The organism is Chitinophaga arvensicola (genome assembly GCF_900110835.1).
Lineage (GTDB): Bacteria > Bacteroidota > Bacteroidia > Chitinophagales > Chitinophagaceae > Chitinophaga > Chitinophaga arvensicola.
The window spans coordinates 2,902,212-2,959,882 of record NZ_FOJG01000001.1; the positions used below are offsets into that span (position 1 = coordinate 2,902,212).

The 57,671-nt window shown below is 45.2% G+C and carries 49 protein-coding genes and 2 tRNA genes; 38 read left to right on the forward strand and 13 right to left on the reverse strand.

What is annotated here, in order from left to right:
• Positions 1-137: 137 nt before the first annotated feature.
• Positions 138-524: a hypothetical protein gene (locus BMW79_RS12035; protein WP_089895002.1), complete on the reverse strand. Its 387-nt coding sequence runs from the start codon at positions 522-524 to the stop codon at positions 138-140.
• Between the two features lie 300 nt (positions 525-824).
• Here BMW79_RS12035 and BMW79_RS12040 point away from each other — a divergent pair, with 300 nt between their 5' ends.
• From BMW79_RS12040 to BMW79_RS12100, 13 genes are all read left to right on the forward strand, one after another.
• Positions 825-1,409, forward strand: coding sequence for a biliverdin-producing heme oxygenase (locus tag BMW79_RS12040; RefSeq protein ID WP_177192136.1), 585 nt, complete (start codon positions 825-827; stop codon positions 1,407-1,409).
• Positions 1,387-2,895, forward strand: coding sequence for a GAF domain-containing protein (locus BMW79_RS12045; RefSeq protein WP_089895006.1), 1,509 nt, complete (start codon positions 1,387-1,389; stop codon positions 2,893-2,895). Before BMW79_RS12040 ends, BMW79_RS12045 begins: the two co-directional genes overlap by 23 nt.
• Positions 2,896-2,899: 4 nt before the next feature.
• Positions 2,900-7,372, forward strand: coding sequence for a chemotaxis protein CheB (locus tag BMW79_RS12050; protein WP_089895008.1), 4,473 nt, complete (start codon positions 2,900-2,902; stop codon positions 7,370-7,372).
• Positions 7,373-7,377: 5 nt separating this feature from the next.
• Complete coding sequence (locus BMW79_RS12055) at positions 7,378-7,806, forward strand: response regulator (protein ID WP_089895010.1); 429 nt, start codon at positions 7,378-7,380, stop codon at positions 7,804-7,806.
• A 252-nt stretch (positions 7,807-8,058) separates the two neighbouring features.
• Complete coding sequence (locus tag BMW79_RS12060; RefSeq protein ID WP_089895012.1) at positions 8,059-10,221, forward strand: TonB-dependent receptor; 2,163 nt, start codon at positions 8,059-8,061, stop codon at positions 10,219-10,221.
• Between the two features lie 367 nt (positions 10,222-10,588).
• Entirely contained in the window at positions 10,589-11,452 is an 864-nt protein-coding gene (locus BMW79_RS12065; protein ID WP_089895013.1) for an STAS domain-containing protein, read from the forward strand.
• Between the two features lie 6 nt (positions 11,453-11,458).
• Positions 11,459-11,863 carry an STAS domain-containing protein gene (locus tag BMW79_RS12070; protein ID WP_089895015.1) on the forward strand — a complete coding sequence of 135 codons (405 nt, stop codon included), beginning with the start codon at positions 11,459-11,461 and terminating at the stop codon, positions 11,861-11,863.
• Positions 11,844-12,257 carry an anti-sigma regulatory factor gene (locus tag BMW79_RS12075; RefSeq protein WP_177192137.1) on the forward strand — a complete coding sequence of 138 codons (414 nt, stop codon included), beginning with the start codon at positions 11,844-11,846 and terminating at the stop codon, positions 12,255-12,257. Before BMW79_RS12070 ends, BMW79_RS12075 begins: the two co-directional genes overlap by 20 nt.
• The gene (locus BMW79_RS12080; protein WP_089895017.1) at positions 12,250-13,263 is read left to right on the forward strand and encodes an ATP-binding protein; all 1,014 of its coding nucleotides are present in this window, start codon (positions 12,250-12,252) and stop codon (positions 13,261-13,263) included. The genes BMW79_RS12075 and BMW79_RS12080 overlap by 8 nt, the downstream gene beginning before the upstream one ends.
• A gap of 4 nt (positions 13,264-13,267) precedes the next feature.
• Positions 13,268-14,896, forward strand: a complete 1,629-nt coding sequence (locus BMW79_RS12085; protein WP_089895019.1) for a sensor histidine kinase — start codon at positions 13,268-13,270, stop codon at positions 14,894-14,896.
• 15 nt (positions 14,897-14,911) lie between these two features.
• On the forward strand, positions 14,912-15,304 hold the full coding sequence (locus BMW79_RS12090; protein WP_089895021.1) for a response regulator: 393 nt from the start codon (positions 14,912-14,914) through the stop codon (positions 15,302-15,304).
• A gap of 74 nt (positions 15,305-15,378) precedes the next feature.
• Positions 15,379-16,122 carry a helix-turn-helix domain-containing protein gene (locus BMW79_RS12095; protein ID WP_089895023.1) on the forward strand — a complete coding sequence of 248 codons (744 nt, stop codon included), beginning with the start codon at positions 15,379-15,381 and terminating at the stop codon, positions 16,120-16,122.
• 10 nt (positions 16,123-16,132) lie between these two features.
• The gene (locus BMW79_RS12100) at positions 16,133-17,398 is read left to right on the forward strand and encodes an FAD-dependent oxidoreductase (RefSeq protein ID WP_089895025.1); all 1,266 of its coding nucleotides are present in this window, start codon (positions 16,133-16,135) and stop codon (positions 17,396-17,398) included.
• An 11-nt stretch (positions 17,399-17,409) separates the two neighbouring features.
• On the opposite strand, the gene BMW79_RS12105 is transcribed toward BMW79_RS12100, so the two are convergent.
• A complete protein-coding gene (locus BMW79_RS12105; protein WP_317042881.1) occupies positions 17,410-18,411 on the reverse strand; it encodes a helix-turn-helix domain-containing protein in 1,002 nt (333 codons plus the stop codon).
• Between the two features lie 62 nt (positions 18,412-18,473).
• Between BMW79_RS12105 and BMW79_RS12110 the strand changes: the two genes are divergently transcribed.
• From BMW79_RS12110 to BMW79_RS12130, 5 genes are all read left to right on the forward strand, one after another.
• Positions 18,474-19,457, forward strand: a complete 984-nt coding sequence (locus BMW79_RS12110) for an aldo/keto reductase (protein WP_089895027.1) — start codon at positions 18,474-18,476, stop codon at positions 19,455-19,457.
• A gap of 39 nt (positions 19,458-19,496) precedes the next feature.
• Positions 19,497-19,982 carry a nuclear transport factor 2 family protein gene (locus tag BMW79_RS12115; protein ID WP_089895029.1) on the forward strand — a complete coding sequence of 162 codons (486 nt, stop codon included), beginning with the start codon at positions 19,497-19,499 and terminating at the stop codon, positions 19,980-19,982.
• Between the two features lie 259 nt (positions 19,983-20,241).
• Positions 20,242-21,075, forward strand: a complete 834-nt coding sequence (locus BMW79_RS12120; RefSeq protein WP_218150304.1) for an alpha/beta hydrolase — start codon at positions 20,242-20,244, stop codon at positions 21,073-21,075.
• 48 nt (positions 21,076-21,123) lie between these two features.
• Positions 21,124-22,785 (forward strand): alpha/beta fold hydrolase, encoded by a 1,662-nt coding sequence (locus BMW79_RS12125; protein ID WP_089895031.1) that lies wholly within the window; start codon positions 21,124-21,126, stop codon positions 22,783-22,785.
• 5 nt (positions 22,786-22,790) lie between these two features.
• Complete coding sequence (locus BMW79_RS12130) at positions 22,791-23,282, forward strand: cupin domain-containing protein (protein ID WP_245752468.1); 492 nt, start codon at positions 22,791-22,793, stop codon at positions 23,280-23,282.
• 28 nt (positions 23,283-23,310) lie between these two features.
• On the opposite strand, the gene BMW79_RS12135 is transcribed toward BMW79_RS12130, so the two are convergent.
• The 4 genes from BMW79_RS12135 to BMW79_RS12150 form a co-directional block, all read right to left on the reverse strand.
• Entirely contained in the window at positions 23,311-23,808 is a 498-nt protein-coding gene (locus BMW79_RS12135) for a hypothetical protein (protein WP_089895033.1), read from the reverse strand.
• 397 nt (positions 23,809-24,205) lie between these two features.
• Positions 24,206-24,289 (reverse strand) — tRNA-Leu (locus tag BMW79_RS12140).
• A gap of 80 nt (positions 24,290-24,369) precedes the next feature.
• Complete coding sequence (locus BMW79_RS12145) at positions 24,370-24,957, reverse strand: hypothetical protein (RefSeq protein ID WP_089895036.1); 588 nt, start codon at positions 24,955-24,957, stop codon at positions 24,370-24,372.
• A 20-nt stretch (positions 24,958-24,977) separates the two neighbouring features.
• On the reverse strand, positions 24,978-25,925 hold the full coding sequence (locus BMW79_RS12150) for a DUF5996 family protein (protein ID WP_089895038.1): 948 nt from the start codon (positions 25,923-25,925) through the stop codon (positions 24,978-24,980).
• A gap of 98 nt (positions 25,926-26,023) precedes the next feature.
• Between BMW79_RS12150 and BMW79_RS12155 the strand changes: the two genes are divergently transcribed.
• Complete coding sequence (locus BMW79_RS12155) at positions 26,024-26,806, forward strand: helix-turn-helix domain-containing protein (RefSeq protein ID WP_089895040.1); 783 nt, start codon at positions 26,024-26,026, stop codon at positions 26,804-26,806.
• 84 nt (positions 26,807-26,890) lie between these two features.
• Entirely contained in the window at positions 26,891-27,460 is a 570-nt protein-coding gene (locus BMW79_RS12160) for a dihydrofolate reductase family protein (RefSeq protein ID WP_089895042.1), read from the forward strand.
• A gap of 49 nt (positions 27,461-27,509) precedes the next feature.
• Here the strand turns inward: BMW79_RS12160 and BMW79_RS12165 are convergent, their stop codons facing one another.
• Together BMW79_RS12165 and BMW79_RS12170 are read right to left on the reverse strand one after the other, a co-directional pair.
• Positions 27,510-29,894, reverse strand: coding sequence for an ABC transporter permease (locus BMW79_RS12165; protein WP_089895044.1), 2,385 nt, complete (start codon positions 29,892-29,894; stop codon positions 27,510-27,512).
• Positions 29,895-30,030: 136 nt separating this feature from the next.
• On the reverse strand, positions 30,031-30,555 hold the full coding sequence (locus BMW79_RS12170; RefSeq protein WP_089895046.1) for a hypothetical protein: 525 nt from the start codon (positions 30,553-30,555) through the stop codon (positions 30,031-30,033).
• Between the two features lie 244 nt (positions 30,556-30,799).
• Here BMW79_RS12170 and BMW79_RS12175 point away from each other — a divergent pair, with 244 nt between their 5' ends.
• Entirely contained in the window at positions 30,800-32,125 is a 1,326-nt protein-coding gene (locus BMW79_RS12175) for a hypothetical protein (protein ID WP_089895048.1), read from the forward strand.
• On the opposite strand, the gene BMW79_RS12180 is transcribed toward BMW79_RS12175, so the two are convergent.
• Positions 32,122-33,327: a DUF4932 domain-containing protein gene (locus tag BMW79_RS12180; protein WP_177192138.1), complete on the reverse strand. Its 1,206-nt coding sequence runs from the start codon at positions 33,325-33,327 to the stop codon at positions 32,122-32,124. The two genes, BMW79_RS12175 and BMW79_RS12180, sit on opposite strands and share 4 nt — an antisense overlap.
• Before the next feature lie 320 nt (positions 33,328-33,647).
• On the opposite strand from BMW79_RS12180, the gene BMW79_RS33870 reads away from it, so the two are divergent.
• The 4 genes from BMW79_RS33870 (at position 33,648) to BMW79_RS12195 (ending at position 36,424) form a co-directional block, all read left to right on the forward strand.
• Positions 33,648-33,809 carry a hypothetical protein gene (locus BMW79_RS33870; RefSeq protein ID WP_177192139.1) on the forward strand — a complete coding sequence of 54 codons (162 nt, stop codon included), beginning with the start codon at positions 33,648-33,650 and terminating at the stop codon, positions 33,807-33,809.
• Positions 33,809-35,080 (forward strand): epoxide hydrolase family protein, encoded by a 1,272-nt coding sequence (locus tag BMW79_RS12185; protein WP_089896873.1) that lies wholly within the window; start codon positions 33,809-33,811, stop codon positions 35,078-35,080. Before BMW79_RS33870 ends, BMW79_RS12185 begins: the two co-directional genes overlap by 1 nt.
• 14 nt (positions 35,081-35,094) lie before the next feature.
• On the forward strand, positions 35,095-35,847 hold the full coding sequence (locus tag BMW79_RS12190; protein WP_089895052.1) for an alpha/beta hydrolase: 753 nt from the start codon (positions 35,095-35,097) through the stop codon (positions 35,845-35,847).
• Positions 35,848-35,992: 145 nt separating this feature from the next.
• Positions 35,993-36,424, forward strand: a complete 432-nt coding sequence (locus BMW79_RS12195; protein ID WP_218150305.1) for an organic hydroperoxide resistance protein — start codon at positions 35,993-35,995, stop codon at positions 36,422-36,424.
• Between the two features lie 52 nt (positions 36,425-36,476).
• Here the strand turns inward: BMW79_RS12195 and BMW79_RS12200 are convergent, their stop codons facing one another.
• Entirely contained in the window at positions 36,477-36,827 is a 351-nt protein-coding gene (locus BMW79_RS12200; RefSeq protein ID WP_089895053.1) for a VOC family protein, read from the reverse strand.
• Between the two features lie 224 nt (positions 36,828-37,051).
• On the opposite strand from BMW79_RS12200, the gene BMW79_RS12205 reads away from it, so the two are divergent.
• The 13 genes from BMW79_RS12205 to BMW79_RS12260 all read left to right on the forward strand — a co-directional run bounded on the left by BMW79_RS12205 (position 37,052) and on the right by BMW79_RS12260 (position 55,592).
• Positions 37,052-39,271 (forward strand): alpha-L-fucosidase, encoded by a 2,220-nt coding sequence (locus BMW79_RS12205; RefSeq protein ID WP_089895055.1) that lies wholly within the window; start codon positions 37,052-37,054, stop codon positions 39,269-39,271.
• A 94-nt stretch (positions 39,272-39,365) separates the two neighbouring features.
• A complete protein-coding gene (lepB, locus tag BMW79_RS12210; RefSeq protein ID WP_177192140.1) occupies positions 39,366-40,244 on the forward strand; it encodes a signal peptidase I in 879 nt (292 codons plus the stop codon).
• 114 nt (positions 40,245-40,358) lie between these two features.
• Positions 40,359-42,197 carry an O-antigen ligase family protein gene (locus BMW79_RS12215; RefSeq protein ID WP_089895059.1) on the forward strand — a complete coding sequence of 613 codons (1,839 nt, stop codon included), beginning with the start codon at positions 40,359-40,361 and terminating at the stop codon, positions 42,195-42,197.
• Entirely contained in the window at positions 42,194-43,804 is a 1,611-nt protein-coding gene (locus BMW79_RS12220) for a transglutaminase-like domain-containing protein (RefSeq protein WP_089895061.1), read from the forward strand. The genes BMW79_RS12215 and BMW79_RS12220 overlap by 4 nt, the downstream gene beginning before the upstream one ends.
• A gap of 43 nt (positions 43,805-43,847) precedes the next feature.
• Positions 43,848-46,583 carry a TonB-dependent receptor gene (locus tag BMW79_RS12225; protein ID WP_089895063.1) on the forward strand — a complete coding sequence of 912 codons (2,736 nt, stop codon included), beginning with the start codon at positions 43,848-43,850 and terminating at the stop codon, positions 46,581-46,583.
• Complete coding sequence (locus BMW79_RS12230) at positions 46,580-47,368, forward strand: GLPGLI family protein (RefSeq protein ID WP_245752470.1); 789 nt, start codon at positions 46,580-46,582, stop codon at positions 47,366-47,368. The genes BMW79_RS12225 and BMW79_RS12230 overlap by 4 nt, the downstream gene beginning before the upstream one ends.
• Before the next feature lie 264 nt (positions 47,369-47,632).
• Positions 47,633-47,866: a hypothetical protein gene (locus BMW79_RS33730; RefSeq protein WP_143059137.1), complete on the forward strand. Its 234-nt coding sequence runs from the start codon at positions 47,633-47,635 to the stop codon at positions 47,864-47,866.
• Positions 47,867-48,101: 235 nt separating this feature from the next.
• Positions 48,102-48,341, forward strand: coding sequence for a hypothetical protein (locus BMW79_RS12235; protein ID WP_089895066.1), 240 nt, complete (start codon positions 48,102-48,104; stop codon positions 48,339-48,341).
• Positions 48,342-48,510: 169 nt separating this feature from the next.
• A complete protein-coding gene (locus BMW79_RS12240; RefSeq protein ID WP_177192141.1) occupies positions 48,511-49,698 on the forward strand; it encodes a DUF4221 family protein in 1,188 nt (395 codons plus the stop codon).
• Positions 49,699-49,709: 11 nt separating this feature from the next.
• Positions 49,710-50,168 (forward strand): hypothetical protein, encoded by a 459-nt coding sequence (locus tag BMW79_RS12245; RefSeq protein WP_089895069.1) that lies wholly within the window; start codon positions 49,710-49,712, stop codon positions 50,166-50,168.
• 17 nt (positions 50,169-50,185) lie between these two features.
• Positions 50,186-52,456: a hypothetical protein gene (locus tag BMW79_RS12250; protein WP_089895071.1), complete on the forward strand. Its 2,271-nt coding sequence runs from the start codon at positions 50,186-50,188 to the stop codon at positions 52,454-52,456.
• Positions 52,457-52,486: 30 nt separating this feature from the next.
• Complete coding sequence (locus BMW79_RS12255) at positions 52,487-54,073, forward strand: transglutaminase domain-containing protein (RefSeq protein WP_089895073.1); 1,587 nt, start codon at positions 52,487-52,489, stop codon at positions 54,071-54,073.
• 145 nt (positions 54,074-54,218) lie between these two features.
• Entirely contained in the window at positions 54,219-55,592 is a 1,374-nt protein-coding gene (locus BMW79_RS12260) for an aspartate kinase (protein WP_089895075.1), read from the forward strand.
• Positions 55,593-55,663: 71 nt separating this feature from the next.
• Here the strand turns inward: BMW79_RS12260 and BMW79_RS12265 are convergent, their stop codons facing one another.
• The 3 genes from BMW79_RS12265 to BMW79_RS12275 all read right to left on the reverse strand — a co-directional run bounded on the left by BMW79_RS12265 (position 55,664) and on the right by BMW79_RS12275 (position 57,449).
• Positions 55,664-56,656 carry a hypothetical protein gene (locus BMW79_RS12265; RefSeq protein WP_089895076.1) on the reverse strand — a complete coding sequence of 331 codons (993 nt, stop codon included), beginning with the start codon at positions 56,654-56,656 and terminating at the stop codon, positions 55,664-55,666.
• A gap of 151 nt (positions 56,657-56,807) precedes the next feature.
• Positions 56,808-56,891 (reverse strand) — tRNA-Leu (locus tag BMW79_RS12270).
• Positions 56,892-56,999: 108 nt separating this feature from the next.
• Positions 57,000-57,449, reverse strand: coding sequence for a KTSC domain-containing protein (locus BMW79_RS12275; protein WP_089895079.1), 450 nt, complete (start codon positions 57,447-57,449; stop codon positions 57,000-57,002).
• Positions 57,450-57,671 lie beyond the last annotated feature (222 nt).

A 57,671-nucleotide genomic window follows, 5' to 3' on the forward strand; every position in this document is an offset into this window, starting at 1 on the left:
TACGACACTGTGATTAATTTTTACATACATTATCTACCTGAAACTATTTCCCACAGCCTACCCATGATCACTTATTAAAGTGACACAAATTTGCCAGGAAGAAAAATCAACTTTCCTTGTCAGGTAAATAACAGGCTTTATTTTGCCTGTCTGGTAATCTTCTGCAGACTTATATTCTCGCAGACAGCATATGCTGCGTAGAAAAACATCAGTGAAAAGATGGTGTATTTGTTGGTATTTGCTCTGTTCACAACAGCATAAATAGTAATACCTGCCAGGCAAAGCATCATACGGCTGATCATAGCGCCGTATACACGAAGCATAAATACGCTATTGCTCTCTGCTTCTACGCCTTTGCGGCTCATGTTGTAGGTAAATGCTGACAGTAATGCTAATGCCAGGTTGCCGAAAAGTAGCACGTTATGGTGTACACCATTGTCTAACAACCAGGTTTTTGATAATAATAATACGGCGTTCAGTACGATGAAAAGGCCAATGACTCTAAAATAAAATCTATCCCACATTTCTGCTCTAAAAGTTGGTTATGAGGGCGCAAAGTTAGGATCAAAATTGTTTATGACAAAATGATACGCCATAAAAAATATCAATCGGACTTTCTATCACTGGCGAAACGGTGGTGCCGGAATGCGGTGAATATTGCACTTATAAGTTGGCTTCTCCTGGCAAAAGATTTAAATTAAATAAAAAAAACATTTATAAGAGAGTAGCGGAAGCATAAGGATATGCTCGCTAAGGTGCGGGCTATTTTCAAAGGCATTCATCTTTTTTGCAGTATATTGGACGCAAGCGTATACAACGAACAAATGGAAAATTTAGCAACATCATTATCAGATTATCTGAAAAGCCATACACAATCAGCCCATCAGCAGCTTGAAAAAAAACTGGTAGCAAACATGAAACAAATCCGCAATACTGCTGATTATTGCAGGTTACTGGGATTATTTTATACCTACTATCAGGCGCTGGAAAATAATATGCAACCTTATCTGAGCATACCGGATGCGGATACACGAAGAAAGGCAGATTCCATATTAGCAGATATCGCCACACTCGGCGGAGAATTACCGGTTATGACTACCGAAGTGCCCCAGCCCGAAGTAAATAATTATGCACAGGCTTTAGGCGCCGCTTATGTTTTAGAAGGCTCCACCTTAGGTGGAATAATAATTGCGAAAATGATCAGTAAGCAATTAGGTATTCCCGCTACAGCAGGCTTTTCCTTCTTTAATGGCTATGGTGAAGACACAGTAGAGATGTGGAATAAATTCCGCACTTTTCTGAACGACTTACCAACAGCGGAACATTTTGCCGCAGCGGAGGCAGCTAAAAACACATTTTTAACTTTTAACGAGTGGGCAACTATTTATGAGTCAGTATTCGAAGTATGATTCCGAATTTTGCGGAAATATTCCAATACATATTATTAATACAATTCAATCTTACGGGGTACTGGTGGCAATCGATCATGAACTGACGATACAACAGGTAAGCGAAAATATATCGGAGGTGGTAGCGGCAGATGTAAAATCCGTTGTACAACAACCACTGTCCAACTTCTTCGGCGATGCGTTTGCAGAACAGATAAAAAGCTATATCACGGATCATCCGTCCGAAAAAATTACTACTTCCTGGAATGGGCATTACATCATCGTTCATTTCAAGCCGGAAATGGTATTGCTGGAAATAGAAATTAGCGGCACAGCCAATGAGCCGGTAACTTTTACGAACCAGTTCAGGAAAATTCAATCTTCTATCCGTAAAATAGAAGCAGCCCAGGATATAGATGCAGTATGTTTTATCGCGGCCCAGGAATTAAAACAGGTAAGCGGATTCGACAAGGTGATGATCTATGCTTTCGATAAGGACTGGAACGGACACGTACTTGCGGAGGCAAAGGAACCTGGTATGGAAGCTTACCTGGGATTTACCTTCCCTGCCTCAGACATTCCCAAACCGGCCAGGGATATTTATAAGAACAATCCTTACCGGTTTATTCCCGACAGAGATTTTGAACCGGTAAAATTATACCCGGTAATTAATCCCATCAGTCATGGTTTCCTGGATATGTCCGACTGTAATGTGAGAGCCGTTGCTGCAGTACATGTGGAGTATCTTAAAAATATGAAGGTAGCCGCTTCTATGTCGGTGCGGCTGCTGAACAAAGGCGAATTGTGGGGGCTGATCGCCTGTCATCATACTACGCCTAAGTCTATCAATAACGAACTGTGTACCACGCTGGAACTCCTGTCAACTATTATCGCTGCAAGAATCAGTTCTTTAGAACTGCAAAGCTATCACGATTTTAATTCCAGGCTTAATTCGCTGTATACACAGGTAATTGAAAATATCTACAAACAGAACGATCTCATAGAAGGCTTGTCGGAAGGTAAGCCCCATCCTTTGCTGATGGACCTGATGCAGGCCAGTGGCATGAGTATTTTTCTGAATAAACAGGCATTGCATTTCGGAGAGGTACCCAATCCCGTTCAACTGGAAGATCTCCTGCTCTGGCTCCAATTGAAAGATCCTAAGCGGGTTTTTCATACGGATTCCCTCGGTTCTTCCTACGAGAATATAGGCGACATGGAAGCACTGGTCAGCGGGCTGCTGATTATTCCTATCCAGTCGCAGCAAGACGAATACATCCTGTTGTACAGGAAGGAAGTGATCCAAACGACCAACTGGGGCGGTAATCCGGAAGAAAGGATTTTCTTTGATAAAGACCCGCAAATCTATCATCCCCGTCATTCCTTCAAATTATGGCAGGAACACGTAAAAGGACAATCGCTTTCGTGGCAGCCCGAAGAAGTACAGACCATGGAAAACCTGAGAAGTTTCCTTTTTGAATTTCTCTCAGTGAGTCCATCAAATTAATCGCATGGCCAAAACCAATACCCAGCATTATGTAGTAGCGATAGGAGCATCTGCCGGTGGCCTTGAGGCCATCCAGGAGTTTTTTGACAATATGCCCAATGCTGAAAATCTTTCCTTTGTAATTATACAACACCTGTCGTCCAATTTCCGCAGCCTGCTGGTGGAACTGGTCGCCAGGCATACGCATATGAAGGTAGTGGAAGCCGCGCATCAGCAGCCGGTGGTTAAACAGCATATCTACGTTATTCCTAATAATAAACAGATCAGGATAGAAAAAAATAAACTGATACTGTCTGATAAAACCCACGAAAAAATACCCAATAACGCCATAGATGTCTTTTTGCATTCACTGGCGGTCGACAAACAACAACGTGCCATCGCTGTTATCCTGTCGGGTACAGGTACGGATGGCACCCGTGGTATTGCCACCATCAAGGAATATGGGGGACTGGTATTTTCGCAGGAACCCAAAACTGCCAGGTTCGACGGTATGCCCAACAGCGCTATCAGCTCAGGAAATGTAGATGTGATTGCGCCCCCTTCTGAACTGGCTGCTGCCATTACAGAAACCATCAACAATCCGCAGAGCGCCAGGCTACTGCCCCAGGAACCCGACGAAAAAGCACTGGCCAAAATATTTAAAATCATTGCTACCTCGCAGGGGCAACATTTTCAATACTACAAAACACCTACCATCCTCCGGCGCATCAGTAAACGGATGCAACAACTGGAAATCAGGGAACCTAACCAGTATATTGATTACCTGATCCAGCATCCGGAAGAATGTAAAGCACTGGCACATGATTTCCTGATCAGCGTTACCCGCTTTTTCAGGGATACGGAAGCATTCCATCTGCTGGAAACGAAAGTACTGCCGGAGTTACTCACCCAGAAAGAACCTGATGAACAATTGAAGGTGTGGGTAGCCGCCTGCAGCACCGGGGAAGAAGCTTATTCCATGGCTATACTTATTGACAGGGTACTGGAAAATATGCATAAGCAACTGGAGGTGAAAATATTTGCGTCAGATATCGACGCCGCCAACCTGGAACTGGCTTTTTCCGGCACCTATCCTTTAAGCATTGCGAGCGACGTACCGGAAGATATCCTGCGAAACTATTTCATCCTGAAAGGGAAATCCTATACGGTTATACCAAGAATACGCAAGCAGATCGTTTTCGCACGTCATGATATTACCCGCGACCCGCCTTTTATCAAGAACGATCTGATTACCTGCCGCAACATGCTCATCTACATAAATCCTGTACTCCAGGAAAAAATTTATGCCATGCTGCAGTTTGCCGTGAACAAAGGTGGTTTCCTCTTTTTAGGCCCGAGCGAAAACCCGGTGGCAGCCAAAGGTGTGCTGCATGCGATCAGCGCAAAGTGGAAGATCTTCCGGAAAGAAATGGATGTAAGGCCTCGTGTAAATATGGTGGAAACCTATTCTCCCCATCTTAAATCCGCTAAAGAAACTTCCTTCAGTAAAAAATATACAGAATCAAAGAACCAGCGTGCATTGTGGAGCAATATGAAACAATCGCTGGTGGAAGACCAGGGATTGATCGGTTTGTATATAGACAGGAATTTTGAGATAAAAGAAACGATTGGTAATTACGAGCAGATACTTACGCTGCCAAGAAAGATCCTGAACCTCAATCTGGGCCGCATGCTTCCTTCCGACGCAGGGATGGCTGTCAGTAAAGCAATCAGGCAGGCCTGGAAAAATAATAAAACGGAATTATTGCATAATGTGCTGCTGGAAAAAGACCAGCATACTTTCCTTTTGCAGATAGCAATACATCCAACAACGGAGGAAACCGATCTGACGCTGGTCACCATACTGCCCATACCGGCTCCTTCCACCATCCAGGTAGTTACCCAGGCAGATGCAGGCACCGATCCTGATTATATCAGCAACCTGGAAAATGAACTGAGTGAAGTGAGAAACAGTTTGCAGGAAGCAGTGGAAGACCTGGAAACACTGAATGAAGAGTTGCAGAGTTCCAACGAAGAACTGTTGTCCTCGAACGAAGAATTGCAAAGTTCCAACGAAGAACTGCAATCGCTGAACGAAGAGTTATATACCCTCAACACCGAACACCAGCTCAAAATAAAAGAACTGATAGAGCTGAACGATGATCTGAACAACTACTTCAGGAGTACAGACATCGCACAGATATTCCTTGACAACGACCTCCATATCCGGAAATTCAATCCTGCATCCGCCAGGATGATTAACTTCATTGAATCGGATCTGGGGCGGCCTATTGCACATATTTCCAGTAATATCAAATACGATAAACTGATGGACGATATTATGTATGTGCAGCGTACGCGGAAAACTGTTGAGAAGGAAGTACAATTGCTGGAAGGTAAAAATATGCTGATGCGTATTCTGCCTTACCTGACCCGCGAGAATAAGCATAGCGGTACTATTATCACTTTTGTGGATATCACGGTAGTAACCCACCTGAATAATATTATCAGGAGTGTATTTAATGCGAGCCAGAGCGCCATATTTGCCCTGCAAACCATCGTAAATGCAAAGAGACAGGTCAGCGATTTTAAAATAACAGCCCTTAATCATACTGCCATCCAGTGGTTCAGTAAAGATAAAAATACCCTCGAAGGTCATCAACTCAAAGAAGTGTTACCCGAGGTGATGAAAGAGGAACTGCTGCAGGAATACCAACAGGTGATTGTATCCGATAAAATACTACAACGTGACCTTTACCTGGAAGAGAAAAAAGCCTGGTATGAACTAAGTATGGTAAGAATGCCGGGAGGACTGGTGATTACTTTCACGGATGTGACTGATAAAAAACGTTCGCTTCAGAAGATCAGGCAGAATTATGCAGAACTGAATGAGGCAAAGGAAAACCTGCGGGAACTGAATGCTGACCTGGAAAATAAAGTAAAAGGACGTACAAGGGAACTGGCTTTCAGCGAAGAGCGGTTCCGCCTGGTGGCAAAAGCCACCAATGATGCGCTGTGGGACTGGAACCTGACAGACGATCAGATCTGGTGGAGCGAATCATTTACCAAGTTATTCGGTCATAGCACAGAAAACATGACGCGCAGGAGCTGCATGAACCTGGTGCATCCCGACGACCGGCAATTATTAAGCACCAGTATTTATTCTGCTATAAACGAAGGTCGTAGTCAATGCAGCCAGGAATACCGGATTAAAAAACAGGACGGAGAGTATGCACATGTATTGGATCGGGGCTATATCCTGCACAATGAATTCGGTGTACCTTATCGTATGCTGGGATCGGTGATGGACCTGACCGCCTTAAAAGAAGCAGAAAGTACTATCGCTACCAATATCGCGGAAAAGGAATTTCTGGCTGAGTCAATGCCATTAACTGTATGGACAGCCATAGAACCCGGTAAGCTCGATTTTGTGAATAAACAGTTCGAGCATTATACAGATATGAACTACCAGGATGCTATGGGAGAAGGCTGGCAACGCACTGTACATAGCGCCGATCTGCCGGTATTGCTGAAAGTATGGGAAACTGCCGCTGTTGAAAAAAAGGATTTTATCTGTGAAATAAGATTAGCCACCAGCGCTTCCGGTTACCGCTGGAACATGCTCAGGGCCAAAGCAAGAAAGGACGATGACAACAACCTGTCTGGCTGGGTGGTAACGGTAATGGATATCCATGAACAAAAAGTGATGAATGAAATACTGGAAGAAAAGGTCATAGAAAGAACCCATCAGTTACAGGATATTAATGAGCGGCTTGAAGCCAGCAACAACGATCTGCAACTTTTTGCCTCTGTGGCATCGCACGATCTGCAGGAACCTTTGCGGAAGATCCATATGTTCTCCAAAATGGTGAGAGACAAGCATAAAGATGATCTGCCCGATGGTACCGTGGTATACCTGAATAAGATCATGCAGTCGGTGAACCGTATGAAAGCGCTGATGCTGAATATCCTGAATTTCTCTAAACTAACGGCTAACAGGGGGGGGACGGAACCTGTTAATCTACGGGATATTATAGAAGAAGTAAAGGAGGATTTTGAAATGCTGATCTCCGAAAAGAACGCCAGCATCGTGATTGGCGACATGCCCGCTTTGGTCATCAACCGTTCGCAGATGCAACAGGTGTTTCAGAACCTGATAGGCAATTCATTAAAATTTACCCCGAAAGATAAAGACCCGGTCATCACCATCGAAGCAAACCGGATAAAGGATAAAGCGTTTGATGCGCCCTTATCACCCGATGGAAACTGGTACAAAATTTCTATCTCAGATAACGGTATAGGCTTTGAAGAGCAGTTTAAAAATAAGATCTTTGACCTGTTCCAGCGGCTGAATTCAAAAGATCAGTATGAAGGGACCGGTATTGGTCTGGCTATTATCAAGAAAATTGTAGAAAATCACCAGGGAATCATTACAGCGGAAAGTACAATTGGGAAAGGCGCAACATTTCATATAATTTTGCCCATAGCACAGGGATAACATTTATGATAACAAAGAAAAAAATTCTGCTTGCAGAAGACGATGAAGACGACAGGGTCATTTTTGAAGAGATAATACAGCAGTACCAGGAAGAACGGACGTTTTCTTTCCATGCTGTAGAAAATGGCTCCCTCCTGATCCAGTTATTAAACCACGAACTGGAAGCTGCCCCAAAGGAACCACCCAGCTTGCTGGTGCTGGATCAGAATATGCCCCAGATGAACGGACAGGAAGCTTTAAAGATTATTAAGGCGCATCCCCAACTCAAAAATATCCCGGTGGTCATATTTTCTACCTATAACGACAGCCGTTTGTCGAACGAGTGCCTGAACCTGGGCGCTGCACAAACCATTACCAAACCCGATTCCTATGAAGGTTTCCAGCGGGTAATCGGAAAATTGATAGAAGAGTTTCTTTTCCCTGAAAAGGAATAAGATTTCCGCTCACGGGTAACAGCCTGTTTATTGCTGCTTTGTTCAAATAGCGTTCCGCCGTGAAGCCCTTGCTATGTCTGCTATGAAAGGGAGGTCATCCATATAGATATCATTGACACCAATCCCCCGGAATTATTTTTCATCTCCCCAAAAAAATTCCCGATCTCGTAAACCATCCTGTTGGAGTACCAGTAATTTTGCGTCGTTAAGAATAGCTGTCAACTTACTAAATCCAGACCAACCAATCACCAGATGATACACAGATCAATTTACCGGATATCCCTGCTGCTGCTGACAACAGGCAGTTTACAACAACTTTCCGCCCAACAGACAAAGAAAGATACCTCCCTGCCGGCGCCGGCCACACAGCACCTGGGAGAAGTGATCGTTTCGGCTAACAGAAGACCTGTTACGCTGGATAATGTTTCCTCTTCCGTTACGGTAGTAACGAAAAAGATGCTGGAAAATAACCTGGCGGTAACCACCGACGTAACAGATATCCTGGCGCGGGAAGTGCCGGGCATGGCGCCGGGTGCACAAACCAACAGCAACGTAGGCCAGGGATTACGCGGCCGTGCTGTCCTGATTATGGTAGACGGTATCCCGCAATCATCGCCATTGAGGAACGGTGAGGTAGATCTGCGCTCTATCGACCCGGCTGTACTGGAAAGGGTAGAAGTGCTCAAGGGCGCTACCGCTATCTATGGCAATGGCGCTACCGGCGGACTTATCAACTACATTACCGCTAACCCCAAAGGCGATAAGGCCATCAGTGGTAAAACATCCGTTAATATGACCGGCGCACTGGTAGGACTTAAAAACAGTGTAGGCGGCAGGTTTAGCCAGATGTTACAGGGCCGTGTGGGCAACTGGGATTATATTGTCAGTGGCATTTACGAGCAAACCGGCGAATATAAAGATGCGAAAGGAAAACTGGTTGGCCCCAACTATAGCCTGGGTGAAACCGAAACCTGGAACACCTTTGCCAAAGTGGGTTATCACATCAACAGCAGGCAGAAGGTGCAGGTGATGTATAACTTCTTCCGCAGCCAGCAGAATTCCAATTACACCCTGGTAAACGGGGATATCAGTAAAGGAATACCTGCCAGCGGTATATTGGGAAAACAAACCGGCACGCCTACCGGCTCCAGGGGTAACCATAACCTGCACCTGGTATACCAGGCCGATAGCCTGATTGGTGGTACCTCCCTCACCGCAGACGCCTACTACGAATCCAGAGATGATATCTTCTACGTTTCTTTTGGGCGTTTTGAAGGCGGTGATGGCCAGTCGCATACACTCGACAAAAAGAAAGGGCTTCGCCTGATGCTGAATTCTCCTTTGCTGAACGGTAATGCGTTTAACGGTTCCCTCTCTTATGGCGCCGATCTGCTGAATGATATCACTTCCCAGCCATTGGTAGATGGCCGTATATGGGTACCGGAAATGAATATGCTGAACGTGGCGCCATTTGCGGAAACCCAGTTTTCTCTCTGGAAAGACCTGATTGTAAAAGCCGGTATACGGGTAGAAAAAGTAGGCGTAAAAGTAAAAGACTACACCACCCTGCGCCTTACCAACGCAGACGGCTCTACGATAACACCGGCCATCAATGTAACCGGTGGCAACCTGGATTATACCGCTACCTTGTTTAATGCGGGGATCCGGTATAACCGTCAGCCGCTGTTTATGCCCTATTTCAGCTATTCGCAGGGTTTCTCCGTATCAGATGTAGGGCTGGCACTGCGTGATTCCAAGGTAAATGATATCAGGAAAATCAATACCAAAGCCGTTTTGGTCAATAACTATGAACTGGGATTTGTAAATGAGTTCCGTGGATTCCGGTTTGAACTGAGCGGTTTTCTCAGTACCAGCAAACTGGGATCAGATATGGTGTTTGATCCGAATACCGGCTTGTTTAATGTAAGCCGCACACCGGAACGCATCTACGGAGTGGAAGCGGTGGTGGCTTACCAGTTGCTCCGCAACCTGGACCTGAACGCTTCCTACAGCTACCTGGAAGGAAAGGCGGATACGGCTAAAACCGGCGGCAGCTATAATGTTTATCTCAACGGCCGGCGTATTGCACCGCCAAAGGTAACCGCAGGTATCGCTTACCGTCCGTTGCAGACACTGGAACTGCGATTGCAGTATATGGGTGTAAATGGCAGGGACCGGTTTGCAAAGAATGCCAAGGGCGTATATAATGGTAATGAAGGGCCGGTGAAAGCCTATAACCTGTTTAATTTCGCTGGTAACTACAAAGTAACCCCGCATACGCAGCTTACCCTGGGTATCGAAAACCTCTTCAATGAAGATTATTTCCCTGCCCGCTCCCAGTGGTTCATGCAACCGGGATTCTATGCAAAAGGCAGAGGCGCTTCTTTTAATATAGGCGTCACCGTGAATTATTAATATTACAGGCCCGTTCCTTGCAGTATCAGGGAATGGGCTTTTACTTTCCTTCTTTTTACCCCTTCCGGTTTATATGCCACTGCTGGCACAAGGCGATTGCAGAGATGATGCAGTTTTCTAAAGACCCTGACCCCACTTCCTCAGAAATTCTACACTTCGGGAAATAATTACGACACTCCCCGGAAAAAAGCTTCCACTTATTACCCAGAATGCCCGGGAATAATTATTGATGTGTACGTCTGTTACTTTTTACCTTATAATTTATCTCAAACACCTTAAATGACCTTTTTCGACACAATTTCTTATCAGGAGTACACTGATAAATCACCCATTCCTTTATATCCACAAGCGCTAATAATTAAATCTAATGAAAACAGACATTGCTAAATTGCTTCAAAGAAAAAAGAAACAAATATTTGAAAACTGGGTGGCTGCCCAGCTTGCAGACAGTAATCTGAGAGATGAGTTGATGAGCAATGAAGAGCTGCGTTCGCAATCTGATGAGTTATTGGATGTTTTGTTGAAGACCATCAATAATGATAATCTTTCGGATGTTTATTCCCAGGCATTCGAGCCGGTGCGTGAAATCCTGGCCGGCATCTCCGTTTTCCGGGCAAAGAACGGTTACACCCCTACGGAAACGGGGCTTTATGTATTTGGATTGAAGGAAGCATTTTTACAGGCTATCCAGGGGGAAATGAAAAGCGATCTTCCAGGCATGATTGAGGTAACCTTCAGGATGAATAAACTGATGGATCATCTTGCTATCGATACTTTTGACACTTTCATCAAAGGTCGGGAAGAAGTGATTTTACGTCAGACCGATGAAATTACGGAAATCTCGACGCCTGTTATCCGGGTATGGGATGGTATTCTGGCGCTGCCTATCATTGGTACGCTCGACAGTTCACGCACACAGGTAGTGATGGAAAACCTGTTGCAGGAAATAGTGGTGAGCGGAAGTACCATTGCTATACTGGATATTTCCGGGGTTCCGGCAGTAGACTCGCTGGTAGCACAGCATCTGATTAAGACAGTGGCCGCTACCCGTTTAATGGGGGCAGAGTGTATCATTAGTGGCATACGTCCTGAAATTGCACAGACAGTAGTTCACCTGGGTATTGATCTTTCCAGTATTGTTACAAAGGCTACACTCGCCAGCGCGTTACGTCATGCCTTTACGATGCTTAAACTGGAAGTAAAAAGAGTTCAGAGAGAAAAATCTATTTAACAGGCTATGGATAGAATACCTATTCTCCGTATGGGGAAATTTTTACTGGTCACCATACAGATAGACTTATATGACCGTCTTGCCACCAATCTGGAATCCGATCTGGTAAATATGGTGAACAAAACCGGCGCCAGGGGTGTGTTAATAGACATTTCGGCGCTATCGATCGTAGATTCCTTTATGGGCAGGATCCTGGGTAACATAGGCACCATGTCTAAGATCATGGATGCAGAGGCAGTTGTGGTGGGTATGCAGCCTGCAGTGGCGATTACGTTGATTGAACTTGGTTTGGAGTTAAAAGGCGTTCACACTGCACTGAACGTTGAAAAAGGAATGGAGCTGTTGCATGAAAAAATTTCTTTTGACGAAGATACCCTAGACGAAGCCGATTATGAAAATAACTCTGAATAAAGATATCATGACCATAGAAAAGGAACAGGATGTAGTTCCTTTTCGGAACCGCGTAAAGGAGCATGCAGTTAAGATAGGAATGAGCATCTTGAATCAGACGAAGTTAATCACTGCGGCGAGTGAGTTGGTGAGGAATATGCTGAAGTATGCAGGTGGCGGTGTTACTACCATTGAAGTACTCAGTAAAGGACGTGAGAATGGCATCCGGGTGGTATTTCAGGATAAAGGACCCGGCATTAAGGATATTAAACAGGCGATGCAGGATGGTTTTTCAACAGGTAAAAGCCTGGGTGTTGGGTTACCAGGCGCAAAACGGCTGGTGAGTGAATTTGATATAAAAAGTATTCCTGGGGAAGGAACAACCGTTACTATAATTAAGTGGAAGAATGGATAAAAATATACACCTGAGATTCAAGGCTAACGACCGGAGTTATTATGCCATTCTGAAAAAAGAAATTCATGCGTTGGCCAGGAGGGCCAATTTCAGTGATACCAGGATGGGAGAAATCGATATAGTGGTGGCGGAGATGGCCAGTAATCTGAGCAAACATGCAAAGGGGGGAGAAATTTTAGCCAGCATTACTACGGGTGTACATGGGGAATGTATGGAAGTTATCTGTGCGGATGACGGCCCCGGAATACCAGATCTGAACCGGATGTTAACCGATGGGATTTCAACAAAAAAGACCCTGGGACAAGGACTGGGAGCGATGAAGCGTTTGGCTCACGACTTCCATGTATATACCCGGAAGGAAACGGGTACGATGATACTTTGCCGGATCTATAAAACACCTCCGCCTGATTACACCAAACCGGAAGTGGCTGAAATAAAAGCCATTCTTATTCCCAAACCTGGCCTGGATATTTGCGGCGATGGATTCTATTATGATATCAGCCCCAAATTTATCCGGTTGTTTCTGGGGGATGGTCTTGGGCATGGTATAGAAGCCAACAAGGCAGTGGTGGCCGCCGGACAAGCCTTTGAATCCTGTACGGAGAGTTCCCCGAAAGAGATCATACGATATATCAATACGGAGGTCAAAAGAACCCGTGGACTTGTTGGCACAGTAGCGGTATTTGACCGGGAGCAAAAAGTCTGGCGCATTTGTGGAGTGGGAAATATCAATACTAAAATTATCGGCAATACCAGTAATAAAACTTATATGCCTTATAATGGCATTATTGGATTGAACGTACCCAACTCGCTTAATGTGCAGGAAATCCCACATGAGAACGGACAGCATATTGTTTTATGTAGTGATGGAATTAAATCCAGGTGGGATCTGGTTAAACACCCGGGCATATTAAGATACGATCTTACCATAGCCGCTAATACAATCATAAAGGAATTTTCCAGGAATACAGATGACATGTCAGTCGCCATTTGCAGAATAAATTAATATCATGCAGGAAATAGGTAGTGTTACCCTCGAAAATGAGATGGATTTAATCCTGGCGCATAAGCGGACCATGAAGCTGGCAGAAATCGCCGGGTTGTCGCTTCCTGCGCAAACCACCTTTGCTACCGCTGTTTCTGAAGTATCCAGGAATACAGTCGATGGGAATACTTCCACCCGGCTCATTTTAGGTGTACAGGTTGTTCAAAGAGTAACCTACCTGGTGGCGCTGCTCCGGCATAATACTTCCAATATTGATAAGGCCAGCCAGGGATTGGCCTATGCCAAGAAACTGGTTACGAAATATTATATCTCCACAAAAGGGAATGAGGTTTCCATTGAATTATTCTTTTTGATTCCTCAGCAACAGGTTGATCTGCTAAAGATCGACGAATGGCGGACCATCTTGCGTAATGAGCCACCGGTATCTCCCTATGAAGAAATTAAAAGGAAAAATGAGCAACTGCACGAACTTTCCGATAAACTGCGCAAAAGTGAGGAACAGTACAAGATGCTGACCAACTCGCTTCCACTGATGATATTCACGATGGACGACCAGGGCAACCTGCTGTTTGCCAATGAATGGCTGGCCATTTACACCGGCAGCAGCATCGCGGAAATAAATGAAAGTAAATGGACATCCATCATTCATCCGGATGATTATACCTCATTTTCACTGTTGCTCAAAAGTGAACTTATTAAAGGAGCCAGCTCCTTGCAGGCACAACTCAGGTTACGGAGCCAGGGTACCGAGGAATATAAGTGGCACCAGGTTTCCATTAATGGTGCGGTATCTGCCCACCAGGAACAGGAATATAGAATTGGATTCATTGTGGATATTCATTCGCAGAAAGTATATGAACAAACACTAAAGGATAATATTGAACTAAAACAGATCCAGCAGGAGCTGAAGGAAAATCAGCAGACACTAGAAAATTCGAATATCGAGTTAAACCGTAGTAATCTTGAATTACAGCAGTTCGCCTACATTGCCTCTCACGATTTACAGGAGCCAGTGAGGAAAATTTTATTTTACAGCAATTACCTTTTAAATAATACGCCGGAAATAGATTCCAAGCGCGCACAATTTTTGTCTAATATTCATTCCTCCTCAGAACGGATGAAGAACCTGATCCAGGATCTGCTATCTATTTCACTGATCAATAAAGCGGCCGCAAACTATCAGCAGGTCGATTTAAATGTGATCCTGAGCGAAGTTTTGCAGGATCTGGAGATGGTCATCTCCCGGAAAAATGCAGTAATAAATGCTGTTGACCTGCCGGTAATTTATGGAGATGCCATCATGATGCGGCAACTATTCAGCAATCTGATCAGCAATTCTCTCAAATTTACGCGGGAGTTATCTCCGCCAGAGATTCTAATCAGCACAGAAAATGGCCCCGGAGAAGTGGAAATTATATTTAAAGATAACGGTATTGGTTTTGATGAGAAATACCTGCCTCAGATCTTCGCGCTTTTCAAAAGACTGCATAGCAGAGAAACTTATGAAGGTACCGGACTGGGATTAGCGATTTGTCGTAAGATCGTGGAACTTCATAATGGTCGTATCCGGGCTTCGGGTAATGAAGGCACCGGCGCTACCTTTTATGTGTCTCTACCTTCCATGGCATGGTAATAAAAACTGTTCAGCATGAAAATACTCATGATCGATGATGATCCCGAAGACCGGGATATTCTATTTTTCTCGATGGAAGCCATCGAGAAAAGTAAAGCATTATATTTTGCTGAGGATGGAGAACAGGCACTTGAAATGCTGGACAAGGATTTCATCGGGAATAATATTCCGGGATTGATCATCCTGGATATAAATATGCCCCGACTGGGTGGTACGGATACTTTAAGAGGCATAAAAGGCGATGCACGCTTCCGGAATATTCCGGTCATTATTTATTCGACTTCTATTAACCCATTTGAAAAAGAGCAATGCCTGGAGTTAGGAGCGCACTCTTTTCTCACCAAGCCCACTTCTTACCAGGAGAGTGTGGACAATGCGATGTTGTTTTCCCGGTTTCTTTCGATGTAACCTTCCTGTAATATTATAGTGTTACCACGTGAAAATAAACTGCTTGTTGCTAATTTAGCATCAAAGCTAATTCAATGGAGCTAAAAAGCACACAACCAGCTAAAGGCCTTGCCGATTTTGTTGAAAGCTTTTGGATGATCCGGAATGATGCGACAGGGGAAAAGGAAATTATTGTATTACCCGATGGCCGGTTCGATATTATTTTTTCTGCTGACATCAACGGCTCTTTCCGTGCTACACTCAGAGGGCTGGATACGCATCCTGAACAGACAAGCATTCCGGGGCACAGGGTGATGTTTGCTGTTAGTTTTAAACTACTCGCCGTAGAATATTTACTCGATATTAAAATGGCAGCCGCACTAAACCAGGGACAGCTTTTACCAGATGGCTTTTGGAATATAGGCCCCGCCGATCTTGAAGACTTTGATGCTTTTTGCGCAAAAATTTCCGGTACCATGACTAGCCTGATCAAACCGGGTATCGACAACCGGAAACAGGAATTATTTGCATTGATTTATGCCTCCAATGGTACAATGACTGTAGAGGAATTGTCTGATCGGGTAGCCTGGAGCCGAAGGCAGATCAACCGGTATTTTAATGAACAGTTTGGTATTTCTTTAAAAGCTTATTGCAATATTTTCCGGTTCAAAGCATCTCTACAGCAGATTAAAGAGGGGCGGCTTTTCCCTGAATTGAATTTTGCTGACCAAACCCATTTTATTAAGGAAATCAAAAGGTTTTCCGGGGTAGTCCCGAAAGAATTAGCTAAAAATCAAAACGGCCGATTTATACTATTATCTGACTTGTCGCAGCAATAGCTTTGCGGTCATGAAGATGAAGGATAAAAAGATCGCTATTATAGGCGGTGGCCCTGGAGGCCTGACTTTAGCAAGACTTTTACAGTTAAAGGGCGCCCATGTGAAAGTATATGAGCGGGATATCAATCAGGAGGTGAGGGTGCAGGGCGGCGCATTGGACCTGCATACGGCATCAGGTCTGGCAGCACTGACGAAAGCGGGATTATTGGATGAATTCAAGGCACACTACCGGCCGGAAGCCGGATTGCTGCGGGTGGTGGACGATCAGTTGCAAATCCATCTGGATGAACATCAGGAAGGCAAAAAGGATGATTTTGGAGATAGCAGCCACCGGCCGGAGATTGACCGGGGACCATTAAGACAAATTCTTTTGAATTCACTGGAGCCAGATACGGTTGTGTGGGATAGTCATATGCTGTCGATTGAAAAAATACAGAACACATGGAAGCTGGTTTTTCAAAATGGAAATACGGCTACTGCAGATTTGATTGTTGGTGCAGATGGCGCCAATTCCAGGATCCGGCCCTTTGTTACAGCAATTAAACCTTACTGGACAGGAATTACGATGCTGGAAGGTTCACTGAAAAATAGCGCGAAAACGGCGCCTGTCATCCACGAATTATTAAAGGGGGGAAAGCTATTTGGTTATGGGAAGGAAAAGACACTGATTGTCAGTTCAAAAGGTGATGGGAGTTTTGGCTTTGCAGCCAGTTTTAAATCCAATGAACACTGGGCAAAAGAGAGTGGAATTGATTTTAAAGATCATCGCCAGGTGCTTGCCTGGTTCAAAAAGGAATTTTCAACATGGAGCCCGGTTTGGTGGGAGCTTTTCGAAAGTCCGGACACCATTTTCATTCCGCGACCACAATATTGCATGCCCCTGGATCAGAAATGGGAGACTAAACCAGATATTACGTTATTGGGTGATGCTGCTCATTGGATGCCGCCTTTTGCAGGGGAAGGTGTGAATATGGCGATGCTGGATGCGCTGCAGCTTAGCGAAGCGATTACCAATCCGGCATTTAGTGATTCCAGGCAAGCTATTGCCTGCTATGAAAAACAGATGTTTGCCCGATTCGCCAAAATAGGTCAGGCTACCTTATTTAATACAGAATGGATGCATCAGCGCAATGCTTTGAAGATAATGTTGACCATGTTTAGTAAAAACAAATGCAGGCAGGCTTTATTTCTGTTCCGGTATGCGATTCAGACCAGCGTTGTCCCTTTTTTCCGGAAAATGAGGGGGATGCCGTCCTATCAGAAAGTATTCCGTTAGTTACAGATGACTCAGTTCATCGTCCTGAATTCATTCGGCGTCATGCCAACGCGTTGTTTGAACAGGCGATTGAAATGTTGGGGATATTTGAATCCCAATTCGTATGCTATTTCAGCTACCGTTTTTGTGCTGTCGTATATCTTGTTCTTTGCTATTTCAATGATTTTGTTATGCATTAATTCCTGGGCGCTTGTACCTGTTTCTTTTTTGACCAGGTCGCCAAAATATTTTGCTGAGAAATGAAGTTGCTCCGCAAAATAAGCAACAGATGGAAAGCCAATGGAGTAGGGTTTTTCAGACGCAAAGTAATCGGTCAGCAGTTCATCAAATTTGTCAATTACCCCTTTGTTTACTGTTTCCCTGCTAATAAACTGGCGGTCGTAAAACCGATCGCAATAGTTGAAAAATAATTCAATACTGGATGCAATTACCTTCTTACTGTGTTTGTCGAGGGGCTGTTGTAATTCTGTATCTATCTTTGAAAAAAGATCCAGCACCAGCTGTCGCTCTTTTGTAGACAGGTGAAGCGCCTCGTTTGAATGGTAGTTGAAGAAATTATGCTCTCCGATAGCCTTCCCCAAACTTGTTCCCAGCAGCATGTCAGGATGAAATACGAGTCCATGGCCTATGGGCTGATAAGCATCTGTTTTGTTTTCTACGTCAATCATTTGCCCCGGGGAGATGAATACAAGTGTGCCTTCCTGGTAGTCGTAGTATTGACGGCCATATTTCAGATCTCCACATTTCACATCTTTTAAAAAAATGCAGTACAAGTCAAAATACATCTTTGACCCGGTACGCTTTTTTGCTTTTGAAAAATCCAATATGCTGACCAATGGATGATGTGTTTCATGATTATTGAACACATTGTATTCAGCGATTGTTTTGAAGTGAAATACTCTTTCCATAAACTGCTGTTTGCTGCTGCGAAAATAGGTATAATTCGGCGCCTGTATGTTGTCATAACGGGCAATCAGGAATATTGGTAGTAAAAGCAGGAATATATCTACCAATACCGGTTTTTTAAGATCGGATATTTGTGGGAATTAAATCATTAACCTGTAAACGATCATACATGAAAAAAAGATTATTGGGAACCGGCGGATTAGAAGTATCCGCATTAGGTTTGGGATGTATGGGTTTGAGTTTTGGTTATGGCCCGGCCACCAATAATATGGAGGCTATCAGGTTGATTCAAACCGCTTTCGACGATGGCGTAACTTTTTTTGATACTGCGGAGGCATACGGACCTTTTGCAAACGAAGCGTTGCTGGGGGAGGCGCTCGCTCCATTCCGCCACCAGGTAGTAATAGCTACCAAATTTGGATTTAAGAATGGGGATGCTACCGCAGGCCTGGATAGCCGTCCTGAGCGCATCAGGCAGGTAGCCGAAGAGTCGTTGAAACGTTTGCGTACAGACCATATAGACCTGTTTTATCAGCATCGTGTAGATCCTGCTGTACCGATGGAAGATGTAGCCGGTACGGTGAAAGATTTGATTGCAGAAGGGAAGGTAAAGCATTTTGGCTTGTCTGAAGCGGGCGTTGCTTCCATCCGGAAGGCACATGCAGTACAGCCGGTAGCCGCACTTCAGAGCGAGTATTCGTTGTGGTGGCGTGAACCGGAAAATGATATACTGCCAGTACTGGAAGAACTCGGAATAGGATTTGTGCCATTCAGCCCGCTGGGCAAGGGTTTTCTCACCGGCAAAATTGATGCGCACACTTCTTTTGATAAAACGGACTTCAGGAATAAGGTGCCACGTTTTTCGGAAGAAAACAGGAAGGCAAACCAATCGCTGGTAGACCTTATCGGGAAAATTGCGGCCGATAAAGCAGCTACACCTGCGCAGATAGCGTTGGCGTGGCTACTCGCTCAAAAACCCTGGATCGTTCCTATTCCCGGCACTACCAAGTTGCACCGACTGAAAGAAAACCTGGGTAGCGTTGATCTGGATCTGACTGTTGATGAATTGAACCGGATTCATACTGCTGTTTCAGCCATAAAAGTCCAGGGGGACCGCTATCCGGCTGATTTGCAACAAAGGGTAGGGCGGTAAAACATCTTCCAGGTATATAAATTCACCAACTGAATATTTATGGTAAAAGCGATTATGGGATTATTCATCCTCATCTCCGGTGTGCAACTGTGCCATGCACAAACCACCACTTCTACATATACAAAAGCAGAACAGGACATCTTTGATCTTTCTAAAAAGAAGTGGGATTGGATGGCAGTTAAAAATATCGATTCTTTAGGTGTACTGTTTGACGATAAATCTGTATTTGTTCATATGGGAGGAAGTTGGGGGAAGGCACAGGAACTCAATGTTATAAAAAGCGGCAATATCTGGTATAAGAAAACCAGTGTTTATTCCGTGTCCGTGAATTTTTTCGCTAATACCGCCATCTTATTGAACGATATTGACCTGGTGGCAGTCGTTGGTGGCAATGAGGTTGTGAATCCTTTTATGGTGACCGAAGTGTACGTAAAGGAAAATGACAGGTGGAAGATGGGGTCACTTACTTTTTCAAAACTTCTCAGACCTGTTAGAACGACCGATCAGATCCCGCAACAAAAATAATTAGATATAAACATCATGCCTATAAAATCTGTACGCTTTCTGCTAACTGTCGCATTAATTACACTGGCCGGAACAGCCGTCAGGGCGCAAAAGCCCCTGGTGATTGCTGCGCAGGGTAGCTTTTCCGTTGGTGGTATCCGTATTACACAACCCGGTAATTTTGATTTGAGTAACGCTTTAAAGCCCGATGGACAGACCTTTCACGGTGATCATGTATATGCTTTTTACCAGGTGCCGGTGAAAGCCCATCGGTATCCACTTGTTTTTTTACACGGTGCAGGACAGTCCAAAAGAACCTGGGAAACTACACCCGACGGAAGGGAAGGTTTTCAGAACATTTTTTTTAAGGCGTGGCTTTGGTGTTTATTTACTGGATCAGCCCCGGCGTGGCGAAGCTGGTAAAAGCACAGTTGCTGCAACGATTACACCTACTGCCGATGAGCAGTTCTGGTTTACGCAATTCAGGATAGGCAATTATCCGGCCTATTTTTCGGGTGTGCAATTCCCAAAGGATACTGCTTCCCTGGAACAGTTCTATCGGCAAATGACACCTAATACCGGTGCTTTTGATGCCGGCGTCGTTTCAGATGCTGTTGCCGCTTTATTTAATAAAATCGGAGACGGTACGCTGGTCACCCATTCGCAGGCCGGTGGTCCTGGATGGCTAACGGCTATCAAAAATGAAAAGGTGAAAGCTATTGTTGCCTACGAGCCGTACAGTGGTTTCGTTTTTCCGAAAGGAGAATTGCCGCCACCTGTTACCTCTAGCGGTCTTTTTGGCGAGTTAAAGGGAATTGAAATTTCGTCTGAAGATTTCAATAAGCTAACCAGGATACCGATCGTAATTTACTACGGAGATAACATTGCAGCAACACCCACTACTGTGTGGAATAAAGATCACTGGCGTTCGGGGCTTGAAATGGCGAAGATCTGGGCTGCCACTGTTAACAAACATGGCGGTGACGCCAGGGTAGTACATTTTCCGGAGATAGGGATAAAAGGAAATACGCATTTCCCGTTTGCTGATTTGAATAACGTGCAGATAGCAGATGTTTTGTCGGCATGGCTGCACGAAAAAGGACTGGATAAGTAGTATCCCGGTTTGATAAACTGATTGTATAAACTAATTTGATAAAGAGATATGAGGATGAAAATATTTGAGAAGAAGATCATAACTATGTTGTTGGTACTTATTTCCGGGCATTGCGCGACGGTTTACGGACAGGAGAAAGTACTTGACGCAAGGCAGGAAAGTATAGTATTTATTGCATCGCAGATGGCACTGGGAGAACAGGAAGTGGTAAAAACTGCTGTTGTGCAGGGATTGGATGCTGGTTTAAGTGTAAATGAAATAAAGGAGGTAATGATTCAATTGTATGCCTATGCCGGATTCCCCAGAAGCTTGAATGCTATTGCTACACTGGAAAATATCATTAAAGAACGTAAGTCCAAAGGAATAAATGATCGTGAAGGAAAGGCCGCATCCGCAGTGGTGTTTGACTCATCAAAGTTTCAATATGGCAAAGATGTACAGACGAAGTTGACTGGTAGCACTGCCACAGGCGCGCCCCAGCGGTTTGCTCCTGTTATAGATACATTTTTAAAGGAGCATTTATTTGCAGATGTGTTCAGCAGGGACGTGCTGGATTATCAGACCCGGGAGATCGCTACCATTGCTGCACTGGCCAGTATGACCGGAGTGGAGGGACAATTGAGGTCCCACCTGAACGTTGGGAAAAATGTAGGGCTAACGGAGGCGCAACTACGTCGGATTGCTTTTTTGATTGCTGTAAAGGTGGGTTGGCAGCAAGGGAATGCGGTGACGGGAAACCTGGATAGTATGTTTAAAAGCGGAGGTACGCGTTTAATGGCGACAGTAAACGGGGTCACTGTAGAAAAGGTTACTTTTCCTAACCGGAAGATTGCGATAGTGGCTAACGTGTTTTATCCGGCGGGTTTTGAGAAGGGGAGAAAGTATCCGGCTATATTGATCGGTCATCCGGCAGGTGGTGTGAAAGAGCAAACAGCTGGTATTTATGCGCAGCAGTTGTCAGAAAAGGGATTTATAACGCTGGCATTCGATGCTTCCTATCAGGGAGAAAGTGGTGGAGAACCAAGATTTTTGGAAGATCCGGCCATTCGTGTGGAAGACTTCCGCGCAGCAACAGACTACCTGAGTATCCATACATCAGTTGATCCGGAACGTATAGGCGTGCTTGGTATTTGCGCCGGTGGCGGATTTGCCATTAAAGCCGCTGAAACAGAACATCGTCTGAAAGCGGTAGCCACTGTAAGTATGGTTGATCTGGGGCAGCTTCGCCGCGAAGGGTTAGCTGGTGTACTGAAGCCACAGATGCAGCAACGGCTGGATGCCGTAGCCCAACAACGTACCAGGGAAGCCAACGGCGAGCCAATCAGGTATGTGAACTATGTGTTTAATACACCGGACGAAATACCGGCAGGTGCAACAGGTATGTATAAAGAAGGCTACGACTATTACAGAACACCCCGGGGACAACATCCCAATTCTCAGAATAAATATGTGTTTACCAGTCTGGATAAGCTGATGAACTTCACGGCATTGGATCACGTGGAGATGATTGCTCCCCGTCCTTTGCTGCTGATTGCAGGTAAAAATGCGGATTCACGTTATTTTAGTGATAAGGCTTACGCCAGTGCAGGAGGACCGAAAGAACTCTTTGAGGTTACAGGCGCATCACATATTGATTTGTATGACAGACCGGCATATGTATCTCAGGCAGTTGCAAGATTGAGCGAATTCTTTAACAAACATTTGAAATAAGGAAGATGATGTTTAAAATAGCCTTTTCATTTTTAATGACACCTTGCCTGTGCATTGGTATCTGCCATGGACAAAGTAAGAAGCCCGCTGCTGGGAGTCAGAATAGTGAAGGCGTGTTCCCCAAAGGCGCCAAAATTACCAATAGTAATTTTACGGGTACTGTTTACTTATACCCGATGATTGCCGCAGATAGTATAAACGCTACCGATGTAGGCAATGTAACTTTTGAAGCAGGTGCGAGATCCAGATGGCACCTGCATCCGGGTGGGCAGATCCTGTTGGTAACCGGAGGTAAAGGATACTACCAGGAAAAGGGGCAGCGCAAGGTGATATTGCGTAAAGGTGATTATATAAAGTGTCCGCCAAATGTTGCACACTGGCACGGTGCCAGTGCTGATAGTGCTTTCAGCCAGGTGGCCGTTACAGGGCGGGAGAAAGGGCCAACGGTATGGCTGGAGGCGGTAGAGGACACTGTTTATCTGGCTGGAGAGAGATAAGGCTGATATCTGTAACTACGGCGTTTAGTCATTTCCAGGATTTCGGTTTTAATTTCATCCAGATTAGTCTTAATCTATTCAATCCTTTGTAATGTTGCCAGTTAATGTCAAACTTTTCTTTTTTGTCGGATACCCATGGTGCTATCGCAATTTTGCTATGGAGCATAGGTGGGTCATGTGAAATTTTGTCCTGGTACTCCTTATCATGAAATGACTTTGTATAGTAACGAAAGTCGATTACTGTCACTGTTTTTGTTGCCTTGTAAATATGCAGGTTGATATCGTAAAAATCATCATAAAGGTTTTCCAGGGTTGGCATAAGTTCAGTAAGTGTCACAGGAACTTTCTTGTCATTGACTTTTTTATTCAGCTTTCGTTGTTCATGAAAGCTATCCTGGCTATTTTTAACTTCTGTTAGAATGAATTTGCAATTGTCTGAGATATTATTCCATGTCGAATCCCTTGCCATTTCCAGTAATTTCAGCGTAGCTTTCCCGATATCTGTTTCAAGTGTTGTTAAATTCATGGTTTGGATGATTTTCAGGAGTTAAAAGTACTGTACTACGTATAAAAATCTGATATTTCATTGCTTTCGAATCCTCGGATGATATTGACGTAGTGCTTGACATGATTAAGATTAGGAGAGTGGTATAATTTGGCGGAAATCATTATTAATAACATCCAATCCTTCCGTTAACTTCTTATACACAACGGAAAGAAAACAGGTTGACAAAAAAGCCTTTGACGAAGGAAATGTCCAACAACTTTACGGTATTACCACCAATTTGCTACCGGAAATGAAGCGCTGACATGAACAACAAAACATAGTAGAAAAGAAGGTAATGCTGCTAAGCTAGCCCTATGACAGCATAAAATCTTTCCGAAAATAAAAAAAGGACAAACCTGCGTTTGTCCTTTTTTCGTGCCCAGAACTGGATTCGAACCAGCACACCCTTGCAGGCGCTGCGACCTGAACACAGTGCGTCTACCAATTTCGCCATCTGGGCAACTGATATCGTGTCAGGGGTTGCAAAGATAAGCAGTGAAAACATTTCACCAAATTTTTTTCAGAAAAAATGAAAAAAAGTTAAACGGCAGGATGAAATTTATGGATAGCGGTACATAGTATTTTGAAGTTATTGCTCCATAGCGGAAAGCCTGTCAGGTCGAAATACTCCAGGCTGTTGTCCTGCATCACAAATACCAGGTAGGTGATATAACCACGTTTATTTCCCCGTGGCCGCTCTACAATGAAAGCTGCCTGTATCTCCTGCCAGGAGAAATAGCTATCGTCAATATCAATGCCTGTCTTGTTGATGATCATTGTAATACCCTTATCCCGGATCATATTGATGGAGTATGCTATCGCTATGATAAAAAGTAGTCCGGTTGGTATAGCCATTAACTCTGAAAAAAGGTAATGATGGTAAAAATTGAAGATCAATATGCCTGAACCAGTTACGGTGAGGAGCAGAAAAATGTAGGGCAGCCATTTAAAAAGTGGATGTCTTTCAACGGCTACTTCACCGTTGATATCAGACCGGGCTTCCGCGTAACGCACAATTGGATTGATATTTACCTGACGAAGGAAGTTCCGTTGCAGCCAGGTTCTTCTGCCTTCTTCTGCTGCGGCAACAATCAGGTAAGGATCGCGATGGGTATGGGTAACAGGCATATAGCTAAAGCTACAATAAATTATTTATAACACCCGTAGGCGGTTTCAAAATGCGATAAATCACATTCCAGCGCTTTACGGTCCCAGTGGCCGGTATTGGCGGCTGCTTCGTAGGTCGATTGCATAAACGCCAGCAGCATTTCTTCCGGGTTGTCTGCCTGTTGTACCGCATCATATGGTAGCATAAATTCTCCCATGTCGGTGCTGTAAAAGGCGGCGGCAGGTTGCACCGGCTGGGTGGCAAAATCGGGTGTAACGGGATAGCAATACGCATAAAAAACTGCATGGGGATATTGCTCGCTGCCGGGCCAGAAACCTACAGAGCTTACTTCTTTCGAATAAGCTTCCTGCATAACGGCTGCCGGCAGATTGGGCGCCTGTCCCTGATGTGGTGGAGCATCACGGCCGGAGAAGCGGGTGACGGCCAGATCGAATGCTCCCCAGAAGAAATGTACAGGGCTGCATTTGCCGGTAAACCGCGTGCGGAAACGGGTAAATACATTATGGATCTTCACCAGCGCCTGCCAGAAATCTTCCATTTTTTGCCGGTCGTAGGATTGATGCACTTCATCTTTTTCGAAAGGGATGGCATCCGGAATTTCGCTGGGCGTGGTATAAATAGATACATCAATATCCAGGGCGGCCAGTTTTTCAAACAGTTCCTGGTAGAAGCTGGCTACGGTTCTGGGCCGTAGTTCAACTGTTTCTTTTTTGCCGGTGCTGGCGAAAATGATCAGCTGATGCTGCATGAAATTAAAATCTATCTGGAAGATGCCGTGCTGATAAGGTACGGTACCCGTGCTCAATCCATCTGGTGTTACATAGAGCGTAACATGCCAGGAGTGATTCAGCCAGGGCATTTTGCGGAGGCGGATCTTTCCGGCAATCTGTGTCCACAGATGTACTGTAGCGAGCGTGTCTTTCCAGGCGTCGAACGATATAACGGGCCATTGCGGATTCCTTTGCATAGTGGTAGTATATGTAGTGGATAACAAATGCACGGCGTTAAAGTTCTGGCATTTGGCCTGCCGGCTTTTTTCCTTAAATTAGGGTATATTTTCCGGGAATGAAAGTACAAACGTTTACGCCTCCACCTGCTATTGCAGATTATGTGAGCAGTATCGTGGTGCTGGAGAATAACAGTATGTTCTATGAGGCAGTGCTGCCACTGATAGCAAACGGTTATCCCAGCATCACTTTCCAGCTGACAGATCCGGCGCGCATTTTAAGCGCAGGCAGGAGGAGCGAACAACTGGTCCTCTACGGCCAGAACACCCGTCCCATTCAGCTTTACACTGCCGGTGAAATTACGGTGATCGCGTATTTCCTGTATCCGTATATGTTGCAGCCGCTGTTCGGCTATCCTGCCAAAGAACTGGCCGACCGGAGTATAGACCTGAGCTATTCGCCACTTGCAAAAGAAATGAACCTGAAGGAGCAATTGCTGAATGCCCCTTCCCTGGATCAGCGGCTACAGGCCATGAACCAGTACATATCCCGGCTGAATAAACGGGAGGTAAACGGGCGTATTTCCTTTGCTACCCGTTTAATTCAGCAAGGCAACGGGGCTTCTTTGCTGATGAACCTCCAGAAAGAATTATACGTGACAGAAAGAACGCTGCAACGCCTGTTTGAAGAACATATCGGGCTTACGCCCAAAATGTACAGCCGTGTCTGCCAGTTCAATGCCGCGTTCCGGCAGTTGAACCAGCATCAGTTTACTGGTATGGCCGGCATCGCGGAGGAATATGGCTATGCTGATCAAAGTCACCTGATCCGCGCTTTCAAAGACTTTACCAATTACACCCCCCTGGAATATCTACAAAAGGCCACCGAATTTCCGGGTTAACCCATTTTGTCGGGTTTCTTCTATACATCAACAAGCAGCTGCTGTTACTTTGTATTCATAAACAAACCCAAAAAACAAAGTAATATGAGAAAGCTGATTATCTCTGAATGGATTACCCTCGATGGTATTTTTGATGCCGAATCAATGGCACAATGGTTTATGCCCTATGACAGTCCTGCAAGACAGGAGCTGATCCGCGATGGTATTCTTTCCTGTGATGCCATCCTCTTTGGCCGTAAAACTTACCAGATGCTGGCGCCCTACTGGTCGCAGTTAAAGAACAATGAAATGGGTATCGCAGATAAGCTGAACAGCGTCCCCAAATATGTGGTATCTGCGACCCTGGAAAAGGCCGACTGGGAAAATACGACTATCATCCGGGAAGACGTGATCAATACCATCCGGCAGCTGAAAGAACAACCCGGGAAGGAAATCCAGGTGGAAGGAAGCGGTGAATTAGTACAATCTTTAATTGCAGCAGACCTGATCGATGAATATCAGCTACTCGTTCATCCGGTAGTGATGGGAAAAGGGAAACGCCTGTTTAAAGAAGGCGATCATCTTCGTGGACTGAAACTCGCCCACACAAAGACATTAGATAACGGGGTAGTAGTACTTACCTATCAGCGGGTATCGGAAGCTATCGAAAAATGAAAAATCAAAAAACGCCAGTGTACATCCGGCGTTTTTTGAAATAAGTAAGCTATTCCGATTTCAGTGATTTTACAGGATTCATCAGCGCAGCTTTGATCGATTGGTAACTGACCGTTACCAGGGCGATGCCCATCGCACCGATACAGGTAACCGCAATGATCCACCAGGATATTTCGGTGCGGTACTCATAGTGTGCTAACCAGTTGCTCATAAAGTAATAAGCGACCGGCACGGCGATCAACAGGGCTATCAGCACCAGCAGCATAAAGTCTTTCGTCATCAGGCGCCAAAGGTTGAATACAGAAGCACCCAGTACTTTCCTGACACCGATTTCTTTTACCCGTTGTTCTGCCATAAAGGAGGCCATACCAAATAATCCGAGGCAGCTGATGAAGATGGCCAGCACGGCAAAGAAACTGGATAGCTTCCCGATACGTTGTTCTGCATCGAATTTATAGCCGTAGGTTTCATCCACAAATTTATAGCTGAAAGGTACGCCTGGATTATACCGTTTAAAGATCTCTTCGATCCGGGGGAGGATTTCAGCCGTTGGTTTCCGGGGATTTAACCTCGCGGTAATCACGTTGCCATTGTCATAGTCCAGCGTAAATACGCTGCGGAATACGGGCTTATAGGGAGATTCCATCACCATATCTTTTACTACGCCAATAACATGGAAGGGCTTACCATCTACTTTTACAATTTCGCCTACCGGGTTTTTAAGTCCCATAAATTTGACGGCAGTTTCGTTGAGGATCATGCCGCTGGAATCTGTGGGGTAGTCTCTCGAAAAATCACGGCCGGACAGGATTTCCCAATGGATGGTTTTCCCGTAGTCATGTGTTATGTTGATGGCGCCGAAATTGCCTTGTGTGCCAGGCAACATACCATTCCAGGTGTAACCATTGTTAATGGCATCGAGTTCTGTAGTAGAGGAGGAGGAATAGGAAGCTTCTGATACCAGGCCGGCATTCAGGAGTTCTGTTCGCAGTACCGGAAAGTCTTGTTTTAGTTTTTGTGTGGTGATGGGGACCGATATCAGGCCTTCCCTGCTGTAAGCGATGGGCCGGCTCTGCGCGTGATGGATTTGCCGGAACACCACGATCGTGCCGATGATGAGGATCACGGATACCGTAAACTGGATCACCACGAGCGCTTTACGCGGGATGGCTGCAAAACGTCCGGCGCGGAAGGTACCTTTCAGTACTTTTACAGGTTGAAAAGAGGAAAGGTATAGTGCAGGGTAGCTGCCGGCTACCAGGCCGGTAAACAGCATTATAACGATGCCTGCCAGCCAGAACAACGGATGTGAAAAAGGAATGCTTAGTTTTTTATCAGCCACTTCGTTGAAAAAGGGGAGGCTCAATTGCACCAGCAGCAAGGCGATGGCGAAGCCAATGGCAGTGAGCAAAAGCGATTCATGGAAAAACTGTGCAATGAGTTGTCCACGGTTGGAGCCCACTGCTTTCCGGATACCTACTTCTTTGGCCCGCTTTTCAGAACGGGCGGTGCTGAGGTTCATAAAATTGATACAGGCCAGCAATAATACAAATACACCGATCACGCCAAACAGCCATACAAATTGAATTCTGCCACCGGTGTTGATCCCGTTTTCCCAGTCGGCATACAGGTGCCATTTACTCATTGGGTGCAGGAATACAACCGGTTTTGAATAGGTCTCATTTGCGCGGATCTTATGCAGTTTTACATCTTTTATTTTAGCCGATACTTTTTCAAGATCGGCATTGTCTGCCAGCTGGGCGTAGGTTTGCGTAAAATTGGCCCGCCACGGGTTTTCCATCTCTTTGATCCAGGGCTGACTGCTCAGGTACAGTTCCCAGGGAGCCATAAAGTTCAGTTTTGCGAAGCTGGAATTTTTAGGGAGATCTTCATACACGCCGGTCACTTTTACATCCAGCCGGTTATCGATTTTCATCAGCTGGTTGATAGGATCGGTATCGCCGAACAATGCCCTGGCCGTGGAAGCAGACAATAAGATAGATCCGGGGTCCTTTAAACCGGCCCGGGTACCCCTGAGCATTTTCAGGGTGATCATCTCCGGAAAATCAGGTTCGTAGAAATTGCCCGTCTGGATAATGGCATTGTCGTTATGAGCGAGTATATGATCGCCCTCCCAGGACGACATCACCACATATTTAAAATCGCTGCCGAATTTATCACGGATTTCGGATCCCAGGAGATAGGGGTTGGAGGTTTGGGTACCTGTTTCACCGTTGTAAGTCTGGTGCTGCATCACCGCTACAATGCGGTTATAGTTGTCATGATGCTTGTCGAAGGTGAGTTCATCGCGGATCCATAAACCGATCAGTAAGGCTACTACCATACCGGTAGCCAGTCCTGCTATATTAATCAGTGAGAAGGATTTGTTTTTCAGCAGATTTCTCCAGGCGACCTTTGCATGACTTTGTAACATGGGCAGGGGAATTTTCCGTGAACTGGCAAGAATGTTGCCATTCCCGTAAAATCCCCTGCAGGCTCTTTTTACATATTTTTATTTTGTGAAGAGTGTCCGGATATGAACATTTTTTTGTCTGAAAACGGACAAGGAATTACCAGTTGTCGTTATTGGTCACCGAAAAAATAGAAGCATAATATTCTTCCGAATAATTACCAATTTGCCGGCTCATTTTATTGGTATACCATTCCGATCCTTTTTTAATTAAAACGGTATTCAGAAATACTTTGTTGAAATCTTTGCCGGTATGAAACACCACGCCACTCAGCGTAACCCGGTACCTGCCATCTTTCCATTCAATAGTAACACCTGCGTCAAATGGGTTATCCAGCAGGGAGTAGGTATTCATCGGATTATGACCGGCCTTCCTGTAATTGATATTACTATTGCGTATACGGCCGGTCAGCAGGTTACCTTCCGTCCTGATATCCACAATCCCCTGTATCTTGGGAATCTCTCTTTTCAGCATGGCGCCTATCTGGTCGGCAGTAAGACTATCAACATGGTAGATGTTTTCAAAAAGCAGTTCGCCCTTATCCAACTTATAATACTTATACGGTGAGTTTTGAGCTACAACAAAAGCAGGCATAAAAATGAGCAACAACAGCAATTTTCTCATGGTGGATTTTTGCTGATTGGAGCAAATGTTATTCCAGTTTCAGCGGAGTAGTCAGACGGAAAGCAGTTTTTATCTACCAATAACCATTTTAAAAGATAAAAGAATACAGTTAACAGAGGGGGGCGTCATTCATCATACGACGGCTGTTGTATCCTGCTTAAACCCCGTCTCTGACAGCATTGTTTCCCCATCCTGCTGCACTGCATTTACTTTGTGATCCATTTATGGTAAAACAAAACGAAACATGAAAAGAATACGTTTAACCCCTTTCCCCAAATTATTGTTGTGTGGTTTATTGATAGGTAGCCTGGCTGCCTGTAAAAAAAATAAAGACAAGCCCGTTGAAGTAAACCGGCCCATCACTGTTTTTGAAAAAGGGGCACCAGTGGGTAATGCCATCACAAAGCTGATCGGACCGGCGGGTGGTATACTGGCTACACCCGATGGCCGGATCTCCGTGACCATCCCGCCGGCAGCCATTATAGATGCCATACAATTCAGTTTGCAGCCGGTGATGTCTACCCTGCCATTGAATGGTGATACGCTCTGTTATCAGTTGCAACCTGCCACTGTGAAATTTGCCAAACCGGTCACCATCCGGTTTAAGTATTCAGCAACGGATGAAGACGGGAGTCATCCGGAATTGCTGAACATTGCCTACCAGGATGAAGCAGGGCATTGGTTTGGTAAACCTGCTACAGAACTGGATAGTCTTCATAAAACCCTGACCGTGATGAGTACGCATTTTAGTACCTGGGGTGTATACCGTTCTTTTGCATTAACAACCGACAAGAATAGTTTGCTGGACGGAGAGTATGCCAACATCGGTATCCGCTCAGTGGACACCGATAAAGACATTCCCGAAACCGACGGGGCAGGTTTGATTTCACCGCTCATCGATATCCATGATTATAAAAGCACGAAGAATATTACCGGATGGACATTGCACGGTGCGGGTACGCTGACACCCTCCGCAGATAAAGTGGCCGCCCGGTTGGCAGCTCCGGCTAGAATTACAAAGAATAGTGTATCAACGGCGGAAGTAACCCTTTCCAACCTGTTCGATAAAACAGATCCTACGCGGCCGGGTAAAACCGGGAAGATGATCCTGTTGAAAAACATAAAGCTGATAGCCGGGAAATTCGACCTGTTTGTCAACGGTAGGCATGTAGATCTCGACGACGTATCTATTGAAGGTGGAAATAATATGATGTTTATAAAAGGAAATAATGGAGATGGAGAGTGGCAGTTTACAATCGGTGGAAGTGGGAAAGGAAATTATACCTACGGTGATCTGAATTCGGCTGGTAAAGTGTATGCTTATTATACCCGGACAGATGATGATCTCCGGTATTTATCCACCAACTTCCGTTGCCGGGAAGATGGCGTATTGGAGAAGGTGGTATCAGCTGGTGCCGTAAACATTACCCGCTGGGGCAATGCGGGCGAGTTGGCAGAAGGCACCTTCGAAGCTACACTCAGAAGGCCGGATGCCAAACTACAGTTTCCCTGCAGGGTGCTGGAAGAATGGAATATGAGAGCAGTGTTTTCGTTGAGACGGGCGCGCTAATATTTGCCGGGCGTTGTTGCCAGTTGGTTTACCTGTGCGGGTGTAAAGTTCTTGAATACGGTTAGCAGTTCCGGCAGAAAGTCATTGAACGTAGGGTAGCGCTGGCGGTGCTGTTCATATACTTTCATCTTTTCTTCCATGGCAGGAATAAAAACAAAGTGACAGTCACCGGTATGTAGTTTACGGAGCGACTGTGCCCGTGTGTGGTCTTTCATGTATTCTGCGATCCGGATCTCTCCTAACCGGACTATATGCTCTATCACGCAGCTGTACCAGCTGTAAATATCCTGCGCGTTCATGACCTTTTGCAGGGAGTCGGTAAAAAGGGCGCTATATTTTTCCAGCTGCTCCTGGTTAGGCGCTAGATGCGGGTTCACGAAAGAATGTCCAAACTCGTGTACGGTTAAAAAGACCGTATGGGCGGGGTTGTCGAACCCGAATTTTTTATACTGGGAAAGGGAGGGGAGTGGTGATAACATGATGCTTGTGCTCATGATCATGAAGGGAATTTTCCCTTTATCGGTGATCACGCTGGGACCAACACCGCGAAAGTCGCCTTCTACCGGGGCAATCGGCATGGTAGGGTTTACGATCACTGTAAAAGCAGGTACTTTTTCGCCGTAATAATGTTCCATATAGCGATCGATGCCGGGAGGAATATCTTTGGCTACTTCGTGTACTGCTCCATCATAGAAAGCGCGATGACGTTGCAGAAATTCACCTGCACCGGCGCTTACATAAAACTGCTGCATTTCGCGGAAGAATGGTTGGATCAACCGGAGTGCGGCTTCGCGCTGCGGATTATTCGGGGCCTGGTTCAGCGGGTAGCGGTAGCCGGTATCCGGGAAAGCACGGGTATAAAGGAGGGCTTCCAGGATCATGTCGTTAAAGACATGGATCTTTCGCAGGGTGTCCAGCAGGGCGGCCGCTTTGATACCAATAGCCGAGTCCTTATATGACCCGAATTTTTCAAAGGCCGCCTTTACCATCGGCTGATGGGCATTATTGGTTTCACGGGTAATATAGCCGTAGTTGCCCAGGCGCTCTACCGCGATTCTTTCCAGGATAAAATAGGTTTCTATATTAGGATTCCAGGTAACCGATAACCTGGGCGACTGTTGCGAAAAACAAGGCAGCGTCAGCAAACAGGCGTAGCTCAGTGTTAGCAGGCGGAGGAATTTGTTGTTGGAAAAAAGTGCCATGTTATCCGGTGGATGTTGGTCATACCAAATATAACATATTAACCGAAAGGGATTTATTGCGGGAGATGGGAATATGGAACATGGTAATTTTGCAGCAACCTGCTGCAACATTCCATTGATGCTGCTGAGGGTTACAGAGAAGCGGCGTGTAAGGACTACCTTACACGCCGCTTTTTTTATGCCCTTTTTGCCCGCATCGGGCCGTCCGGTTCGACCGGCAAAATGTCTGATTCCCCGTTGAATGTGTCCGGCTGGCTTATCTATCACTGGTCAGTGGTTTTCCTTTCAAATAGTTTTGAGGAATATTTAAAACAAGCACCATGGATACACCACACAAAAACAGGCTACGCCAGCTGGTCATTGGTCTGGCATCGCTGCTGTCGATGTTATTCGTTGCCAGTGCAGCTGTTGAAAAAGGATCCCAGTACTGCGGGATGAGAGATGATACAAAAAGGAAAAAAACAATTATAAATCTAAAATGATGAAAAAGAACATGCACAATTTTATCAGCCGGATGATGACGGGCGCCTTTTTATTAATAGGTATATCCACCTTTGCACAAACGGGCGCTGAGGAGATCCGTCCTTTCCATGTAAGTATTCCCGAAGCGGCTATTACAGACCTTCATCAGCGGCTGGCAGCCACCCGGTGGCCTGATCCAGAAACGGTAACAGACCGGTCGCAGGGGGTGAATCTGGCACAGATAAAAGACCTCGTCAAGTATTGGGGTGCCGGTTACGACTGGCGCAAGGCAGAAGCAAAACTGAATGCGCTGCCACAGTTTATGACGAAAATCGACGGACTGGATATTCACTTTATCCATGTGAAATCGAAGTATCCGAATGCATTGCCGATCATTGTTACTCATGGATGGCCGGGTTCTGTTTTTGAACTGTTGAAGATCATTGGTCCGCTCACCGATCCGGTGGCATATGGCGGTCGTGCGGAAGATGCATTTGATGTAGTCATTCCTTCTATGCCCGGTTACGGTTTCTCAGAAAAGCCTAAAGGCACCGGCTGGGGCCCCGATCGCATCGGCAACGCATGGGATCAGTTGATGACACGTCTTGGTTATACACATTATGTTTCACAAGGGGGCGACTGGGGATCTGTGATCGCAGATGCCATGGGCCGTCAGCATCACGCAGGTTTGCTGGGTATCCACGTAAACATGCCGGCTACCGTGCCTGCTGATGTGGCGAAGGCACTGAAAAATGGCGCCGCTGCGCCAGCAGGATTATCTGCTAAAGAGCTGGCAGCGTTCAAATCACTGAATAATTTATATACCAGAGGAGGCGGTTATGCCGCGATGATGGTGACACGCCCACAAACACTGGGCTATGGCCTAACGGATTCACCAAGCGGACTAGCCTCTTTTTTCCTCGACAAATTTAACGATTGGACTTATAGTGGCGGAAATGCGGAAAAAGTATTGACCAAAGATGAGATGCTGGATGATATCTCGCTCTATTGGTTCACCAATACAGCGGCTTCTGCTGCACAGTTGTACTGGGAAAATAATAATAACAATTTCAATGCAGTGGAACAAAGAACAGCAGAAATTTCCGTTCCGGCAGCGATTACCGTATTTCCCGGTGAGATCTACCAGGCACCTAAAACCTGGGCGGAGCGTGCCTATCATCACCTGGTGTACTTCCATGAAGCAAACAATGGTGGCCACTTTGCACAGTGGGAACAACCACAGCTTTTCGCAGAAGAACTTCGTGCCGCATTCAAATCATTACGTAAATAAAAATCTTTCAGCAGATGAAAAATATACGCATCCTGGCGCTGTTCGTCCTGGTACTGTTCGGCGCCACTACTGCACAGGCACAATCAGCCAAACCAACCATTATACTGGTACACGGCATATGGGCCGATGGTTCCAGCTGGACAGATCAGATTCGTGCGCTGCAAGCCAAAGGGTATAAGGTCATTTCGGTACAAAATGGATTGACCTCCCTGGCCGACGATGTAGCCGCTACCAAAAGAGCCATTCAGCTGGCGGAGGGGAATGTGGTATTGGTAGGTCATTCCTGGGGCGGTTTTGTAATTACACAGGCAGGTAATGAACCTAAAGTAAAAGGGCTGGTATATGTGGCTGCGTTTGCACCTGATGCCGGTGAAAATGTGCCGGCATTGTCTGCTCACGGTGCGCCTGCTGAAATCGGCCAGTACTTTGTGTCTTCCGGTGGGTTTGTTTTTTTGTCGGAAGATGGGGTACAGAAAGCTTTTGCCCAGGATCTGAGTGTGGCGCAGCAACACCTGATCTATGCCACCCAGCTCCCGGCTCAGCAAACTTTGTTTGGAGAGAAGAGCGGTGCGCCTGCCTGGAAACAAAAGCCCAACTGGTTTATCATTACGCAGAACGATAAGGCATTGTCGCCCGATGTACAACGGTTTATGGCCAAACGTAGTCATGCTGTCATCACTGAAATTGCATCCGGACATGTGGTGATGCAATCGCATCCGGAAGAAGTGCTACAGGTTATTGAAGCGGCAGCCAATCATGTAAAATAGGGAGCGTGGCATCCGGCAGTATTATTCAGGCGAAAAAATGACTGGCTCAAGGATCGTTTAGTCCGGTTGGGATATATGATGATTGGCTTTGGCCGGTAGCCACCCTACTTTTGATCTATCTAACTGAAACTTAAAAAATTAAATCATGGAAACGAATAACATCACCTCTGTTGAAAAAGTATTGTATACCGGTAAAACACATACCACCGGTGGTCGCGACGGCGCCTCCCGCAGCAGCGATGGTCGCCTGGATATTAAACTCTCTTCTCCGGGTACTACCGGAGAAGGCACTAACCCGGAACAGTTGTTTGCCGCAGGTTGGTCGGCCTGTTTTATCGGTGCGCTGGGATTGGCGGCAGTTAAAATGAAAGTAAGTCTTCCGGCTGATCGTGCAGTGGATGCAGAAGTAGATTTATGCTTAACAGAAGGCGCATATTTTTTGCAGGCCCGGTTGAATGTGAGTCTGCCTGGCGTAGATCCGGATGTAGCCGCGCTATTGGTACAAACAGCACATCAGACCTGCCCGTATTCAAAAGCTACGATGGGAAATATCAAAGTAGAAATTAACCTGGTGTAGGTTGACATTAACAGTATACAGCTTGTGCCGGCATTGCCGGCACAAGCTGTTTTTATAACGACCAGACTGCCAGTTCGTAACCATCCGGATCGGTAAAATGGAAGCGTTTCCCACCTGGAAAGGAAAAGATATCCTTTACTATTTTGCCCCCGGCTTCCACTACCTTTTGTTGGGTAGCTTCCAGGTTATTTGAATACAAAATGACCAGCACTGTACCTTTTGCCGGTTTGCCGGTGGTGAATCCGCCATCTACGTAATCTCCTTCAAACGCAGTATAGTCCGGGCCATAATCGGTGAACTTCCAGCCAAAGCTCTTCGTATAAAATGCTTTGGCGCGGGCAACATCTTCCGACAGGAATTCAAGATACTGTACCTGTTCGTGTTTTAATTTTTTATCTGCCATAGCCGTTATTTTTTGTAAAAGTAGTGAACGGGGGAGGTGGCCTGTTTGTATAAAAACGACAAAAATGCGTGTGCCGCCATCTTTCCCTGTCCGATCTTTGCTAAGATAGTATAGAAATAAGATAATCCGGATGTATGATGACACCGGAGCCGTCGTTACTTTTGCTGACAGACACCTATAGGAATGGGTCCGGAATCCATTCATTTAAATAAATATATTAGAACGTGAACAAACTTTTTTCCTTACTGGGCTGCCTGTTGTATTTATCCGTGACTGCACAGCAAAAAACAGAACTCCAGGTAAAAAATACTTATCCTGTTGCCACCACCGATACACCGGAGGATATTATTTCAAAGGCAGCCCATGTAGTTCCTACCCCCAATCAATACCGGGCACTGAAAAATGAATTTATTGCCTTCATACATTTTGGCCCCAATACTTTCACCCGGATGGAGTGGGGAAGCGGTAAGGAAGATCCTGCTATCTTTAACCTGAAAGAATTACATACGGATCAGTGGTGCGAAGCCATGAAAGCCGCCGGCATCAAAATGGTACTGCTCACCGTAAAACACCACGATGGGTTTGTATTGTGGCAGAGCCGTTATACCCAACACGGTATTATGTCTACCCCCTACAAAAATGGAAAAGGAGATATCCTAAAAGAACTGGTGGCCTCCTGTAAAAAGTACGGTCTGAAAATGGGTGTGTATTTATCACCCGCCGATCTTTACCAGATAGAAAATCCGGAAGGATTATATGGTAACGGCAGTAAGTATACCACGCGCATTATCCCCCGCGCAGTTCCTGGTCGCCCGTTTAGTAATAAAACAACATTTAAGTTTCAGGCAGATGATTACAATGAATATTTTCTGAACCAGTTATTTGAACTGCTCACGGAATATGGCCCCATGTACGAAGTATGGTTTGATGGCGCACATCCGAAAACAAAAGGCGGGCAGCAGTATAATTATGCCGCCTGGCGTCAACTGATCCATACGCTGGCCCCGCAGGCAGTTATCTTCGGTAAAGAAGATATCCGCTGGTGTGGTAACGAGTCCGGAAAAACCAGGCACACAGAATGGAATGTGATTCCTTACCAGGATGATCCTGCCGCATTGAACAACTTCGCTGACCTGACCCAGGAGTCACTGGGCAGCCGGGAAGAGCTTTACAAAGGCCGCTTCCTGCATTATCAGCAGGCGGAAACAAATACCTCTATCCGTGAAGGATGGTTTTACCGGGATGATAATTTTCAGAAAGTAAGAAGTGCCGATGATGTGTTTGACATCTATGAACGGGCAGTTGGAGGCAATTCCACTTTCCTGCTGAATATTCCTCCTAACCGGGAAGGGAAATTTTCGCCCGCAGATGTGAGCTGTCTGAAAGAAGTGGGAAAAAGAATTACACAAACTTACCAGCATAATTTATTCAAAGACGCCACCGGGCCAAAGCAGGTACTGGACCAGGATGCAGAAAGCTATGTACTGGGGACGAATGACCTGGTTATTACTACTCCCTCGCCGGTTACCATTAACCGCCTCGTTTTGCAGGAAGCCATTGCTACGCATGGAGAGCGTGTGGAAAAACATGCACTGGATGCCTGGGTCGACAATCAATGGAAAGAGATCGCTATGGCTACGAATATCGGCTATAAACGGATATTGCGTTTTCCGGAAGTAACATCGGCTAAATTCCGGATCCGTATCCTGGCCTCCCGCGATGTACCGGCTATCAGCAATATCTCTGCACATTATTATCAATCGCGGCCGCCGCAATTACAACTGGAGCGTAGCAGCAACGGTATGGTAAGTATCGATGCGTTGCAACCGGCGTTTAACTGGAAGCCTCATGGCGAAAATGCTTTAAAGAATATTGGTGGCGCCTATCGCATCTTTTATACAACAGATGGAAGTACACCCGGGCCAGGTTCCCATGAATATACCGGCGCCTTTAAACTGGCTGATGGTGAAGTAAAGGCAATAGCCATCGATAAAAACGGGAATGGTCCCGTGAGTACCCAGCGGTTCGGTGTGATCAAAGAAAACTGGAAACTGCAGGAGGCCTCGTCTTCCGCAGACGGACATCCGGCTGCGCAGGCTTTTGATGCATCTGCAAAAACTTACTGGTTGTCGAAAGAGAATAACACTGCGCCCTTTATCAGCATCGACCTCGGCGCAACGCATTCCCTGAAAGGATTTGCGTATACACCTCAGAACGATTTTCCCGGTGGTATGATGGCAAAAGGCATTGTGAAAGTGAGTTCCGATGGAAAGACCTGGAACACAGTCACCACATTTGAATTTGGAAACCTGATCAATGATCCGGTTACCCGTTATCATTATTTTAAGAAAGATGCGGCTGCCCGATATGTACGCATCGAAACCACAGAAATAGCGGCCGGTGGCAAGACGGTAGCTATTGCTGAACTGGATTTTTTTGAATAGCAGCTTACTGTAAAGATAGCGCTTGCTACTATTGGAGTTTATCTATATATTTAGCTTAGCTGGGTAACAGTTAACCTAAATGAAAACTCCGAGTATGAAATCCCGTAGCAGGCGCATCTTACAGAAAACAGGCTATGTACTGCTGGCCATTGTACTGATATTATTTACGCTCCGTTTTTTCTTCATCGATATATACAGGATTCCAAGTGAATCCATGATGAATAAGTTTATGACGGATGATTATATCCTCATTAACAAAACTTTTTACAGCGGTTATTTCTCCCGCTTCTCCACTGCATCCCCACAGCAGGGAGATATTTTTGTATTCACCATTAATAAAGATATTCCCGGTTTTTTTGTAAAACGTTGTGTCGGGCTGCCAGGTGCCGTAGTGGCGGTGAAAAACGGTGCAGTCAGTATCAATGGACAGGCAGTGAAGGAGCCGTTGAGCGTGCGTCATTACTACAAAATCTGGTACAATGATTATCAACAGGTGAAAGCAGCCATTGACCGCACGGGTATGGATAAATTGCAGAATGGATACCGGCGTTTTTCACAATATGTTTTCCTGGCGCTCGATAATCAGCAGCTGGCGCAGGTAAAAAGTAGCGTAGACTCTATCAGCCTGTGGAACCGAAAAACAGACCCGGATAGCAGCAGCATACATCCGCCTGAGTTAAGTGTGAATATCCTTGATATGCCCGCACTCAAAGTGCCTTTTAAAGGGATGAAAATTTCCCTTGATCAGCAGTATGCCGGGATATATGGGAACACTATCCGGATGTATGAGGATAGCAGCTTTCACGTGGAAGGAAAGGATATTTTTATCGCCGGGAAGCAGGTCGAGGGGTACACTTTTCAAAAAGATTATTTCTTTATGATGGGTGATAACCGGGACATCGCGATTGATTCACGTCATTATGGACTTATACCAAAAGACCATCTCGTCGGAAAGTTTATACAACAATTCTGAGAATAATAAAAAGATCGGAAATATAAATAAGTTTGTTAAATTAGATGTCTATGTCAGCGTGCCCCGGGAGACCTATATAAAATGAGCTGAGAACCCTTTAATATTGTAGCGTCCATGTTGCCTGTAAAACCCGTAAGAAGTCCTGTAATGACTGCCCTGTTAATATTGCTGGGCGCCGTTTTCGTGTTATTGCCTTCCGCTTACAGTAATGCGTTCTATGATCCTACACAGTCTGCTAAATTTATTTTCCTGGCTTATAGCATCGCAGTTGTTTTTTTGCTGCTGGCTGGCTATACCTTATTTAACAGTACTCCCTTTCGTATTTCTATTTCGGTACTGGACCTGGGATTATTGCTCTTACTGGCGTATGTAGCTGTTAACCGGTATTATCTGCACACCATCCATGGTTTTTCCCTGCGTTGGCTGGAGTTGATGGCGCTGGTGATCACTTATATTGTATTGCGCAGGTTGTCCTTCCGCATGTATCACTATCTGCTCCTGGCGATCATTGCTGGTGGCCTTTTACAGGTGTTGGCAGGTGTCTTGCAGTTGTTGGGCATCCTGGATAGCCGCAATGCTTATTTTCCTGTGACGGGTAATTTTTTTAATCCGGGCGGTTACGCTGGTTATCTTTCGCTGGTGGCAATAGTCTCTTTTGGTTTATATATTCATCGGGATACTTTTTCGGCAAAGGAAGGTAGGATTACTATCTTATTAAAGAAGTACCTGCCGCTGCTAGCACTGGTTGGTAGTATCGTGTTGCTGCCAGCTTTGAGGTCGCGCTCCGCGTTCTTTGCACTGGCAGCGGGACTGGGAATAGTGTGGCTGATGTACCGTTACCGGGATGGGCGTATAGCGGCCGCCTTGCCGTTCAAACGTATTGCTACGGCGGCGGTGCTGTTCATCGGTTTATTATATACTTTCTATCTGCTTAAACAAAACTCTGCTGATGGACGCCTGCTGGTATATAAAGTATCTGCGACGTTGATACAAACGCATCCTTTTACCGGTGTGGGAATGGACCGGTTTAAAGCGCATTATATGGATGCACAGGCACGTTGGTTTGAGCAGCAGGGACATGAAGTTGATGCTGCGCAGCTGGCAGATAATACTTTTTATGCCTTTAATGAACCCCTGCAGTTTGTAGTAGAAAATGGATGGATAGGATTGTTACTGGTCGCGGCGGTGGTGTTTTTTTTCGGGAGATATAGGTCTGCGGAATCGTATATGCCTGTACGTACCATTGCATATGGTATCTTACTGGCCAGCCTGTTCTTTGCTTTGTTTACCTATACCTCCGATAACCTGGCCATGAAATACATGATGGTATTTGCCCTGGCTATATTGTCGGGAACGGAGAGCAAAGTGTTATTCCATATCCAATACCGTCGCAGGGTAGCGTTGGTACCCGTTTTTTTTCTGCTCATATTGTTTCTTGTGTATGAGTATGGCGGTGTTGTGAATAAAGTACGGGAATCCTATGCCGGATGGGGATTGGCGCAGGCAGCCTATGTGAAAGGATTTTACACGGAAAGCAACCGGCAGTTTGAAGCAGTGTATCCGTTGCTGCATACCAATGGGGAGTTCCTGATGCAGTATGGTAAGTCGCGCGCCATGGCAGGCAACGACAAACAGGCGTTAGCCCTGTTAGTAGCAGCCCGCCAATACCTGAGTTCCAGCGTTATTGAAACGGGCATCGGTGATTGTGAAAAGAAGCTGGGTAACTATGCTGCGGCAGAGCAAGCCTATCGGCAGGCGATGGATATGATCCCAAACAGGTTTTACCCCCTCTACCTGCTTATGACATTGTACCAGGAAAGCGGAGAGGCGGAGAAAGCGATGACTATGGCACGTCATATCAAAATAAAGAAAGTAAAAGTACCCTCGAAAGCCATCTCAGAAATAAAAGGCTTTGCTGATAACCTTATCAAAGAACGCAATAATAAACAATGAACTACCGATATATTCCATCCGGGAAAGCATATTTGCTCTATTGGCTGTTGCTGATGTTTTCCTGTGCCTGTAATACCTATAAGAAAGATACCTCGGTTAAACTGACCGCCGCATTAGAAGCAGCCGGGATCAATGAAGCGGCGCTAAACCAGGTGATCGCCCATTATTCTCAATCTCCCGGTGATTCGCTGAAGCTGGCCGCTGCCCTGTTCCTGGTAGAGAATATGCCGGGGAAAGGCAGCATGCGGTATGCTGCTACCACTAACTGTGGTGCCTTTAAACAGGATTTGTTCGTGGGAGATGCCATTGGTATTGATAGTGTAAATGCTATCAAGAAAAGAATAGAAGATTCGCTGCATTGTGGTCCCATTAAATTTGTGAACCCGGTTTTCCTGGCAGATTGCCGCACCATCAGTGCCAGTATGCTTATTGAGAATATTGAGTACGCCTTTAAAGCCTGGCAACAGCCCTGGGCAAAAAAACTAAGCTTTGAGGAGTTTAAAGAGTTTATTTTACCTAACCGTATGCAGAATGAACCGTTGCAACGCTGGCGCAAATGGTGCTGGGATAACAGCGGATGGATTTTCGAAAAAGCAGGAGGCAGCACAGACCGGATCAAAATTGCCGGCATTGTCAACGATAGTCTGCGTAAATATTACGGATACATTCATGATAACATCAATTATTTTCCCGGCACCTTTACCATGAAACAATTACTGGCAACAAAAGGCGGGCGCTGTGAAGACTTGAATATGGCAGTAGGCTACTGGCTGCGGGCCATTGGTATCCCGGTTTCCACGGAATTTACCTCTTACTGGGCGAATGGCAACTTCGGCGGACATTCCTGGCTGGCCATACTGGATACTACCGGTAAATTTGTGCCTATGAATGCGATCTATGACAAACCCGTCAGGGATTCGTTGCCTTTCCAGGATATGCGGCTGGCCAAGGCTTACCGGTATCGCTATCATATAGATGAGGGCACCGTGCTGAAGGAAGGGCAGTATTTTCAAAGCTATTATGATATTACTAAAGAATACCTGCCTACCAGCGACTATTCGATGAGAGTACCTAAAGAACAATCTGGCAAAATATTCCTGGGCGTACTGAATGGTAAATACTGGAAGCCGTTGCAGATGCAAACGACCCGGAACGGCGATACGCTTGTATTCAGGAATATAGCCAGTACGGCCGTGTATGCGCCTGTTGTGGTGCAGGATGGCAGGGAAGAGAATACGCAAACCATAGGTACACCCTTCTTGCTGACAGAAGACCGTCATATTCAATACCTCGTGGAGAATAAAGATTCACTGATTGATATCAGCCTGGATATTTCCTCCTTGTCAGACGAGCGGTACAAAAAGAAGTGCATGGTAGTTTATTGGGATAACGTAAAAAAAGACTGGTTACCTGCTGGTATTATCAGGCTCCTGGTAGATGATCCGAGAAAGCTGCGTGAACAGAAAATAAAAAAGATGATCGTATTTTCCGGTGTGCCGGCAAATGCCATTTACCGGGTGATCAATGTAGAAGTGCCACAGCATGATAAATCATATGGCCGGCCCTATGTGTACAACGAAGAAATGAAGACATATAATAAGTATTAAAAGAACTGTTGTTGCTTAGCTTGTATTTAAATTCCGTCGTTCAATGATGAAAAATGTCCCGGGACTGATATTGTTACTGATTATTTTATTTCATTATAAAGGGAATGCGCAAAATGCATCGATCCGGGGAACCGTGACAGACAGCAGTCTGAACGCCCCGCTCACCAATGCGGTGGTAGTATTGTTGCAGGCCCGCGACTCCTTTATTATTGCCAGTACAAGGGTGAACAAAGAGGGAGGATTCAGCTTTCCCCAACTGGCTGATACCGCCAGCTATGTGTTGTATTTCTCCTATCCGAAATATGCCAGCTATTCTTACCGGGTAAACATGAAAGAAGCAGCGGACAAAGCGGTGACGCTGAACAATATTTATCTCATTCCTAAAAGCAGGTTACTGCGGGAGGTAATTGTAAAATCGCAGGTGGCGGCCATTAAGATCAATGGCGATACCACCGAGTATAACGCCGGCAGTTTTAAAGTGCAACCCAATGCCTCCGTAGAAGAACTGCTGCGACAGCTACCCGGGCTACAGGTAGACCAGTTTGGCAATATTACAGCCCAGGGGCAGAAAGTAAGGAAAGTGCTGGTAGACGGGGAAGAGTTTTTCAGTGACGATCCTACACTGGTTACCCGCAACCTGCGGGCAGATATGATCGACAAAGTGCAGGTATACGATAAGAAATCCGATGCCGCTGCATTTACCGGGATAGAAGATGGGGTAAAGGATAAAACGATCAACCTGAAAATAAAGGAAGATAAGAACCACGGCGTATTTGGAAAAGTAGAAGCTGGCGCCGGTACCGATGAGCGATATAGCGCCCAGGGAATGATGAACTTTTTTAAAGGTAGAAGACGCATATCTGCCTATGCCACCACGGGTAATATCGGCAGATCGGGCCTGGGAGCAGCCGATAAAGGTAAAGTAGGATCTGATGAAGACGGAGATGGCAACTATTCCGGTAAGGGACTGCCAAAGATCTCCTCGGGCGGCATTCATTATGATAAGAAATGGAACAATGACAAAACATCTTTCAATGGTAATTATAAATTCAACCTGCAAAATGTGGTTGGGTCGGAAATTACTACTTCACAGAACAACCTGCCTTCCGGCATTATTTTAAGTAATAGTAACAACAATTTCGAGAATAGCAGTACCGACAATAAGTTGAATGCAAAATATATTTACAAGTATGATTCTACTGCTACCTTTACCGTTTATACAGACGGAACACGCTATCACAGCAAGAGTTCGGATAAGGGGTTTACACAAAACCAAAGAGGTGATTCGAGCCTGATTTATAATAACGAAAAATCTGGCAACAGTACCTATGATTATGGAAGCTATAATGTGAACCTGTCCTGGGAAAAGCAATTGAAGAAGAAAGGGCGTACCCTTGCCGTGTACCTGAATAACAACTTTTCAAATGATGCCACTGACGGCGAAAACATTTCTAAAAGTACTTTTTATGACGAACTGAATCATCCGGATAGCTCGGCATTGCTGCATTTGCGTAAAAAGATGAATGATGACTGGCACATATTGAACCTCAATACTATTTACACGGAGGCGCTGTCTAAGAAGTTGTCGATGATTGTCAATTATGACTTGTACTATGAATCGTCGCACGATGATAAGCGTTCGTATAGTCAGGGTGATAACCAGGACATAAAAACGATTGATACTGCTTTTAGCAGTAAAATGAATTCAACTACCTGGGGTAACCAGGGTGGGATATCGTTCAATTATGCCACAAAAAAGATGGTGCTGAAAGCCGGTAACAAGGTGAAGTTGGTGCAGATGAATTCGGAAAGCATATATAATGGCTTGAAGATGGACCGGCAGTTTGTGAACCTGAATCCTAATGTCAATTTTAATTATAAGTTCAGCAACTTTGAAGCGTTGAGCGTCAATTACAATGGCAATAGCAATAATCCGGGACGCTGGCAGCTGCTCCCTTTCAGTTTTAATAATAGTCAGCTTAGTACTTTTCTGCCTAATACGGAGTTGAATAATAGCTTTACCAACGATTTCAACGTGAAATACAATGCTGCCAAAGTGGCTTCGCAGGTGTATTATGGAGGAGAGGCTGGTTATACAATAGTAACGGATCCTATTACCCAGTCGATCCAGGTAGATGCGGCGGGGGCCTATACCTACCAGTACGTGAATATGGCAGGATATGCCAACCATAATTATAATGTCAATACCTACTATTCGAAGAAGATCAGCCAGCTTGATCTGCAGGCCAGCGTAGGGCTTGGAGTCAATGGCGGAAAATCGTTTAGTCCCATCAACGGTACGGTGAACAAGCTGAACTACAACACCTATACGTTTTCGGTGGAAGCATTTAAATCTAAAGTACAGCAATATAGCTTCTATATGGTAGGAAGTGCGGGATATACAGTCAATGCTTCCTCACTCCAGCCAACATCTAAGAATAACTATTTCTTCTATACGCTGAATCCTTCGCTGGATATTTACTTCTGGAAGAAGTTCCAGGTCCATACAGATGCCAATTATCTCTGGCAACAGAAAACGCAGACCTTCAACGATAATTTCCGGCGTACCATCTGGAATGCCTGGATAGGACGCAACTTTTTCAGTAAGGACCAGCTATTGGTGAAAATTTCATGTAATGATATCCTGAATGAAAATAACGGTTACGCCCGTACAGCTACCAACACATTTTTTTCGGAGAACCGTTTCAGCACCATCCGGCGTTATTTTATGATTGGTGCGTCCTGGAATTTTACCAAATTTAATAGCATCAAACAGTGAGAAAGAATATTCATATAGCTGCGATCATCCTGCTGATGAGCTACGTATGTCCTCTGGCAGCACAACAGGCCGTGTTTATCAACAGCGGGAAAATAAAGTTTGAGCGCAAAGTAAATACGTTTGCAGCGATGCCGATTTTTCTGAAACAAACACGGACGGTCACAGACGATCAACTGGCAGCTTATATGCAGGAATACAGGAGTAATTCTCCCCAGTTCTGGGCCGACACCTTTAACCTGTATTTTAAGGGAGAAGAAACGCTTTATCAGCCAGGTAATCCGGACATGGGTTTTTCTGAAAGCTTCCAGATACCGGTAGCTTATAAAAATAAAGTGTATAGTAATCTTTCTGCTGGTACGGCACTTACACAAAAGCAGGCTTTTGAGCAGGTGTTTTTTATCAAAGATGCCGTTAAAAATGTTAAATGGAAACTGACGGAAGAAACCCGCGAAATTGCCGGTTATGAATGTCATCGTGCCAATACTTTGTTGTTTGATTCTATTTATGTGGTGGCATTTTATACGGATGAAATTCCTACCCGTGGCGGTCCTGAATCTTTCAATGGTTTGCCCGGTATGATTTTAGGCATTGCCATACCATATCAGCATATTACTATTTTCGCACAAAGCGTTGTTGGGCTGGATACCGCGCCGGATAAATGGAAGCTGCCTGCACCGGAGAAAAATACGCTGATCAGCAACAGCGATTTCAATAGCAAAACAGCGAAGATGTTGAAGCAATTCGGGTTAACTTCTTCCTGGGTACAGTTTTTTATGGACTTGTAAAAAGCAGTGAAATAAAAAAGCAGTTAAGATTTTGGAAAGCAGATAAAATGCTATATCTTAGATAAAGAACTAAATGAAAAAAATAGATCGGATAACTAATTAAATGTAGAATAGGTGTGCGTGTTTGTACCCTTTTAATGAATGCCAATATTTTGATACTGTTTTATAGAGAAGAGTGCCTGTGTTGCCCGTTTTGCCTGCTTTCCTGATGTTTCCCGTGTAGATGAATTCCCTCGTATTTTTGTTAACTATTAATACCGTGTTATGAAAAAGAAAACCCTTTCCATTCTAGGTATCGTTTCGTTGGCTATCGCCGCGTTTTTGTCAACTACTGCCAGTCAGCAGACTGCTGATATAAGCTTGTCCGGATTCCTGAAAATTAATACCGCCAGTGCAGAATGTTGTTCCACACCGTTTAATAACGGCAGGTGCAGCGCCCTTCTTGGTCGTTGTTTTGCCGATCCCGGATCCACAGACTGTGATGCATTTGCCTGTTAATAGGAGAGGGCTGTTGCCTGTTGTATCAGCCCTCCTGCTATTGATATATTAATTCACCATTTATTAAGATACCTGTATGTCTGAGTAATTACTCCGTAGGGGCATGCTATGCCATGTTTATGCATTTAGTAGCTGAATGTATAAGATATCCGGCGATGATATTCCTTTCACCCACTTCGCGATTCAAGGCCAAGTATCAATCACATTTTTTAGTAAACCTCCACAATTATCAGTTATGAAGAAGAAAATCCTCTCCGCAATCGGTATCGCTGCTGTAGCTGCCGTTACTTTTATGGCAACCAATTCAAATGGTCAGACAGGCGAAACCAGCCTGACAAGTCTCCTGAAAATTAATACTGCCAGCGCAGAATGCTGCTCAACACCTATTAACAACGGTCGTTGCAGCTTCTCCGGCAATTGTTTTGCTAACCCAGGAGGCCCGGTAGACTGTGATACCACAAAAGGAAACTGCTAAGATCAGTTTTGTAAAATAAGGTGATCTGGAAGTCCTGCCTTGTAATCAGTATACAGGACAACCTTCCGTAGTATAGATACAATGTGCAGGATTTTCAGACCGCCTTTTTCGACTTACCATCTGACTCATGCCAGATGGGCGGTTATCTCATGCCACATACAATACTCATATGAAAAAACTACTTTGTATATGCCTGGCAGGCCTTTGCTTTGCATGTAGTAATAATAATGCCAGCGTAGAAATCAGGAACGAAAAAAAAGGAACACTGAAGGGGACGCAGACATTGCAGATGGTCGAGGAGAAGAAATTTCCACTGGATAGCCTGTCGGCCCCAAGACCACAGTTTGTACAGTTATACATGGATAGCATCGGAAACGAGCGCCTCGCGGTACTAAACACCTATGATAAATCCATCCATCTTTATGACTATGGTGCATCCGCATCTGTCGGAAATATCAACATCGGTAAAACACATATCCCACTCGCCTTTCATATAAAAAACCAGGACTCCGTTTTTGTATACGATGATCAGATGCTGGAGCTGGTGCTCATGAGCCGGCAGTCTGATTCCCTGACAAAGTTTTCCCTGATTGGTAATTCAAATATTAAGGAACTGACCTGGACGTATCAGTATCCGCAATACGTACCACACAGCGTGAATGAGATCATGGAACTATCCGGTAATATTTTCTTCCCCGGACAATACATCTGGTCTATCCCGGATTCCCTGGTGTCAAAGTTTAAGTTCGCCTCACTGGTTGATTTTAAAAACAAAGATGTCAGGTTCATGCATCAATATCCTGCAGAATTATACGGGAAGGGCTATATGTGGGATGAGCCGGTATTTAATTCACCTTACTATGATCTTACACCGGCGGCGGATAAACTGGTGTACAGTTTTCCGGTGTCGCACAACCTGTATATCTACGACCTGAAAACCGATAGTATCACTACAGTCTACGGCGGTAGTAATGTAGCCGGAGATATTACCTCTATGGATAAGGCAAAGTTCAGCAAATCTGCCATACCCCGCGAATACATCTACAATAAAGCTTGTACAGTGGATCTGTATAGCGGTATCAAGTACGACAAATATAGAAATGTTTATTACCGCTTTTTAAGAAAGGCGCTTCCGGAAAGTGGAGCAAGACTCAGAATGGAAAACAAAAAGTTGATTGTTATCATCATGGACAAAGATTTTCATTACCTGGGAGAAAGTGAACTGGGTGATATGAATGCTTTCTTCCCTGATAATTCATTTGTTACCAAAGAGGGCCTGAACATTGAATATGTAGATCCTGCCGATGTACAGGAGAAGTATCTGGCGTTTAAAATTTTTCAACCTAAGAATATTTAAAATTTGATAAGATGAAGAAATATGCTATTTTATATTTTCTTTTTTTCTCGCTGGTAGCATCTTCCTGTAAGCAAAAACCGGAAGACAGGGAACATGCTGTGATAGAAGAAGGGGTGCATCACCTTAAACCAGGTTCTAAGTATTCGTGGCTGGTGATATTGCCTGGTCTCGGTTGTAAAGGATGTATCCAGGAGGCGGAAGCATTTATGCGGGATTACCTGGATAGAAAAGACATCCTGTTTGTGCTGACCAAAGTGCAATCCATCAAAATCTTACAGCAGAAGATTGGAAAAACATTGACAGATCGCGGAAACGTGCTGATTGATAAGGAAGGTTATTTCGATATTCCCACTAATAATACCATCTATCCCTGTATTGTGCAGGTGAAGGACGGCGAGGCACAGCAGCATCAGTTTCAATCGCCGGCCAATGGTCAGGCTTTTGAATGGTTGAAAATGCAGGTGGATTAAACATTGACAGGCTACATATGAAGACGGCAGGTATCATTATTCTTTTATTGTTGTTGACTACCGGTGGGGTGGCCCAGTCCGGAAATACTACGCTCGATCAGTTGGCGGAGCAGTTGCATACTGCTGCGAAAGAAGGAAGTAACGCCGTTTATCTTAAAACCGATAAAGCCATTTATGGCAGCGGAGAAGATCTCTGGTTCAGTGCTTTTGTACTGGATGCGCAATACTTTACTTTATCACAGGCGGATAAAACCTTGTACATACAACTACAACAAAAGGATAATGATAGTATCGTCTGGAGCGAAATGTATCCCATCAGCAGTGGCGTATGTGCAGGGCAGGTTTATTTATCGGAAACATTACCCGCCGGGGAGTACCTGCTGAAAGGATATACGGCGCACTCTTTCCTCAGCCACCAGCAAATGTTTTATGCAGCTGCTCCCGTTCGTATCGTCAGGGAGTTTGCTGCTATCAGTCGCCGGGCTTCTCCACCCACTCTGCCATCGCCGGGGAAGGAGCCGGTGCAGTTCAGTCTTTTCCCCGAAGGTGGCCGCCTGGTAGCAGGATTGCAGAACAGGGTCGCTTTTAAAGCGGTTAATAATCATGGAGACCCGGTAGCCGTGAACGGTACGTTGTTAAAAAATGACAAGGTAGTATGCCGCTTCAACAGCAGGCATGCCGGGATGGGCAGCTTTCTGTTTACTCCGGAGAAGCAGGCGGCATATCGTATCCGGTTGGAAGAACATCCCGATAGTTTGTATCATGTGCCAGAAGTGCAGGAGAATGGTGTAGTCATGCAATTGTTGAAAAACGATCAGGACAGCCTGGTCTTCAAAATTCTTTCCAACCGGCCAGGCAACGAAAAGGTTTATCTGCGCCTGCAGCTGAGAGGCACGACACAGGCCGTTGCCGGTGGCATTGTGACCGATAGCCTTATTGTGAAAATAACCCTGGGGGAAGTGGGACAAGGTGTAGCGGAAGCCACGCTCTTTGATGAGCAACTACGTCCGCTGGCAGAGCGACTGGTGTTTCTGCATCCGGAAAAACAATTACAGATCAGTTTGCAGGAAGTAAGGCAACAATATCTTCCCAGGGAAAAAGTGACGGTGAAAGTCCGGACAACCGACGGCAGTGGGAAACCTGTTCCCGCTGTGCTGAGCCTGAGTGTATACGATCAGTTGTTTTCAAATCCCCGTAATGTGCGGGATATCGTTAACTATTACCTGTTGTCAACGCAGTTGCGGGGAAAGATTCATGATCCTTCCTACTATTTTGATAACAGGCATCAGGACCGGCTGGAGGCATTGGATCTGCTGTTACTGGCCCAGGGCTGGCGCCAGTACACGTGGAACGAAGCGGTGTTGAAGGAAAATAGCCTGCAGCGGCGCGTGCTTACAGATAGTTTACCGCTGCAGGTGATGGCCCGGGGAAAGGCCGGAAAAGAGAAACTGCCGGCGTCACTGCTGTTTTTCAATTATAATAAAACGATCCTGCTTCCCACTGCACCTGCCAATGATGGCTTGTTTTACCTGAGCCCGGAAAGCCTGACGATCGGCCCCCGGTTTTTTATCCAGTATCTTTCGGAGAAAGAATATAATGTGGGGGTGTTTAATCCTTTTACAGCCATTGCCCGTGCAGAACAGGAACAAAGGCCGGTATATGTTGCGGAAGAACAGGTGATAATACCGGAGAAAACAACGGCAGATACCAGCTTCCTGCAATATGGAAAACGCCTGCGGGAAATAACGGTGAGTGGAAAAGGGAGAAGTTTCGGAGATAAATACCTCGGGATGCTCGACAGTCTTGCCAGGTACGAGGGGAATACAGACTTTGTAGGAGCCTGCGGTATCCTGAACTGCCCGGCCTGCGGCAGCGGCGCCAAACCGGTAGAAGGCGTAGTTTATTCAGAGCTTACGCCTGCAAAGAGAGCGCAGGTATCGTCTCATCCGTTTCCAATCAGTGGCACCGATGTGAACCGGGTCACCTATAAATATCCCACTTACACAGAAGAAGAATTGCTGAAGAAATTCCGTTTAACCGTTGCTAAAGGATACTATCAGAGCCGGCAATTTTATGAACCGGGTTTTGACAAAGAAGATCCGGTGACAGATATCCGTAATGTGCTTTTATGGAAACCCATTATCATTACTGATCAGAACGGAGAGGCTACCATCACTTTCCGTTGTTCGGATATACGCGGCAGATTTCAGGGAAAGATAGAAGGGGTAGATGAAACCGGCTCCCTGGGCGCCGGTCGGTTCAACTTTAGTGTCAATAGCCCGGAGTAACCCTCTTTCATTGTTTCAATCATTTATTACATGAAGCAATTGTTTTTATGCATACTTCTGATGGTATGGGTGTGTGCCTGTACTACCGGGAAAAAAGAGCAGCATGCAAAGCTGGCGGCGTCGTTGGCTTATGCCGGTAGCAATGCGGCGGCGTTGAAAGACGTGATTGCGCATTATTCACGTTCCCCGGGCGACTCGTTAAAATTGCAGGCAGCGCTTTTTTTAATTGAGAATATGCCCGGTAAGGGCAGTACGAAGTATACCGCCGTTACCAATCGTGGGGCGTTTAATACGGATTTGTTTAAGGGCGCTGCTATTGGTATTGATAGTTTGAACAAGTATAAAAAGAAGATGGAAGATTCGCTTCAATGTGGGCTTATCCGCTACGTAGATCCCACCTTTCTTGCGGATGCCAGGGTGATGAGTGCAAAATGGCTGATAGAGAATATCGATTATGCGTTTAAGGCCTGGGAGCTGCCGTGGGCAAGGTCGCTGACATTTGACGAATTCAAGGAACTGATTCTGCCCTACCGTGTACAGATTGAACCGCTGCAGCATTGGCGGAAACAGTTTTTTGAAAACAGCGGCTGGATATTGCAAAGGGCAGGAGATACAATTGACCGGATTAAAATTGCCACTATAATTAACGATAGTTTAAGCAGATACTATCATTATATCCATGATGCGATTACCTATTTTCCGGGTAGTTTTACTGTGGACCAGATGAAAATGACGCATGGTGGCCGTTGCGAAGATTTGAATATGTTAGTGGGCTATTGGCTGAGAGCAGTGGGTATTCCTACAGCATCGGAATTTACTTCTTATTGGGCAAACAGTAATTATGGCGGACATTCCTGGTTAAGCGTACTGGATACCACGGGCAAATTTGTGCCGCTGAATGCCGTTTATGATCCGCCTGTGAGAAATGCGCTGCCCTTTAAAGGGGCCCGCCTGGCAAAGGCTTACCGTAACACCTACCATATTGAAGATGGTGCTGATATAAGTAAAACGGGCAGTTTCAGTAATTACATCGATGTATCAGACGCTTATCTCAAGGTGATCAATTATACATTTACATCTCGTCCGCCTTCTTCTCAGCAGATCTACCTCGGTGTTTTAAACGGGGAGTTTTGGAAACCACTGGAAATGAAATCGGTTAAAACAGGAGATTCCATTACTTTTTATAGCATCAATACGGGTGTAATATATGCACCGCTTATTGTGCTGGATGCCGGCGCGGCGAAAACACAAACGGTAGGCCCGCCTTTCTTTGTTTCTGCAAAAGGACAGATACAATATCTCAAAGAGAACAAACAAACGACCACAAATGTGTCTTTTGATATTGCGCAACTCAGCGGTAGTTTATACCAGCGGAAGTGCCAGGTGGTTTATTGGGATCATTCAGCACAGCGCTGGCTACCTGCGGGTACTCCCGGTATCCTGAGGGATGATCCTTCAAAACTACAAAAAGAGCGGATCACGAAAATGTTCACTTTCGCAGGTGTGCCGGAACATGCGATTTACAGATTGATCAATGCAGAGAAAGTACAGGATGATAAATCCTGGGGAAGACCGTTTATTTATGATGAGGAGTTGAAGGAGTTTGTGGATTATTAATGCATTTTGGGAGACTTGTAAGTGTATAACTTCAACCCGCTGTCCCCCGGTATGTTAATAACTGGCAGAGGAATGGAGCAGGCGGTGACAATCTGCCTATTCCTTCCCCCTTTTATTACATTCAGAAATTTTATAGCTTCGCAGTATGTTAACTGTTGAAAAAATTGGCGGCACGTCCATGAGTGCACTAAAAGATGTCATCGATAACATCATTTATTATGGCCTTTCCGGTGATAGGTTATACAATCGTGTCTTTATTGTTTCGGCTTTTTCCGGCGTCACCAACCTGTTGCTGGAAAATAAGAAAACAAAAGCCCCTGGCGCCTATCATCAGTTTGCAACAGGAAATGATTACCACAAAGCCCTGGAATCTGTCAGACTTCACCTTAAACAGCTGAACACCTATTATGCGTCGCTTGGCCTGGACGTGGCACAAGCCGACGAAGTGACGGATGGTATTATTAATAAGGTGCTTACTTATCTTGATAGCGCCAACACCATGCTGGCCTCCGGATACCTCAATGAGGGCATTTTGCAGGCTGTCCGGGAGATCCTGGCTTCCGTGGGCGAAAGCCACTCGGCCTTTGTACTGGCAAACATCCTGCAGAAGAAGGGGCTGAACGTTGCCCTGGCAGATCTGAGCGGTTTGGGTGACGGGCGTTCACTGACGATTGATGAACGTATCAGGGAGGAGTTTGCCGCCATCGACCTTAAAAGTTGCCTGTGCATTGCAACAGGCTATGTAAAGGGAACCGAGGGTATTATGAGAGAATTTGACCGTGGTTATTCTGAGGTAACTTTCAGCAGAATCGCTGAACTGCTTCAACCTGAAGAAGCCATTATCCATAAAGAATATCATCTGTCAACCGCCGATCCGGCACTGGTAGGCATAGAAAACGTAAAACCCGTTGGTTATACCAACTACGATATAGCTGATCAGCTGGCTGATGTAGGAATGGAAGCGATTCATCCTAAAGCTGCAAAACCGCTGGAGATAGCCCGTATCAATCTTCGTATCAAAAACACTTTTGAGCCGGAACATCCGGGTACATTGATCACGAAAAATTATGTTTCCGATCAGAAGAGAGTGGAGGTGATTACCGGTTCAGATCAACAGTTGCTCATCGATATTTATGACCCGTTGATGGTTGGCGCCGTGGGAAGTGATCTCGATATTATGCAGATATTTTCCCGTTATGGTATCAGCTATACATTTAAAACGACCAGTGCCAACAGTATCAGTATCGTTATCTGGGAAAATGATTTGAATCAGCAGTTGTTGAAAGACCTGAAAGGAAAATATGAACACGTGACTGTGGAACCTATTGCCATGGTTTGCCTGCTTGGCTCTAATATGGATCAGCCGGGATTATTAGCCAATGCCACTGCCGCACTGGCCAAAGCTGATATCAATATTTTAAGTGTTGGCGTAGCTTTAAGAAGAGTCAATTTCCAGTTCGTTATCACCCGGGAACATTTCAAGGCAGCTATTGTTGCATTGAACAAGGCGGTAGGGTAACCAATAGCAAATTTTATACGTGCCGGATAAAAAAGGACAAACCTGCGTTTGTCCTTTTTCGTGTGTGGTAATTATATCTTTAGTGAAAGACTCCTGCCGTTGAATGTTAGTTCCCGCAAGTATTTGTATACTCCATTTTCCTGCCGGAAAACATATTGCTCCCAGAAGTGGTCATCATCCAGGGTACAGGAAGAATGAAGGTAGCTGGAGCGATCCCAGTACGTGACTGTTTTTAACTGGTCAGTAACAGATTCTCCGTAATTGAAGCTGGTAAGGCCCGGAGGAAAGTATTCCCACTCGTAAATGTTTCCGTTTTCCTGTATATAAAGAAGATACCTGTTGGTAGAGTCGTTTTCTGCCAGGCCCTTTGCCCCGGTTACAAGCAATACAAAACGTTTATGTACGGGGAAGATGCTGGAAAAGTGCTCGGTTCCATACATGCCAACCATACTATTGTACTTATCGGGATAATGGATCCGCAATTTTTCCGCTAATGGTTGCAATAGAGCAATTTCTAAATAATGCCTGAATGCCCAGTTTATCTTTTCTTTTTTACCTTGTTTAACGATGGCTGCCAGGTAGGGGGCTGCGGCAAATTCCTGCATATCAACACTGCGGTATGATGATGAAGATTCCTGGTATGGATAATAAATGCTGCTATTAAAAGGATCACTTGGGAAAACACTGTTTTTTGCCAGCGCTTCATCTGTAGTTTCAAAGAATGTCAGCGATGATATAAGGCACCATTCGCCTTCATAATAAGCTCCCTGGAAACTGACACTATAAGCCTTGCAGGAGGCAGGCTGCAAACCGGTTCCAGGCGCTGCCAGCTGCCATCCTCCGGTTCCGGGATTTTCCGGTGGTATGCCCTTGATCATGTAGCTACCATCAAACTTTGACTTTAAAAAGTCAAGGTCATCAGCAGCCGGAAAATCCGTTACATAAGTAGCCGCAAAGAATTTATCCTTTTCCGGATTAAGTAAGCCGTTACAATAGCCTTTTAATAGCGTATCTGTAACGCGGGGATATAACAGCTTCCAGACTTCGTCATGGGGAATGTTCATGGCGTCAGTTTTTTGGGCGAAGAATTAATGGTAAGATAAGGTATTTAGCTTTCGTTTTTTGCAGAACAAGCTATTGTAGAATGGCCTTATTGAATGTGTGTGGGGATCTCAAAATAAAAAAGGACAAACCTAAGTTTGTCCTTTTTTCTAGTGCCCAGAACTGGATTCGAACCAGCACACCCTTGCAGGCGCTGCGACCTGAACACAGTGCGTCTACCAATTTCGCCATCTGGGCAACTGATATCGTGTCAGGGGTTGCAAAGCTAAGCAGACAAAGTATTTAAACAAAATATTTTTCACATAAAATGGAAAATATTTTTCGAAACCCTTTGTCATGCTGCATTTAAGCCTCAACCGCCTTGCTCACCTTGCGGTATACAAACTCATGATAGATATGCCGGCGGCAGAATCTGCCCGGTGTATCGGAGTTTATCAGCTTCGTATATAATGCTTTTGGAACATCGAGGTATTCGTAGCTGCTGCCATCCTCGAATTGAAGTTGTAAAGTCGTCTTCTGATAGGAAAAATCTACCAGGGTAGAAGCCGAAATAGTAGCAGTGTATGCTGGTAACGCTGCAGCAATGGTTTCAGGAGCAATGCTCACTAAAAAGTGATACGCCTCAATCAACTCTTTACTTTTTGCTTCCGCTTCCAGTTTTTGCTCTTCTGGTAAACCCTCGAATTTATCAGGGTGCCACTCCTTCATTAAATTCCTGTAGATACTTTTTAATTCTTTTACTTCAGTAGTTTTGGTAACACCTAGTAACTTCCTGTAATCAACTATTTTACTCATAATGTATTTATTCAAAAATAAACAGGCTGATCATTATGAGCAGGCTACCATTTATCTTCCCCGAAAAACCTGCAAAGGTACGTTAATTAAAGCTCGCGGCAAGGATTTATTTTATCTTTACTGGCAGAGGATTCCGGGGTGTTTTCTCATGAAAAGCAGGTTAGTGGCGGGCTGCAGAAAAAAAAGTGCTCCAGCCCGCCACTGTATTAAAGATGCCTTGTA

Excerpts from the sequence above, each read along its gene's own strand:
- BMW79_RS33730 (WP_143059137.1), top strand. The coding sequence starts at position 47,633 with ATGAAAAAGAAAACCCTTTCCATTCTAGGTATCGTTTCGTTGGCTATC.
- BMW79_RS12115 (WP_089895029.1), top strand. The coding sequence starts at position 19,497 with ATGGTAAAAGCGATTATGGGATTATTCATCCTCATCTCCGGTGTGCAA.
- BMW79_RS12160 (WP_089895042.1), top strand. The coding sequence starts at position 26,891 with ATGAGAAAGCTGATTATCTCTGAATGGATTACCCTCGATGGTATTTTT.
- BMW79_RS12035 (WP_089895002.1), bottom strand. The coding sequence starts at position 524 with ATGTGGGATAGATTTTATTTTAGAGTCATTGGCCTTTTCATCGTACTG.
- lepB (WP_177192140.1), top strand. The coding sequence starts at position 39,366 with ATGAAATCCCGTAGCAGGCGCATCTTACAGAAAACAGGCTATGTACTG.
- BMW79_RS12175 (WP_089895048.1), top strand. The coding sequence starts at position 30,800 with ATGAAAAGAATACGTTTAACCCCTTTCCCCAAATTATTGTTGTGTGGT.
- BMW79_RS12045 (WP_089895006.1), top strand. The coding sequence starts at position 1,387 with ATGAGTCAGTATTCGAAGTATGATTCCGAATTTTGCGGAAATATTCCA.
- BMW79_RS12125 (WP_089895031.1), top strand. The coding sequence starts at position 21,124 with ATGAGGATGAAAATATTTGAGAAGAAGATCATAACTATGTTGTTGGTA.
- BMW79_RS12180 (WP_177192138.1), bottom strand. The coding sequence starts at position 33,327 with ATGGCACTTTTTTCCAACAACAAATTCCTCCGCCTGCTAACACTGAGC.
- BMW79_RS12265 (WP_089895076.1), bottom strand. The coding sequence starts at position 56,656 with ATGAACATTCCCCATGACGAAGTCTGGAAGCTGTTATATCCCCGCGTT.
- BMW79_RS12165 (WP_089895044.1), bottom strand. The coding sequence starts at position 29,894 with ATGTTACAAAGTCATGCAAAGGTCGCCTGGAGAAATCTGCTGAAAAAC.
- BMW79_RS12260 (WP_089895075.1), top strand. The coding sequence starts at position 54,219 with ATGTTAACTGTTGAAAAAATTGGCGGCACGTCCATGAGTGCACTAAAA.
- BMW79_RS12055 (WP_089895010.1), top strand. The coding sequence starts at position 7,378 with ATGATAACAAAGAAAAAAATTCTGCTTGCAGAAGACGATGAAGACGAC.
- BMW79_RS33870 (WP_177192139.1), top strand. The coding sequence starts at position 33,648 with ATGGATACACCACACAAAAACAGGCTACGCCAGCTGGTCATTGGTCTG.
- BMW79_RS12060 (WP_089895012.1), top strand. The coding sequence starts at position 8,059 with ATGATACACAGATCAATTTACCGGATATCCCTGCTGCTGCTGACAACA.
- BMW79_RS12110 (WP_089895027.1), top strand. The coding sequence starts at position 18,474 with ATGAAAAAAAGATTATTGGGAACCGGCGGATTAGAAGTATCCGCATTA.
- BMW79_RS12135 (WP_089895033.1), bottom strand. The coding sequence starts at position 23,808 with ATGAATTTAACAACACTTGAAACAGATATCGGGAAAGCTACGCTGAAA.
- BMW79_RS12095 (WP_089895023.1), top strand. The coding sequence starts at position 15,379 with ATGGAGCTAAAAAGCACACAACCAGCTAAAGGCCTTGCCGATTTTGTT.
- BMW79_RS12085 (WP_089895019.1), top strand. The coding sequence starts at position 13,268 with ATGCAGGAAATAGGTAGTGTTACCCTCGAAAATGAGATGGATTTAATC.
- BMW79_RS12185 (WP_089896873.1), top strand. The coding sequence starts at position 33,809 with ATGAAAAAGAACATGCACAATTTTATCAGCCGGATGATGACGGGCGCC.
- BMW79_RS12220 (WP_089895061.1), top strand. The coding sequence starts at position 42,194 with ATGAACTACCGATATATTCCATCCGGGAAAGCATATTTGCTCTATTGG.
- BMW79_RS12195 (WP_218150305.1), top strand. The coding sequence starts at position 35,993 with ATGGAAACGAATAACATCACCTCTGTTGAAAAAGTATTGTATACCGGT.
- BMW79_RS12170 (WP_089895046.1), bottom strand. The coding sequence starts at position 30,555 with ATGAGAAAATTGCTGTTGTTGCTCATTTTTATGCCTGCTTTTGTTGTA.
- BMW79_RS12080 (WP_089895017.1), top strand. The coding sequence starts at position 12,250 with ATGGATAAAAATATACACCTGAGATTCAAGGCTAACGACCGGAGTTAT.
- BMW79_RS12250 (WP_089895071.1), top strand. The coding sequence starts at position 50,186 with ATGAAGACGGCAGGTATCATTATTCTTTTATTGTTGTTGACTACCGGT.
- BMW79_RS12215 (WP_089895059.1), top strand. The coding sequence starts at position 40,359 with ATGTTGCCTGTAAAACCCGTAAGAAGTCCTGTAATGACTGCCCTGTTA.
- BMW79_RS12040 (WP_177192136.1), top strand. The coding sequence starts at position 825 with ATGGAAAATTTAGCAACATCATTATCAGATTATCTGAAAAGCCATACA.
- BMW79_RS12150 (WP_089895038.1), bottom strand. The coding sequence starts at position 25,925 with ATGCAAAGGAATCCGCAATGGCCCGTTATATCGTTCGACGCCTGGAAA.
- BMW79_RS12050 (WP_089895008.1), top strand. The coding sequence starts at position 2,900 with ATGGCCAAAACCAATACCCAGCATTATGTAGTAGCGATAGGAGCATCT.
- BMW79_RS12070 (WP_089895015.1), top strand. The coding sequence starts at position 11,459 with ATGGATAGAATACCTATTCTCCGTATGGGGAAATTTTTACTGGTCACC.
- BMW79_RS12240 (WP_177192141.1), top strand. The coding sequence starts at position 48,511 with ATGAAAAAACTACTTTGTATATGCCTGGCAGGCCTTTGCTTTGCATGT.
- BMW79_RS12275 (WP_089895079.1), bottom strand. The coding sequence starts at position 57,449 with ATGAGTAAAATAGTTGATTACAGGAAGTTACTAGGTGTTACCAAAACT.
- BMW79_RS12090 (WP_089895021.1), top strand. The coding sequence starts at position 14,912 with ATGAAAATACTCATGATCGATGATGATCCCGAAGACCGGGATATTCTA.
- BMW79_RS12225 (WP_089895063.1), top strand. The coding sequence starts at position 43,848 with ATGATGAAAAATGTCCCGGGACTGATATTGTTACTGATTATTTTATTT.
- BMW79_RS12200 (WP_089895053.1), bottom strand. The coding sequence starts at position 36,827 with ATGGCAGATAAAAAATTAAAACACGAACAGGTACAGTATCTTGAATTC.
- BMW79_RS12155 (WP_089895040.1), top strand. The coding sequence starts at position 26,024 with ATGAAAGTACAAACGTTTACGCCTCCACCTGCTATTGCAGATTATGTG.
- BMW79_RS12065 (WP_089895013.1), top strand. The coding sequence starts at position 10,589 with ATGAAAACAGACATTGCTAAATTGCTTCAAAGAAAAAAGAAACAAATA.
- BMW79_RS12245 (WP_089895069.1), top strand. The coding sequence starts at position 49,710 with ATGAAGAAATATGCTATTTTATATTTTCTTTTTTTCTCGCTGGTAGCA.
- BMW79_RS12235 (WP_089895066.1), top strand. The coding sequence starts at position 48,102 with ATGAAGAAGAAAATCCTCTCCGCAATCGGTATCGCTGCTGTAGCTGCC.
- BMW79_RS12130 (WP_245752468.1), top strand. The coding sequence starts at position 22,791 with ATGATGTTTAAAATAGCCTTTTCATTTTTAATGACACCTTGCCTGTGC.
- BMW79_RS12075 (WP_177192137.1), top strand. The coding sequence starts at position 11,844 with ATGAAAATAACTCTGAATAAAGATATCATGACCATAGAAAAGGAACAG.
- BMW79_RS12255 (WP_089895073.1), top strand. The coding sequence starts at position 52,487 with ATGAAGCAATTGTTTTTATGCATACTTCTGATGGTATGGGTGTGTGCC.
- BMW79_RS12190 (WP_089895052.1), top strand. The coding sequence starts at position 35,095 with ATGAAAAATATACGCATCCTGGCGCTGTTCGTCCTGGTACTGTTCGGC.
- BMW79_RS12145 (WP_089895036.1), bottom strand. The coding sequence starts at position 24,957 with ATGCCTGTTACCCATACCCATCGCGATCCTTACCTGATTGTTGCCGCA.
- BMW79_RS12100 (WP_089895025.1), top strand. The coding sequence starts at position 16,133 with ATGAAGATGAAGGATAAAAAGATCGCTATTATAGGCGGTGGCCCTGGA.